The following is a 55,320-nucleotide window of genomic DNA, read 5'->3' as shown; positions in this document are numbered from 1 at the left end:
GGAGAAGGGAGGAGCGCCGCCGCCGCCGCCGCTGACCGAGGTGAGGCTGATCCGCATCGGCGGGGGGTGGCGCTATGCCGCGGTGGCCGGTGTTGCCGCGGTGACTGGAGCGGTCGTTACGGCCCTGCTACATCTGCAACTATGACTCAGCGCCGCATCCTCCTGATCGTCGCCGGTGGCATCGCGGCCTATAAGTCGCTGGAACTGGTGCGGCTGCTGAAGAAGCGCGGCATCGCTGTGCGCGCGGTGCTGACCGACAGCGCGACCAACTTCGTGACGCCCCTGTCGCTTGGCGTTCTGACCGAGGACCATGTCTATGGCGACATGTTCGACCTGAAAGAAGAGCGGGAGATCGGGCATATCCAGCTGAGCCGACAGGCTGATCTGGTCGTGGTCGCGCCTGCGACGGCGAATATTCTCGCCAAGATGGCCAATGGCATCGCCGATGATCTGGCGACGACGCTGCTGCTGGCGACGGACAAGCCGGTGCTGGCGGTGCCCGCGATGAACGTGCGCATGTGGCATCATGCAGCGACGCAGCGGAACTTGGCGCGCCTGCATGCCGATGGCGTGCATCTGATGGAGCCCGATAGCGGCGAGATGGCTTGCGGCGAGTTCGGCAAGGGGCGTTTGCCTGAACCCGAAGCGATCGTGGAAGAGATTGAGCGGTTGCTTGAGCATCCGGCTGCGGAAGATCCGCTTGCGGGGCAACCGGATTTTGAGGGCGCGGACCTACCGCTTAAAGGGCGGCATATTCTGGTTACCGCTGGACCAACGCATGAGCCGATCGACCCGGTGCGCTACATCGCCAACCGCTCTTCGGGGAAGCAGGGCTTTGCCATCGCGGCGGCGGCGGCGCGGGCTGGGGCGCGCGTGACGCTGGTGGCGGGGCCGGTGCATCTGCCGACGCCTGCGGGCGTGGATCGCGTCGATGTGGAAACCGCGCGGGAGATGCTAGCGGCGGTCGAGGGCGCGCTGCCCGCCGATGTGGCGATCATGGTGGCGGCGGTTGCTGATTGGCGCACGGCTGACGCTTGCGAACAGAAGCTGAAGAAGGATGGATCAGGCAAGCCTGCGCCGCTGGCGCTGGTGGAGAATCCTGACATTCTGGGCACCTTGGGCAAACATGCGGGGCGCCCTGCCCTGCTGATCGGTTTTGCCGCCGAGACCGAGAAGGTTGCCGAACATGCTGAGGCCAAGCTGGCGCGCAAGGGTGCGGACTGGATCATCGCCAATGATGTGTCAGGCGACGTGATGGGCGGCGACAGCAACAGCGTGCATATCGTCACGGCGAACGGCATCGAAAGCTGGGAGCATTTGCCCAAGGATGCCGTAGCCACCCGAATCATCGAAAAGGTTGCCAATGTCCTCCCCTCTCTCTCCGATTGAAATCCGTCTGAAGCGCCTGCCCCATGGTGAGGGGCTGCCGGTACCTGCCTATGCGACCGAGCATGCAGCGGGCATGGACGTGGTGGCCGCCGAGGATGTGATCATCGTGCCGGGCGGGCGGCATGCCGTGGCGACAGGCTTCGCGATGGCGATCCCCGATGGTTATGAGGTGCAGGTGCGGCCACGGTCGGGGCTGGCGCTGAAGCATGGGATCAGCCTGCCCAATACGCCGGGCACGATCGACGCGGATTATCGCGGGGAATTGAAGGTCATCCTCATCAACCTGGGCGCTGAACCTTTCGTCATTTCACGCGGTGACCGCATCGCGCAGCTGGTGGCGGCGCCGGTGCAGGTGGCGCGCTTCGCAGAGGTCGAGGAACTGGACGAGACGGTCAGGGGTTCGGGCGGTTTCGGATCGACGGGAGTGAGTAGCTCATGACCCTTTCCGACGAGCAGCTGGAACGCTACGCCCGCCATATCGTCCTCAAGGAGATTGGCGGCGCGGGTCAGGCGCGGCTGCTGTCGGCAGATGTCGCCGTGATCGGCGCGGGCGGCATTGGCAGCCCCGCTATCCTCTATCTCGCGGCGGCGGGCGTCGGCACGATTCGGGTCATCGACGATGATCATGTCGCGCTTTCCAATTTGCAGCGGCAGGTGCTGTTTGGCACCGGCGACATCGGTGTCGCAAAGGCTGAAGGCGCGATGGCGGCGGTGGCGCGGCTTAATCCCGATGTGAAGCTGATCCCCATCAATGCGCGGATCGATGCGGGCAATGCCGCGCTCATGCTGCGGGATGCGGATGTCGTTCTGGACGGGTGCGACAGCTTCGCGACGCGGTTGGCGGTGGCGGATTGCGCGCAGCGGTTGCGCATCCCGTTGGTGTCGGCGGCGGTCGGGCCGTTCGAGGGACAGCTCGCTACCTATCGCGGCTGGGAGAGCGATCAGCCCTGCTATCGCTGCCTTGTCGGCGATCCGCAGGACGCGCCGGAGCGGAACTGCGCCGAAACAGGCGTGATTGGCGCTCTTACCGGCGTGATGGGAAGCCTGGCCGCGCTGGAAGTCATCCGCGCGCTGGTCCCCTTCGGCGCGGACATGGCGGGCAAGCTGATGCTCGCCGACCTGCTCTCCATGCGGTTCCGTACGTTGAGCGTGGCCAAGGACCCCGGCTGCAAGGCGTGCGCCGCCGAACTATGCGCGAACTGAGGATTGTCGTCGCCACGGCTGACGCAGAGCGGCTGCGCGGCGCATTGGTGCTGGCAAGCGCGCAGGCGGCGTTGGGCGGGGCGGCCAGCATCTTCCTGCAACTGGATGCCGTGGCGCTGCTGCGGCAAACCGCTCAAGCGCCAGAGGATGCCGCACATCTGGCGGCGGGCCTGCCTTCCCTTCGCCAATTGATCGCCGAGGCGCTGGCGCTGGATGTCGGCATCCTGGCCTGCCAGAGTGGCATGGCGCTGCATGATGTCGCCGCCAGTGAATTGCTGGAAGGCGTTTCCATCAGCGGCCCCATCGCCTTTCTTCAGCAGACCGGGGATCAGGCGCGCCTGCTCTTCGCCTGATCAGAAGGGCTTTCCCCAGAATTTCGCAACCTTGGGGTCGGCCGCGCAGGAGGAGCGCAGCGCCTGCCATGAAACGCGGTCGAGGGCTGGGCGATAGGCCGAACCCGGCTGGACCGCGTCGGCGAAACGGCGGCGGCGATCGGCGGAGAGCGGGTGCGAGGAGAGCCATGTCATGGCCCTTTCTCCCCGATCTGCCTCCTTGCCGCCGAGCTTTTCGAAGAAGGCCGCGGTGGCGGCGGGGGAAATGCTGGCGGTGCGCATCTGATCGATGGCGACGCTGTCGGCTGCCGCTTCAGCCTCCCGCCCATAGCTGAGCGCAAGCACCCCGTTCAGGTAGCTGCCTGCACCGCCCCCTGCTCCGCCGAGCACAGCGCTAAGGCCCAGTTGGCGGACAAGGCCGGTCAATGTGTCGCGGTGACGAACATGGCCAAGTTCATGGCCCAGGACGCCCGCGACCTCGTCGGGCGAGCCGGCCTGCTGAATGAGGCCGTCGAACAGAATGATGCGGCCGCCGGGCAGCGTTACCGCATTGACCATCGGTATGTTGGCAAGCGTGATTTCGCGCGCTTCATGATGGGGGTCGATCCTCTCCGCCAACGTCCGCAACGCGGCATCCCCGGCGGGCGTGTGGCAGAAGCGACCGCCGAAATCCCCGACCATGGTATCGCCCATCCGGTTTTCCCAGGATTGCGGGATCAGCTGGGCGATGGCGCCGGGGGCTTCGAGCGCACCCCAGACAACCAGTCCCGCCACGAGCGTGAACGCCCCCGCCGCCCGCCAGAAGCCGAAGCGGTCGATCCAGCGGCCATAGCGTTCGCCCCGGGGCAGATGCGCGGACAGACCCGCTGGCGGCTCTCCTGAAAAACCCATGCGCCATCCGGGAATGGCGCTGTGCCCATAGGCAGAACGCCCACTGTCCGCGCCAATCACGGTCAGATCGGACCAGATGGTCGGCGCACCGGCCCATCCGCTTTCCGGTTCCTCCAGCACGAAGCCGTCCCCGACTGGGCGGAGAAGCACGCTCCGCCGGGTCGCCGTGACGCCGTCATAGTGCCAGAGCCGGAAATCGGGCAGACCGGTCAGAAAGCACCTACGTCGAGCGCGTCGAGCAGGCCTTCGCCATGGGGGCTGGTCTTCGTCTGCGACTGGGTAAGTTCGTCAGTAAAGATCTCGCCGGTTGCGTTCATGTGGGTGATAAAGAATTTCCAGTGGCGATATTGGAGGAAGATCGACCCGATGCCGAGGGTGCAGACGACCAGTGCGATGTCGCCGAAGAACAAGGCAAGCCAATCGTCCGTACTGGCCTCAAAGGAAAATTCCAGGCCAGCGAGGGTCAGGTTGCCGATCGTTTCGCGCAGGAAGGCCGCATAATAAGTGAGCGCGATGAGGCCAAGCAAAGCATAGACGCCCACGAAGATGACGATGAATGACAGGATGCGCAGCAGCGGCGGGAAGCTGGATGTCACCCAAACGCCGCCAATGGCCCCTCCGAAAGTGCCCGCCATCGCGACGCCGATCACGACGAAAAGCAGCGGAGCGAGATAGAAGAGCAGGAACCTCTTCATGAGCGGCCGGGCGCGACCGACCGCAACGAATGAATGCGATCCAAAGCTCATCGCGTTCATGCGCCGGTTCCAGAGCGAAACCATCGACCATGGGATGAGTAGGCCCAAGGGTATGTAGGACACTATGGTGCGCCACATATATTGCAGGCCGAAGCCGAAGCCGCTGTCGTCGGCGCCACCTCTGATGCCGTGCCACCAGGTGCGGCTGAACCGATAGCGCAGCGCGCGGAAGCGGGCGACGCCCGTGAGGTAAAAGATAGTGAAGGCCGCCGCCATGGTGAGCCCGGCCGCGAGGCCCGCATGTCCCCGAAGCACCAGCGCCTGCGCGCCGAACTGAAGAAACAGGAAGGGCAAGCCCATGAGCAGCAGCACCATCAGAAATCCCAGCAACAATTCCTTACCGGTGCCCGTCCATTCGAGCCGATCGTCGATGAAGCGCGTATTCGACCAAAGGTAGCGCCGCGTCCGCGTGGTGGCCCAGAAACGATAGATGCCCAGTGTGACGATCGTCAGCAGCAGGTTGGTAAAAGCGATGGGCGCATATTCGCGCCAGCTTCCTTCAAAGGCGAAGCTCTCGCCGTAAAAGCGTTCCTGGTCCATGATCCCCCCGTAGTCCCCGGCAGCAAAAGACTATGCGCCAGGCGACTGGTCAAGAGGGATCATGTTGGCGATCCTTCCGTCAGAAGGTGGCGTAGCGCTCGTTACCGACAAAGCCCATATTTTTGACGCCCGCTCGGCGAATGTCGGCGAGCACTTCGTCCACCACGACATAGCGGGCGTCAGCGGCGGGCTGGAACTGCAACTCCGGTTCGACAGGCTTCGCAAGGGACGCGGCGAGATATTGGCGCAGAGTGAGCCGATCGATTGCCGCCCCGTTCCAGCGCAGCACGCCCTCCCCATCGATCGTCAGCCTGTTCTTGACTGGATTTACCGGCGGCTGCGTCACCGTGTCAGGCGTTTGGGGAAGGTCGACGCTGACGCTGTGCGTCTGGATCGGTATCGTGATGATGAACATGATCAGCAGTACCAGCATCACGTCGATTAATGGGGTGGTATTCATCTCGCCCATCGGTTGTTCGGGCTGAGACGCGTTGGATTGCGCAAAGCTTGAAGCCATGAACCCCTCCTGTTGAATGATATATCAACACATTCAACATGCCTGTATCAGCGTTCCTTGGCAAGGGTCCCTTCTATTGACAGACGGGGCCGCCCATTTATGGGGAAAGTGCGGCATTTTGCGCTGCCATCCAATCACAGAAAGACTTGTCCCTTGTCCGCCATGCTGAAGATCACCCTGCCCGACGGTTCCGTGCGTGAAGTCGCGCCCGGCACTACGCCGGCGGATATTGCAGCGGCGATCGGGCCGGGTCTGGCTAAGGCGGCGATCGCGGCGCGTGTGGACGGCGAACTGCGCGACATCATGCGGCCTCTGGAAGGCGACGCGCAACTCGCGCTGGTGACGAGCAAGGATGAGGCGGACGCGCTGGAACTGGCGCGGCATGACTTTGCGCATCTGCTGGCCGAAGCCGTGCAGGCGTTGTTTCCGGGGACGCAGATCACCTTCGGCCCGGCGACGGACGACGGCTTCTACTATGATTTCGCCCCGAAGGACCGGCCCTTCACGGAAGAGGACCTGCCCGCGATCGAAGCGAAGATGCGGGCGTTGATCGCAGCCGACAAGCCGCTCCGCCGCGAGGTGTGGACGCGCGAGGACCTGATCGCGCGCTGGAAGGCGGAAGGCGAGACGTTCAAGGCGGAATGGGCGGCGGAGCTTCCCGAGGGCGAGGAACTGACGGTTTACTGGTCCGGTGGCGAGTGGCTCGACATGTGTCGGGGGCCGCATCTGGCATCGACCGGCAAGCTCGACCCGAATGCTTTCAAGCTGACCCGCGTGTCGGGAGCTTATTGGCGCGGCGACCAGAAGAACGCGATGCTGTCGCGCATCTATGGCACCGGCTGGCTCAACAAGAAGCAGTTGGACGCGCACCTCATGCGCCTCGAAGAAGCGGGCAAGCGCGACCATCGCAAGCTGGGTGCGGAGATGGACCTGTTTCACCTCCAGCAGGAAGCGCATGGGTCGGTCTTCTGGCATCCCAAGGGCTATCTGATCTGGCGCGAGCTGGAAGCCTATATGCGCCGCGCCATCGATGCGGCGGGCTATCGCGAGGTCAAGACGCCGCAGGTGATGGATGCGCGCCAGTGGGAGCAGTCGGGCCATTGGGGCAAATATCGCGAGAATATGTTTGTCATCCCCGACGAGGTGCCGAACGTCGAAGATGAAGGGCCTCTGGTGTCGGATGATGCCGACTGGATGGCATTGAAGCCCATGAACTGCCCCGCGCATGTCCTGATCTTCCGTCAGGGGATCAAAAGCTATCGCGACCTGCCGTTGCGTTTCTATGAGAATGGCTGCTGCCACCGCAACGAGCCGCATGGCGCGCTGCACGGGTTGATGCGGGTGCGACAATTCACGCAGGATGACGCGCATATCTTCTGCCGCGAGGACCAGATCGTTGCGGAGGTGCGGGCCTTCTGCGAACTGGCGGATCGGATCTACAAGAATTTCGGCTTCACTTACTCGATCAAGCTGGCGCTGCGTCCGGAGAAGCGCTTCGGCACCGAGGAAATGTGGGACAAGGCCGAGGAGGAACTGCGCAACGCCGTCGCCGCTGCGGGGCTGAACACGCCCGAATATGGCTGGGAGGAGCTGCCGGGCGAGGGCGCCTTCTATGCGCCAAAGCTGGAATGGCATCTGACCGATGCGATCGGGCGGACCTGGCAGGTGGGCACGATCCAGTCGGATCGGGTGCTGCCGGAGCGACTCGACGCATCCTATGTGGGGGAAGATGGCGAGCGTCACCGGCCCGTGATGCTCCATCGAGCGATTTTCGGGTCCTATGAGCGGTTCATCGGCATCCTGATCGAACATTATGCGGGCAAATTCCCGCTCTGGCTCGCCCCGGTGCAGGCGGTGGTCGCGACCATCGTTTCGGACGCGGATGACTATGCGGACGCGGTGGTGGAAAAGCTCCGGGCCGCCGGAATCCGCGCCGAAATCGATGTTCGCAACGAAAAGATCAACTACAAGGTGCGCGAGCATAGCCTTGCCAAAGTGCCCAATTTGCTGGTCGTCGGTCGCCGTGAGGCCGATGAAGGCACGGTGGCGCTGCGTGAGTTGGGCAAGGAGGGGCAAAGCGTCCTTGCCGTTGATGATGTCATCCAGCGTCTTGCAAAAGAGGCGCTCGCCCCCGATATGCGGTGAGGCAGCGATGCCACATGGGGCCGGTGATTCCGTAACTGCGGACTTGCCGCCCCTTTCGGCTTTGCGCTAAAGGCCGCCAGAGCCGTTTTTGGAACAATAATAGGAGAAGCCGCTATACGTCCCCCAATGATGCGCCGCCCGATGGCGCCGCCGCCTAAGTCCGGTCCCCGTTACAATGAGTTCATCACCGTGCCCAAGGTGCGCGTGATCGACGACGAAGGCGAAAATCTGGGCGTGATGTTGACGCAGGAGGCCATGGAGCGCGCTTATGAGCTGGGCCTGGACCTGGTCGAAGTGTCCCCGACCGCTGATCCGCCGGTCTGCAAGTTCCTCGACATCGGCAAGTTCAAATATGAGGCCCAGAAAAAGGCCAATATCGCCCGCAAGACTCAGAAGACGCAGGAACTCAAAGAGATCAAGATGCGTCCGAACATCGACGATCATGACTATGATACGAAGATGAAGAAGGTCCATGATTTCATCGGCGACGGCGACAAGGTGAAGATCACCCTCCGCTTCCGCGGTCGCGAATTGTCGCACCAGCAGCTTGGCATGCAACTGCTCCAGCGCGTGGCGGAGAATGTCGGCGAGATCGCCAAGGTCGAAGCCTATCCCCGCATGGAAGGCCGCCAGATGCTGATGGTGCTGGCGCCGAAATAAGGCTTGCCGGTTTTGGCGGATGCTTTTTGGGCGGGGTCTGGGTTCAGGCTCCGCCCATTTGCTATTTAAGGCACCGACGCAGCGGCGATACGCCATCGGCCGTGAAGCATTTCCCGGGATCACATTGATGCGCCGATGAGGATCGACAGCGTGCTCCAGCTGGTTCATGCATAAGGGGCGGCAAAGGCAAGCCGTGGTCTTGTGGAGCTTTCCGAACCATTGGATCGGAGAGTTCGGCTTTTTTATTCGAAGCGTTCCTCAACCGGGCCGGTGAGCCCGGCTGGTTGCGGGCCGCGCGAAATGGCAGAGAGGATGCATATGTTCAGCCACATCATGGTTGGTGCCGACGACATTCAGAAGTCCAAGCAATTTTATGACGCGACGCTGGGCGCTCTGGGCGTCTCGCCGGGTTTCGTCGATGACAAGGGCCGTGTCTTCTACATGACGCCGACCGGCGCGTTTGCCATTTCCAAGCCGCTCAACGGTGAACCGGCCTGTGCGGCCAATGGCGGAACCATCGGCTTTTCTGCCTCTTCGCCCGAGCAGGCCGATGCATGGCATGCGGCGGGGATCGCGGCAGGCGGCACGACTTGCGAAGATCCGCCCGGTGTTCGTGACGGCGGCATGGGCAAATTGTACCTGGCCTATCTGCGCGACCCGGCGGGCAACAAGCTGTGCGTGCTGCACCAGATGGCGGCCTGACGCGACGGGGCTTTTTCAGGAGCGCTGACGCAGCGCTCCTGAACTCCCGCGCTCCAGATCAATTCGGAACGATCAGATATTTCTCGCCGGTGCGCCGGGCATTGTAGGTCAGCACGGCTTCGCGGTTGAGCGCTTCGGACAGCGAGATGTGGCCTTTATAGTGGCTGGCGAAGGTGGTCGTGATATTGTCCATCACGCGCCGCTTCATCCGTTCGATGGTTTCCGGTCCGGCCTTTTGCAGGAAGGGGAAGAGCAGCCAGCCGCCGACAGACCAGCCAAACCCAAAGCTGCGCATCAGGATGGTGGGGGAAAGGTCGAGGGCGCCGTAAATATAGGCTTGCTTGGGGCTGTCGGAGCCATAGCGGCTATAGGGCGCGTCCTTGCTGGCGACCTGTTCCATGGCATGCAGGATCTGGCTGACGAGATTACCGCCACCGATCGCGTCGAAGGCGATGGTCGCGCCGGTGGCTGCGATGGCGGCTTCAAGCTGAGCAGGGAAGCCCTCTGCCGAACTGTTGAGCACATGGTCCGCGCCGATCCCTTCGAGGATCGCCACCTGCGCGTCGTTGCGCACGATGTTCACCAGCGGAACGCCATCTTCCTGAGCGATGCGCACCAGCATCTGACCAAGGTTGGAGGCGGCGGCGGTGTGGACGATGGCCTTGTGCCCTTCCCGCTTCATGGTCTCTATAAAGCCGAGCGCCGTCATGGGGTTGACGAAGGCGGAAGCGCCCTGCTCCGCCGTCACCTCATCGGGCAGGACCATGCAGGCGCGGGCGTTGACGATGCGATATTGCGCGAACATGCCGCCGCTGATCAGGGCGACGCGCTTGCCCAGCAGGGCCTGAGCTTCCGGGGATTCGCCAGCATTGATGACGGTGCCAGCCCCTTCATTGCCGATCGTCATGGGCTGACCCACCCGACCCGCCAGCGCGCGACGGGCCGCGTCAGGCATGAGGGCGACGATCCGGCCTTCGCTGTAATCAGCATTTTCAAGGTCGGCGGAGGCGAAAAGCAGGGCGAGGTCTGACGGGTTGATGGGTGCGGCTTCTACGCGGACCAGCACCTCGTCCGCCCGAGGCGGCGGTAGCGTCTCCTCCGCCAGTTCCACGGTCAGCCGACCATCCTCGTCCAAGGTCGATAGAAGCTTCAATCCTTGGATCCGGGTCATGGCTATGTCCTTTTCAGGCTGAGGGGCGGGCGTTGTAGAGGTTGGGGTACATCGCCTTGAACGCGGCAAGCTTGGGCATGTCCCACCGCTGGATATAGGGATGGCGCGGGTTGCGGGTCAGGAAATCCTGATGATAGGCGTCCGCAGACTGGAAGCCGGTGAAGCGTTCGACCTTCGTCACGATCGGGTCGCGCCACAGTCCCGCCTTGTCCAGCTGCGCCAGATACGCGCGAGCGGCCTTGTCCTGCCCCGGAGTGAGGGGGAAGAGTGCGCTGCGATATTGGGTGCCGCGATCGGGACCTTGATAGTTGAGCGTGGTGGGGTCGGCGATCACCGAAAAGAAGACTCGCAGCAATGTGCCGTAGCTGACCTGCCGGGGATCGTAGGTGACGCGGACGGATTCGGCGAAACCCGTGTCGCCTTCGCTCACACGGTCATAGTCGACCTTGAGGTTGGCAGGGCCGCCAGAAAAACCGGAGGTGACGAGACGGACACCCTTGATGTGGGAAAAGACGCCCTCAACTCCCCAGAAGCAGCCGCCAGCAAAAACTGCGGTCTCCAGCTTTCGGGTTGCTGGAGCATCTATCGCGGGTGCCGGAGCAAGAACGGGGCGCTCGGCGCGCAGGGGAGAGGCGACGGCGGCGGCCGCAGAGAGGGCGATGAGAAAGGCGTTAAAGGGCCGCATTTGAATTCGCCTCGGGGGCGCTGTCGGACGCGGCCATGGCCGGGGTCGTCAGGGCCGGAGGATCGGCGAGGTGGAGGGCGAAGACGCCAGCGGACCCGATCGCAAACCCGCCGAGAAAGCGCAGGAACAGGTCGGATTTCAGGAATGCCAGCATGGCCTTCTTCCTTTCTATCATTTCCCGGAAGGACGGGGATTAGCAGTGGGAGGGTTAGCCTTTGGTGAACGAGGCAGCCCATCCCGTTTCGAATTGAAACGGGATATAGGCGACCTTGTTCTGGCTGCAAGACGGTGCGCCGGACGAGAGTCCGTTTTTTTCGGAGAGGATGAGGGAAACGGCGATGTTGCGCGCCTTTTCCCCTCCACCAGCTTCGCTGTCGAAGAGAGTCACGTGCCTCTCTTCGACCCTCCCCATGCTCAGCATGGGGAGGATTAAAACGACTTATTTGAGGGCGGCGCAGGCTTCCTGGATGCGCTTGCACGCCTTGGCCAGAATTTCTTCCGAGGTCGCGTAGCTGATGCGGAAGGCGGGCGAGAGGCCGAAGGCGGCGCCGTGAACGGCGGCGACGCGGGCTTCATCGAGGAAATAGCCGATGAGCTTTTCGTCGTTGTCGATCAGCTGGCCTTTGGGCGTCGTCTTGCCCATCAGGCCGCTGGCGTCGGGATAGACATAGAAGGCGCCTTCGGGCGTCGGGCAATCGAGGCCCGGCGCGTCGTTCAGCATCGACACGACCATGTCGCGGCGCTTCTTGAAGGCGGCGTTGCGCTCTTCAAGGAAATCCTGCTCACCGGTCAGCGCGGCGACGGCGGCCGCCTGGCTGATCGAGCAGGGGTTGGACGTGGACTGCGACTGGAGCTTGCCCATCGCCTTGATGATCCATTCGGGACCACCGGCGAAACCGATGCGCCAGCCGGTCATCGAGAAAGCCTTTGAGCAGCCGTTGACCGTCAGGGTGCGATCGTAAAGGTCCGGGCACACCTGCGCGATGGTCGCGAAGGGGGTCGGCGCGTACCAGACATGCTCATACATGTCGTCCGTCATGATGAGCACATGCGGGTGGCGACGCAGCACTTCGCCCAGGCCCTTCAACTCGTCGGCCGAATAGGCCGCGCCCGAAGGGTTGGAGGGCGAGTTCAGGATCAGCCATTTGGTGCGCGGCGTGATCGCGGCGTCGAGCTGCGCGGCGGTGATCTTGTAGCCCTGACTCGCAGGGCCTTCCACGAAGACGGGGGTGCCGCCCGCGAAGTTCACGATGTCGGGATAGCTGACCCAATAAGGCGCCGGGATGATGACTTCATCGCCCACATCGACGGTCGCGACCAGCGCGTTGAACAGAGTGTGCTTGCCGCCCGAGTTCACGCTGATCTGGCTGCGCTTGTAGGTCAGGCCGTTGTCGCGGCTGAACTTGAAGGCGACCGCGTCCTTGAGGTCGGCGGTGCCATCAACGTCCGTGTAGCGGGTCAGGTTCTTGCGGATCGCGGCAATGCCAGCTTCCTTGACGAAGTCGGGCGTGTCGAAGTCGGGTTCGCCGGCCGAGAGACCAATGACATCGACGCCTTCGGCTTTGAGGGCATTCACACGCGCGCTCATCGCCAGGGTGGCGGAGGGCTGGATGCGACCGAGGGCAGCGGAAGTCTGGCTCATCGTGACACTCTTTCTGATGAATAGTGAGTCCGCGCGGGCGGACGCGAGGCTCCTTAGTGCGCTATGGCGCGGGGGGCAACTGCCAGATAGTTTTCGTCATTCCAGCGGAAGCTGGAATCTGGGGAGGCTTGGCGTGAGTTGGCCTGAGATCCCAGCTTTCGCTGGGATGACGGTGGTTACACGGTCGGCGGGCTGCTGGCCCACCCCCGACCCCTCCCGCTTGCGAGAGGGGAGAGTTTCTACCTTGCGAGAGAGGCCGCGACCATGCCTCGGGCGGCGTTGCCGATGAAGAAGCCGTTTTCCAAGTCGCGCGGTTTGAGGTCGGCTTCGACCGCTTCGTTCATTTCAATGAGGCTGCGGCGCAGGACGCCGGGCAAGATGCCGCGCGCGAGGGGCGGCGTCACCAGCTTGTCGCCGCGTTCCACGAAAATGGAGGAGAAGCAGCCTTCGGTGAGGAAGCCTTCTTCGTCGGTCATCAGCACTTCGTAAGTGCCGCCGCGCTTCAACGCGTCCCGATAGATTGTCCGGTCGGTGGTCTTGTGCGTGAGGCGAAAGTCATCGGTTCGGCTTTTCCGGGGCACGATCGCCACCTGCATGATCGCCTGGGGCCAGGTGCGATGTTCGCGCACTTCGATGGCGATGGAGCCGCGCCGCGAGACGAGAAGGCGGAGGCGGCTGCGTTCGCGCAGACGGAAAGTCGCGGCCTGTAATTCGTTGCGAACGTCGTGACGGTCGAAGAGGAAGTCGAGTGCCGTGGCACTTTCCTTCAGCCGTTCCAGATGCAGCTCCAGCAACCTGATACCGTCGACCGGATCGAAAGCCATGGTTTCGAGCAGATCGAACCGTCCGTCATCCAATGACATCGAAACTATTCAAGCCCCCTACTGTCCCGCAGTCGTCAGGAAGCGCCCCTTGGCCAGGCATTCCGCCCACTCGGATGCCGCATCCGAGTCCGCGACAATGGCCGAACCCAATCCCAGGCGCCCCTCCTTGCTGCCTTCTTCAACCCAAATCGTGCGAATGGCAACATTGAAGGCAGCGTCTCCGTTCGGATCGATCCAGCCCATGGTGCCGGTATAGATGTCGCGCGGATGTGCCTCAACTGCATCGATAATTTCCATCGCCCGCACCTTTGGCGCGCCGGTGATCGATCCGCAGGGAAAGAGGACGCGCAGGATATCGACGGGCGACAGGCCGGGCAGCAGCCGTGCGCGGATGGTCGAGACCATCTGGTGCACGGTTGGATAGGTTTCGACATGGAAGAGATCGGGCACGATCACGGTTCCGGCGCGCGACACGCGGGACAGATCGTTACGCAGCAAGTCGACGATCATCAGATTTTCGGCGCGCTGCTTGATGTCCTCCTCCAATTCCCGCGCCAGCGCCGCATCGCGCGCCGGGTCGGTGGAGCGGAGGGCGGTGCCCTTCATCGGGCGGGCGGTCAGTTGTCCGCGCACATTGGTGAAGAAAAGTTCGGGTGAGAAGGAGAGGATATTGTGGGCACCGGTGCGGATGATGCCGCCATAGCCCGCGCGCTGGCGGGGACGGATCGCGGCATAAAGCGCCATCAGGTCGCCATCGAAGCGCGCGGCGCAGGGAAAGGTCAGATTGACCTGATAAATGTCGCCTGCCCGGATATAGTCCTGCACCTGGGCGAAGGCCGCGCGATAAGCCTTTTCATCCACCAGCGGCTGCGGCGCTTCTATGCTGGCGGTGGCGGGATCGGGTAGCAGATCCGGCATCAGCGCGGGATCGATCAGCCGATGTCCTTCGAACAGGCCGAACCAAAGGAGCGGCATGGCGGGCGCGTGGTCGCCTTGACGGAGAGCGATCGGCTGTAGGCGATCTTCCAGCATCAGCCCCGCCTCATAGCTCATGTAACCGGCGACATGGAGGCCCATTTCGCCCGCTTCCGCGATGCGGTCGAGGGCGGGCTGCACATCCTCAAGGCAATTGGCGCAGATGATCTCCACCGGGTCGCGGTAGAGACGCGCGGGCGCGGGATTGCGCTCTCGCGCATCGTCGAACAGGACAAAGGCTTCGGAGGCACCCGGCAGTCGCATGGGGGCCGTCTTAACAGCCTTTTGGCGGGGCGAAAGGGAGGTAGGCGCTTAAACCTGTGTTGCGTGGTCCGCCGCGCCGCCATAAGGGCGACGCATGAGCGACCATCCTTCCGCTAGTGCCGCCATGCGACCGCTTCGCCCCGCCTTGACTTCAGGACTGCGCGGCCGTTGCCCCGCCTGCGGCGAGGGCGCGATGTTCGCGGGCTTCCTGAAGCCCAGCCCGGCCTGCAATGCGTGCGGCCAGCCATGGGATGTGTCGCGGGCTGACGATTTCCCCGCCTATATCGTGATCCTGCTGTTGGGGCACATATTGGTACCCTTGATGATCGAGGTGAACCATGCGCTGGCCATCCCGCTGGGGGTGCAGGCGGCGTTGTGGCCGGGGTTGGCCGTGGTGCTGGCAGCGGTGATGATCCAGCCGGTGAAGGGTGCGGTGATCGCGTTTCAGTGGGCGCGGCGGATGGATGGGTTTGCGGGCTGATCTAACTCCACCCCTTCATCACTCCGCTCTCCTTCGGGCTGTCCGAACGAGTCACTTGCCTCGTCCGGATGTCGAAGCCCTTCCCCTTCCCTTCAAGAAGGAAAGCCCTTCGACAAGCTCAGGGCGAACGGGGGTGAGGGAGGTTGGTTCAGGGAGACGGCGCGGGCAAGCCTCACGAGACCCCAGCTTTCGCTGGGGTGACGGTCATGAGTTAGGCCGGCTGGCGCAGGAAGTTGCGCTCCATGGCTTCGCGCAGGCTGGCGTCGATGCTGCGGCGGCCTTCGGAGCCGTGGGTGACGACGGTAGTGTCGCAGGTGGCTACGCAGACTCCCTTCTGGAAGGCGGCGGAGCTGACGGTCCAGCTGGTGCGGCCGATATGGCCGATGCCGCAATGCACTTCGAACGGATAGGGGAAGTGCGATTCCTCGACGAAGTTGAGTGACACGGCGGCGACGAGCCAGCGCACGCCCTGTTCCTGCGGGTGACGGCCGAGATGATGGTGGAAGCGGATGCGGGCGGTTTCGAAGATGCCGGAGATGGCCACATTGTTGATGTGGCCCATCGTGTCGATATCCTGGAAGCGCGTATCGATGCTGGTGATGAAGCTGTAGGCTTCCGGGCTCAGCCGCCAGGATTCGGGTTTTGCCATGTCCTGCTTTCCGATGGTTGTCCTTGAAGCTCTTACGCTTCGCCGACGCGGATTCAATCGCTCAGGGAAAATTGACGCAACTGCGACCTTTTTGACACAGCGGATGTTGGTCGCGGTGCAAAAGCGCCGCCATCGCGCGGGAGATGGACTTTTGCCCCCCATTTCTGCCAAAGCGCGAACATGACCGACAAGCCACAGAATGTCCGCATCGAAGACGGTGTTTTTCTGGGCTTCGTCCTGTTGGTATCGGTGGCCTTTGCGCTGGTGATCGAGCCGTTTTTCGCGGCCATCCTGTGGGGCGTGATCGCCGCCATATTGTTCGGGCCGATCAACCAGAATCTGCTGCGGCAGATGCCGGGCCGCCCCAATAGCGCGGCGGGGCTGACGCTGTTGCTGATCGTGGCCGTCGTCATCCTGCCCGCGATCGTGCTGGCTGTCTCGCTGGTGCAGGAAGCGGGGCTTTTCTACGCCAAGATACAGTCGGGGCAGATCAATATCCCCGCCATGTTCAATGCATTCCGGGCGAACCTGCCGGATTGGGCTTCGAACCTGCTGGCGCGCGTGGGCATCACCAATTTCGCGGCGGTGCGCGACATGCTGGGTCAGGGGATCGCCAACAGCTTCCGGTCCGTCGCATCGCAGGTGTTCCAGATCGGGCAGAGCGCATTCAGCTTTTTCGTGGCGTTGAGCGTCACGCTCTACCTCACCTTCTTCCTGCTGCGCGACGGGCCTGCGCTGGCGGCGCGGCTGGATCGCGCGGCGCCGCTGCGTTCCACCCACCGGCGGGCGCTGATGCAGCAGTTCGTTGTCGTCACCCGCGCCACAATCAAGGGCAGCGTGGTCGTAGCCATCGTTCAAGGGATGATCGGCGGCACTGTTTTCTGGGCGTTGGGGATCACCGGAGCGCTGCTGTGGGGCGTGCTGATGGGATGCTTTTCGCTGATCCCGGCGGTGGGCACGGGATTGGTGTGGGTGCCGGTGGCGATTTACCTGCTGGCGACGGGCGCGGTGGTCAAGGGGATCATCCTGATACTGTGCGGCCTTTTCGTCATCGGCCTGATCGACAATCTGCTGCGGCCGATGCTGGTCGGGCGGGATACGCGTATTCCCGATTATGTGGTGCTGATCACGACACTCGGCGGCATCGACATGTTCGGATTCAACGGCATCGTCATCGGGCCGGTGATCGCCGCGCTGTTCATCGCGACGTGGAACATCGTGACGCGGATGCGGACGGGCAACGGGCTGGAAGGGCCGTTGACGCAGGAAGAGACGCCGTCCGCTTAGGCGGATCGCTGAGGGTTGTACTAACCGCCCTTAGGAGGAGACATTGTCGGCGATATCCTCGGCAAGGCGATCGAGTTCGGCTGGCTGCTTCTTCTTGCTGATCAGGGCGTAGGCCAGTTCGCCCTCCTGCCAATAGGCGACGGTCTTGCCATCGCGGGTGAGCACGGCCGGTTTGGCGGGCGCCACGCCATCGTCGCGGACGGCGAACAGGGATACCGGACGGCTGACGTCGTTGGTGATGGTCATCTGAAGGCTGGGACCGCTGTCGGAAGGGAAAAGCTGGACGTCGGTGATGCGCCAACCCTGCGGCAGGACGGGAAGCGCGATGCGGGCGAAGGAGCCGACTTCGCCGATGTTGAACACCGTGGGCGGGGAACGGCGCAGCGCGTTCCGCATTTCCGCGACTTTGTGCGACTGTAAGGCTTCCTTGATGAAATATTCCTCCGCCTGTCCACGATCGACCGACACGCCCTTGCCCATGGCGAACCAGCCGCCTGCCAACACCAGCAGGGCCGCAGCGACGCGCGCGAGGCGGGATGTTGATCGGGCAAGCGAGAGCGAGACGGGGGCGGCATGAGAAGGCCGCCGACGAAACGGCGTGACGTTAGCACAAGCCGCGACGGTTACTGCGGTGTGAGTCCGGCGGTGGAAAACCGCGTCGAAATGATCGCCTGCGCCGTCACGATCGACGCGGGTGAAGCCATGGCGCTCTAGCAGGGTGAAGACTTCGCCTGCATCAGCACCATAGCGGTGAAGGTTCTGGTTATCGATTTCGACGACCGCTGCACGCGTTTGCGGGAGGGCGAGGATCGGCGCCAGCCCCTGAAGGACGGCATATTCAAATCCCTCCACATCGATCTTCACCGTGATGGATCGGTCGCCGATCAGCTTGAGGAGGCCGGGAAAGTCGCCGATCGACAATGTCATGACCCGTTCCCCCTCCTCCACAGGCTCGCTGGCGATGGAGAAGCGCCCGGAATGCCCTGTCGCGCTATTGTCGAGCAGGTCGGGACGGGTCAGGGCCGCAATGGCCATGTTGAAGGGCAGGACATTGCCAAAGGCGTTCAGGCTGATGTTCCGGACCAGCTTTGCGAAGGTGGAAAAGCAAGGTTCGAAGGCGACCACCAGCCCGTCCGGCCCCACCCGCTCCGCTGCAAGCAGGGTGAAGATGCCGCAATTGGCGCCGACATCGATGAAGCAGTCACCGGGACGGAGGCATTCCACCTCATCGGAGACTCGCGCGCCATATTCCCCGGTCAGCCCGAGCAGATGAGTCCGGTCGCGGACATCAAAGGCCAGTCGGACACGGCCATAGCTCGATCGAATCGGCGTGCCATCCAGCAACCTGGCGAAAGGCGACAACAGCCGCCATTTCCCGCGAAAGCGAGGCAATCGGTGGACATAGAGGTTCAACAGCCAAGGTCGAACCACCCTGAAACCGGGCATCAGCGCACCTCACTTCCCTTATGGCCGGCAATTTACGTTATGCACGATCGTCAGTGGCCGACTTTTCCGGAGTACCCCCGCAGTTGCCCGCCCAGCAGTTAGCGGACATGTATGCACGCCGGGCAATTGCTCCATAGCGCGTCAGATAAGCCGCCGCCGTTACTGGAGAATGACGGCGCGCCTCACTTCGCCGCCACGGCTTGAACGTCCCTCGTGGCAGGATCGCCGGTGATCCAGTGGCGCAAATCTATCTGGAGGATGTCTTGCAGGATCAACAGATCCTCGCAGTAAAAATCGCGCAGCATCTGCTGCAGTTCATCAGTGAGGGGCGGATAGCGGATCGGCGCCGCCAGGGATGCGCGCAGTTTCGCCAGATGGGGGTTGGAGCGGAAGGGGTCCAGCACCGGGCGCATCGGTTGCAGCATACGGCGCAGCGGCAACGGCAACATCGGGCTGGAGCTGTCATTTTTCCGGCTGGCCACCTCCTCGGGCGCGATATGTACCGGCACGCCGATATGGGTGCACACGTCCGCGATGACCTGTTCGGGCTGCTCCCGCAGCGATTCGTACAGGATCACATGAATCTGATCGCGCGGATAATGGCGGAGGAAACGGCGCAGATGTGCGCCGTAAAGCCCGCCCGACAGGAATCGCGACTGTTCAGGCTGGGCGCTTTCCAGATATTTGCGCGGGTCGCCGCCGACCTGTCCGCGTCGGAAGAGCATGCAATAATCGGAATAGGCACGCTGAACCGGGTCGCGCAGCTGAACGATGAGGCGGGCGTCGGGAATCATGGCCGTCATACGCTCCGGGGCTTGCGGATGCGCGAGATAGTCGGCCGACTTTTCCCCGATGATGCGGCCGGGCGGAGCGGGATCGAAGAGAGAAGCGTACCAGGCCGGGCCGCGATCATATTCCGAACTGAAATAATGCGGTTCGGCGTCAGGGAGCCACAGGCCGGGATGATTGCGGAGTTGATGAGCGATCCAGGTTGTCGCACCCTTCATGGCGCCGATAACGACGAAGCTTGGCTGGCGATCAATCATGTTCTTCAGATAGGGCGGATGTGGGCGCCGGGCAGTTGGGCATAGGTACGATCCGAAGAGGGGTAGAGGCCTTATCCCTTTGAGCAGAGATCAAATCCCGATCCCCATTCATCATCCGAAAGGATGGGCGGCTGGCCTCAAGTATAGGTGCGGAATGGTGCGGCGTTTTTCGGCTGCTTTGTCCTATGCTTGCCCTTGCCGCACCCAATAGCGCGGCGATCCGGGAGCAGTCACGGGACCGCATGAAGATCATCGTCATCGCCAGCCTCGCCTATTCGGTGATCAATTTTCGCGGGCGGCTGATCGCGGCAATGATCGGCAACGGGCATGAGGTCATTGTCTGCGCGCCCGGCCGCGATCCCGAAATCGAGGCAAAGCTGGCGGCGATGGGCGCGACCTACCTGCCCATCCCCATGGCGCGGGCGGGGATGAACCCTTTTGCCGATATGGGCACGCTGAGCTGGCTGATCGGTTGCTTCCGGAAACATCGGCCGGACGCGGTAATGGCCTATACGCAGAAGCCGATCATTTATGGCGGCATCGCCAGCCGGTTTTTCCCGTCCATCCGCTTCTACGCAATGGTGAGCGGGCTTGGTCATGTGTTCAGCGACGGTGAATCGCGACTGCTGCCCTATGTGCGGGCGATCGTGTCCATTCTGTACCGACAGGCGCTGCGCACCGCCAAGGCGGTGTTCGTCTTCAACAGCGATGATCGTGGCGAGATGCTGCGCCACCATATCCTGCGCCCCGACAGCCGGGTCATCCAGGTGCCGGGGTCGGGCGTGGACCTTTCCCATTATGCCCAGGCGGCTTTGCCGGAAGGACCGCCTGTTTTCCTTATGATTGCGCGGCTGCTGCGCAATAAGGGCCTGATCGAATATGTCGAAGCGGCCCGGATCGTCCGGGCGCGCTTTCCCGATGTGCGCCTGCAACTACTTGGGCCGCTCGATGAAAATCCGGCCGCCGTTTCGCGCGAGGCGATCGCCCAATGGCAGGACGAAGGCATCATCGAATATCTGGGCGAGACGCGCGATGTTCGCCCCTATCTGGGGCAGGCCAGCATCTTCGTTCTGCCAAGCTGGTATAGGGAGGGGCTGCCGCGCACGATACTGGAAGCGATGGCGGTGGGCCGGGGCGTGATCACCACCGACATGCCGGGCTGCCGTGAGCCGATCAGGCAGGGGGTGAACGGTTTCATCGTCGCGCCGCGCGATGCCAAGGCGCTGGCCGACGCGATGGTGCGGATATGCAAGCAGCGGGGCCTGCCCGCGCAACTGGGCATGGCGGCGCGCAAGACGGTTGAAGAAAATTATTCGGTCGAGATGGTGAATGCGCTGCTGCTTTCGACCATGGAGATGAACGGTCCCGTGGCCGGGCGGGCCGAGCGGAAGAGGGTCAACGCGCCGATCCTTGCCGGAGAATCCTGATGGGCATGAGGCGGCTGATCGACATGCTGTTCGCGGCCACCGCTTTGCCTTTGGCGCTGCCGGTCATGGCGGTCATCGCTGGCGCCATAAGGCTGACCGATGGCGCGCCGGTGCTGTACCGACAGATGCGCGTGACGAAGGGCGGGCGGGGCTTTCCCGTCATCAAGTTTCGCACCATGACCGACGCCCACGACCGGGATGGTCGGTTGCTGCCCGACGCCATGCGGACGACGCGGCTCGGCGGGTTCCTCAGGCGTTCGCGATTGGATGAACTTCCGCAGCTGTGGAACATCCTGACCGGGACCATGAGCCTGATTGGCCCCCGCCCTCTGCTGCCCGCGACCATAGAGGAAGCCGGAGAGCGGGGACGGCAGCGGTGCGCGGTCAGGCCCGGCCTCACCGGATGGGCGCAGGTCAACGGCAACACGCTGCTGGGTGAGCGGGACAAGATCGCGCTCGATCTGTGGTACATTGCGAACCGCTCCTTGTGGCTCGACCTTACCATCCTTGCCCGGACGATCAGCGTGGCCGTGCGCGGCGAACGGTCCAACCAGTCATCGATCAGGAGGGCGCATGAAGGCCATAGTCGTTGGCGCGGTTGAAAGCACGCGGGTCGCGGTGACGGCCCTTGGCGAATCCCGCCAATGGGATTTGGCGGCGGTATTCACCCTGCCGCCGGACCTTGCCCATCGCCATTCCGATTTCGTCGATCTTTCGGGCGAGGCCGAAAAAGCGGGGGCGCGGATGGTGCGAACCGCCAATATCAATTCCGATGCCGCGTTGCAGGCGATCCGCGATGTGGCGCCAGACTATATCTTCGTCATCGGCTGGTCGCAGATTTGCGGGGAGGCGTTCCGCGCCACCGCCAGAAGGGGAGTCGTGGGCTATCATCCCGCGCCACTGCCACGCCTGCGGGGCCGCGCTGTCATTCCATGGACCATCTTGCTGGATGAGCCCATTTCCGCTTCCTCTCTCTTCCTGATCGATGCGGGGGTGGATAGCGGGCCGCTGCTTGGCCAGCGTTATTTCCATCTGGCGCCGGATGAGACGGCAGCGACGCTCTACGCCAAACATATGGAAGCGCTGGAAGCGATGCTGCCGGACGTGCTCGAGGATATTGGGGACGGATCGCCGACGCTCACGATACAGGATGAGCGGTGCGCCACCTATGCCGCGCGCAGGCGGCCGGAAGATGCGCTGATCGACTGGTCGGCACCGGGATCGGCGATCTGGCGCTGCGTCAGGGCCTGTGGTCATCCCTATCCGGGCGCCTGGACGAGCTTTGCGGGCGAGAAGATCGTCATCGAAGAGGCGGCCTTGGTGCCCCTGCGCCATCATGCCGCCGCCATGCCGGGGCAGATTGTCGAGCGTATGGCGGAAGGCTTCGTCGTGCGCTGCGGCGACGATCAGGGATTGCATGTGCTACGCTGGCAGACGGCGCGGGAAGCGCCCCTGCCCAACCACGCCATATTGGGGCGGGCCAAGGCAGCGGCATGACCATGATCGATAGCATAGAGCGCGCACTGGTGATCGCGCCCCATCCCGACGATGAAGTTCTGGGCTGCGGGGGAACGATTGCTCGCCTCGCTGCCATGGGGCGCCACGTCGAGGTCGTCATCGCGACGCAGGGAAAGCCGCCGCGATTTGATACGTCGCAGGTGGAGCGGGTGCAGGCCGAAGCGCGCCAAGCGCATGAGCTGCTGGGCGTTGGGCGGACTCATTTCCTGGAATTTGAGGCGGCGGCGCTGGATTGCCTGCCCCGCACGGAGTTGAATGAGGGCATCGCCGCTGTGGTGGCGGAGAGCCGTGCCGACACATTGTTCCTACCCTTCCCCGGCGACCTGCATTTCGACCATGGCCTGATATTCGAAGCGGCGATGGTCGCGGCACGGCCGGTTGGGGCGCATTATCCACGGCGCATATTGGCTTATGAGACCGTGTCGGAAACCAATTGGGCGGCGCCATATCTGACGCCTCCGTTTCAGCCGCACGTCTTCATCGACATCAGCGAGCATCTGGATCGGAAGATCGAGGCCTTTGGATGTTTTGAATCGCAGGTTCGTCCTTTTCCCAATGAACGATCCTTCGAAACCCTGCGCGCGCTTGCGCAGGTGCGGGGTAGTTGCGTCAGCCGGCGGGCGGCGGAAGCCTTTGTGCTGATAAGAGAGGTAGCCTGACATGGACGCACCCACGACCCGGACTGGAGGAGCATCGGCAACCTTGGGCACGGATTGGGAGGGACCTGAACGCAGCGGCCGGTCGCTGCGCATGATGCTGAGTTCCGCCGGGCGGCGGGTCGGCCTGATGCGGAGCTTCCGCGAAGCGGCGGCGGCGCTGGGCATCGACCTTGCCATGTTTGCGTGCGATCTGAAACCGGACTGGAGCCCGGCTTGTGTCGAGGCGGACGGCAGCTTTGCCGCGCCGCCTGCGGAGAGCGATGGGTTCATTCCGGCGATGCTGGATATTTGCAGGCGTGAGCAGATCGAACTGATTGTGCCGACGATCGATACCGAACTTATCGCCTATGCCAGTGCGCGCGAGCAGTTCGCCGCGATCAACTGTCATGTGGCGGTTTCTGACGCGCCACTGGTCGAGATGGCGCGGGACAAGCTGGCCACGGGGCGGTTCCTGACGGGTGCGGGTCTCCCCTCCCCCGCTACCATATCGGTGGAGGATTATCTGGAGGGATCGGCCGATCTGCCGCTCCCGCTGCTGGCCAAGCCGCGACATGGCAGCTCCAGCCGGGGCATCGGCATGGTCTATGATCGCGAGGAGGTGGCGGCGCTCTACAAGAGTGAACCCTATATTCTCCAGCAGTTTCTGGCGGGGCGGGAATTTACGATCAGCCTCTATTTCGATGGCGAAGGACAGCTGCAATGCGCGGTTCCCCATGAACGGCTGCGGGTACGGTCGGGGGAGGTCGAGAAGGGCGTCACGGTGCGGCATGCGGTCATCCAGGACCTGGCTTGGCGGTTGGGCTCCGCCCTTCAGGGCGCGCGCGGGGCGATGTGCTTTCAGCTGCGGGTGGATGCGGAGGGGAACGCCTCCATTTTCGAGATCAATGCTCGGTTCGGCGGGGGCTATCCATTGGCGCATCGGGCGGGGGCGCGATTTGCGCAGTGGATGTTGGAAGAACGGCTGGGGCTGCCGCGCACGGCGGATGATGGCTGGCAGGACAATGTCCTGATGCTGCGTTTCGATGATGCCGTTTTCGTCTGAAAGCACGCGGTTCGAGCGCGTCATCGTGTTCGATCTGGACGACACGCTGTATCTGGAGCGCGACTATGTACTGAGCGGACTGGGGGCCGTAGGGCGATGGGCGAGCAACGCGCTGGGCATCGACGGGCTGGGCGAGGTGATGCGCGCGCGGTTCGACGCGGGGCGTCGCAGCCAGATATTCGACGACAGCTTGCAGGAGATGGGGCTTACGCCGTCGCCCCCTCTGATCGCGCGGATGCTGGCTACTTACCGGCAGCACCGGCCCGACATCTGCCTTGCGCCCGATGCGGAGCGGTTCCTTGCGGGACGTGACGGCAGGACGGGCTTTGCCGTGATCACCGACGGCTTTCTTGACGCGCAGAGGCGCAAGATCAGGGCGCTGGGCCTGTATGAGCGCGGCATCCACCTTGGTATCTGCACCGACAAGTGGGGACGGGAGTGCTGGAAGCCAAACCCGCGCGCGTTCGAGCATGTCGAGCAGATCTTCGGTCGGTCGGGCGGAAGGCTGACCTATGTCGCGGACAACCCGTCCAAGGATTTCACCGCGCCCCGATCACGCGGGTGGGGGACGGTGCAGATTGCCCGGCCCGACCGTATCCACAAGTTCGGCGTGAATGAGGGCGTGAAGGCCGACCGGATCATCGAGACGCTGGAAGAGTTCTGACGATCGCGGTTATTTCCGCGCGTCTTCCACCGTCCAAGGGGCGACGTTGATCGCCCGGCGCAGGCACAGCGTCAGGCTGCCCAGCCAGATCACACCGAATAGCAGATGGGCGATGTTCGCGCCCATTGCTCCGACCAGCGGAACCAGCGGAAACACGGCGCAGTAGAATGCCACGGTGCACGCCATCACCGTGCGAAGAAGAGCGCGCTGGTCGCCCAGGGCCAGCAGCCCGGCGCGGCTCGCAGACCCGCTGATCGCGAAGGTGACCGCCAGTATCTGGACGGTGAGCAACGGAACGGCTCCAGCAAAATGTGGCCCGACGGCAAGCCGCATCAGCGGCCCGCCAACCAAGATCATGGCGACAAAACAGAATATGCCGAAAGCTCCGAGCAGCAATTCGGTCTGGACCAGCACGCGGACGAAGGCGTGGCGCTTGCCCGCCGCCACCAACCGGCTGAGGTCGGGATAGACCACGGCCTGCACCTGCGCGCCGACCTGGAGAAGGATGCGGCTGATGCGTTTGGCGATGTGGAACAGGCCCGCGCTCGCCGGGTCAGCGAGCCATCCGACAATCAGCGTGTCCACCACCTGCACGCTCGACCACAGGGTGAGCGAGAGGTTCGACCCGAGCGCGAAACGCCAAATGTCGGGAAAGCGGCTGGTGATCCCTTTCGCCCTTGCTCGTAGCAGTTGGCGAAATCCAGGCTGAGGCAAAAAGCGCATGGCAAAAACGAAATTGGCAATCGAGCCCAAAATCTGGGTGATCGTCCATATGAGGATGATCTGGAGCATGCCCGCGCCCGCCAGATAAGCAACCACCACGCAGAGGAGGCGGACTAACGCGTTCGCGACCTGAATCTGCGCCACCGCGCGATATTGGCCCGCGAGCCTGAATATGGCGGTTGAGACACCGTTGAAGTTGAACAGTAGCGAGGTGGCGAAGAGGAGCGTGTAGCCGACATGCTGGAAGGAAAAGCCGAACAGATAATGTCCGGCGATCGTCAGCACGCTCGCGATCGCCCAGGCCGCGATGCTGCCGCCGATATCGAGCAGCCAGCCGAATTTGAGCAGCGCGAAATAGGTGACCGGGTCCGCGTGAGGATCGACGGTCGCCCCATTGCGGATCAGCGGCTGCCACGACTGAAAGCTGACGAGCCGCTCGCATGCCTGACCCAGCGTCAGGATCATGGCGAATATGCCATAGGTGGCAGGCCCCAGCAGCCGCGCGACCAGGGCAATGGACAGAAGCGTCAGCGCCAGCGTCGCGGCGGTGCCGGACAGAAGATGGAATACGGCCCGCGCACGCCGATGAGTCAGCGCATCGCGCAACCGAATCGCGGAAAAGGTCATCTTCAATCGAAATCCCACCGCATTCATCGGCACGCCACCTTCAGTCCTGTTTTTCGAGACTTATGATGGGACCGAAGCAGGGAAGACGCAGCTTCTCTGTCGTCTTAACTCCGAATAGCCGGTGCGGAGGAAGAATTGCGAAACGGGGCCGCGCACTCACCAGCAAGCAAGCGGCGCCCCGTTCCGTTCAGAAACGGCCGGTCTGCGCCGCCATCAGGCGAAGATGAAATCCGCAGCGGTGAAATTATGGGCGGTCAACGTCCCCAGGGGATCGGCAATGTCGATGCTGAACTTCGCCCCGGAAGAGGTGACGACATCCAGCAAGACGTTACCCGAGGCTCCATCATGCGCGAACACCGTACCGGGCGCTCCGCCCGAAGCATATTTGGTGACTCCCAGCTTTTCCAGCACGATGCGGTCGGCACCGTCCTGGAAATCCTCTATCCGGTCGCCGCCATCCAGCGCACCCGCGCCCTTGAAGACGAACCAGTCGGCGCCCGCGCCACCCCACAGCCTGTCGGCGCCCAGATCGCCGGTCAGCTTGTCGTTCCCGGCATCGCCGTGCAGCTCGTCGGCACCGCCGCCGCCCAAGAGCAGGTCGTCACCATCGCCGCCGAACAGAATGTCGTTCCCCGCCTCCCCATTCAGGGAATCCGCGTCCTTGCCGCCGTCGAGGAAATCATTGCCCGCGCCCGATTCCATATTGTCCCGACCGTCGCCGCCATAGAGCTGATCCACGCCGCCTTCGGAATCCAGAATATCGTCGCCGCTGCCGCCCGACAGATAGTTGTTGCCGTCGCCGCCATCGACCCTGTCATTGCCGTTGCCGCCGTAGACATAGTCGTCGCCCGACTGCCCCTTCAACTTGTCGTTGCCGTCTTCGCCGTAGATCCAGTCATTGCCAGCGCCGCCGGCCACGGCCTGGGTCGTCAGCAGGCCGGTCGCCGGATTGATTTCGTTCAGGAACCCGTCATCGCCAGCGCCAGCGTAGATGATGTCATCTCCCGCGCCTCCATCGATATAGTCGCGGCCCCCGCCCGCGAGGATGGTGTCATTCCCGGCATCCCCCAATATCTGGTCGTGCCCGTCGAGCGTTTCGATGCGATCGTTGCCGTCCCCGCCGACGACGATGTTGTTGCCCAGGCCGCCATAGATACGGTCGTTACCGAGACCGCCGTCGAGCGAGTCATTGCCGTCCTCTCCCCAAAGCTGGTCATCGCCCAAACCGCCCTTGAGGAAGTCGGCGCCCGCTTCCCCATGAAGCACGTCGTTGCCATCATTCCCCTCAATATAATCGTCGCCTAATCCGCCCCACAGCTGATCATTGCCTGCGCCACCGAATATACTGTCGATTAGGGATGTTCCCTTGATGGTGTCGTCTCCGACAGTCCCGTAAAACTTCGCCATTCACCCGCTCCCAGTAGAGGCCCCACGCGCATAAAAATGGTGCGGGACCGACATAACTGTCTCACGCTAATCTAAACGATAGGTTGATTGAAACCGCCGGGCAGGCGCGGATTCCGGCGAGTCCGGGAGCACGCGAAAGCCCATCTGGAGCCGCGCTTGCGACATTATGCGTTTTAGCGCAGTGACTTCCCCGGACAAGACTCCAGTTCGCACGCCTCAGGGCGCGCGCGCCGATAAATAATCAGCGTCGTCTAAAAGTGGCAAAAACAGGCTGCGCCGTTCAGATAGCGACAGGCCTGGTTGAGCTTGCCCCGGACTGGCGCGGAGCGATCGCCTCCATCGCTGCGCGCTCCCATTGGACAAGGACGCGGTCGACGGTGAAACGCTGAGAGCCGGCCCGCGCCCCTTCGGACAGGCGGCGGCGCTGATCGGGGTCGGCGCACAGGGCGGCGATGGCCGCGCCAAGAGCGGGCACGTCGCCGTCCGGGACCAGCAGGCCGCTGATCCCGTCGTCGATCATTTCGCCGGGGCCGAAGCGGCAATCAAAGGAGATCACGGGGACGCCCGCCGCCATGGCTTCGCCCACGACGATACCCCACCCTTCAAAGCGGGAGGAGAGGACGAAGATGTCGGCTTCACGCAGCCAGCCGCCATGGTCCTGCGTGACGCCCGGCATCGACACCCGGCCTTGCAGGCCTAGCGCGTCCCGCTGCGCTTCGAGCTTCGCGCGCTCCGGCCCCTCGCCCCAGATGGTGAGGGACCAATCGGGGGTCAAGGGGGCCGCGCGGGCGAAGGCGTCCAGCAGCAGGTCGAACCCCTTTTGCGGCACCAACCGCCCGACAGCGACGACCTGCCTGCCGCATGGGCGCGCCTCATCGATCGTGACAGGAGCATAGGTGGGATTGGGAATGACCCACTGGCGGGGACGCATGACCTTGGGGAAATATTGCATCGCGCCTTGCGTCATCGTCACCAGCCCGTGCGCGCGCGCATAGGTATAGCGGCGCAGAGCCGACCAGAAGGCGCCGGGTCGTTGCTGGGCGGGATTGTTGCGTTCCGACACGATCACCGGGATGCCGAGCGGCTTTGCGGCAAGAACGGTGACGACGTTGGTGCGCGTCAGGAAACTGATGATCAGGTCCGGGCGCGTGCTTGCCAGTGCCGTGCGGAGCGCGCCGATGCGATTGAAGACCGCGAGGGCGGATCGCAGCACGGGCAAGCGCCCGACGGGAAAGCCCAGCTGCGTGATGCTGACCGCCGGATCATGCGCATAATAAGGGCGCGCTCCGGGCTCTTCGAAGGCGAACAGACTGACCGTCCAGCCCGACCGGCTGAAATGATTGCACAGGAGGCTGACGATATGTTCCGATCCTCCAGCACACAGGCCGGGCAGAATGAAGGCGATGTGCGGCTTGCCTCCGCCTGAGGCATCCGTCCGGATCGGCATTGTCATCCGCGCACAGTGAAGCTTTGGCCGCGTCAAATCCATGGGACTTGCGGATTATCGCCAGTTGGTCGCGGCGGCCAAGCGGCTTAGCCAGAACCGCAGGCCGCTCGCATTTGGGCTAATCCCTATTGGCCTGCGTCATAGCCAAGCGCCCACTTCATGCCGCCGCCACACATTGTAGGCTCAACGGCTATGATAGTAGCAGCAACAGAATTTTTCTCGCACCCGGCAGAAGCCCTTCCCCAGCAGGTGGAAGACGCCTTCTTCAGTTCCATCAAGAACCCGAACAACACGTTCAAATGCACCTGGGGCGGACGGTTCGGCGCGCTTGACGGCCGTCTGGTGGAAGCGGTCAAGGCACGCGGGCTGGATGTGCGGGAAGTACTGGACGTCGGCGTATCGTCGGGGACGACCACGCTGGACCTGTGCGACGCCTTTGCACGCGAGGGATATCGGCCGCGCATCACCGGCACCGATTATGCCATCCATGCGTGGATCGTCCCGCTGGGCAAAAGATGCGCGGCGCTGCTGAACCCCGAAGGTCAGCTGTTGCAGGTCGACCTGTTCGGCCGGTCGATACAGCCATGGCGGCGCCGTCTGGATTATCTGACCGGCATGTGGCTGGTGCGGCCGATCCTGTCCCGCATCGTCGGCGGTCTGGCGGCACGCAGGCTGCGCCAGGGTGCGGGCGTCAGGAAGGTCGAACTTGTCAGCCCGCGCGTCCGCAACCATGGGCTCATCACGATTGTCGAGGATGATGTGCTGACCCCGCGTGACGGTTTCGGCCGCCGTTTCGATCTGGTTCGCGCCGCCAACGTCCTCAACGAAAATTACTTCGCCGAAGCCGACCTTCGAAAGGCGGTGGATAATCTTCGGTCCTATCTCAAGGGTCCAGGATCGCTGCTGTTCATCGTGCGCACGCGGGTGTCCGGGGACCATCATGGGACGCTGTTCGCCATGAGCGACAGTGGCGCCTTGGAGGTTGTGGAACGGATCGGCGCCGGATCGGAAATAGAAAAGTTGCTGACCGCAATGTGATCGGCACGGCTTCAGGAGCCCCCATGAAGATTCTCCACGTCATAACCGCTTTGAATGTCGGGGGCGCGGAAACCATGCTCGCGAAGCTGGTGGATCATGAACGCAGGCAGGGCGGCGCGACGCAGCCGTCGGTCGTGTCGCTGATGCCACCGGGTGTCGCTGGAGACCGCATCCGCGCGAGTGGCGTGCCGCTTCATCATTGCGGCATGAGAAGGGCCATCGACCTGCTGCCGGGGCTTGCCCGCCTTCGCGCCGTCATCCGGCAGGAACAGCCAGCGGTCATCATGGCGTGGATGTATCACGCCCATCTTGCCACCCGGCTGGCGACCTTGGCGAGCGCGGACACTGTGCCGGTGATCTGGAATGTGCGCCACAGCATCGATGAACTGTCGCAGGAAAAGCCCCTGATGCGGGTCATCGTGCGGCTAGCCGCCGCATGTTCATCCTGGCCGCGCACGATCATCTATAACTCCCATGCGGCGGCGGCGCAGCATCAGCGGCTGGGTTTTCACGCAGAAGATATGGCGGTCATCCCCAATGGGTTCGATTGCGAACTCTTCCGCCCGCGCGAAGAGGCTCGCGATGCGCTTGTTCGCGATCTGGGGATTGCACCGGGCGCGCTGATCGTCGGGATGGCGGCGCGCAATCATCCGATGAAGGATGCGGCCAATCTGGTCGAAGCGGTGCTACGTGCGCGCGAGCGTGGCACGGATGCGCACCTGCTGCTGACGGGTCAAGGCATGGAGGAACCCAGCGGTCCGCTTGCGCGTCTGCTGGCGTCCATGCCCGCCGATCGCCTGACCCTGCGGAGCCATGACCGGAATCTTGAGACATTGCTGCCCGGCCTCGACATAGTCGCACTGCCTTCGGCATGGGGTGAAGGCTTTCCCAATATACTGGGCGAAGCGATGGCGTGCGGCGTGCCCTGCATCGCGACCGATGTCGGGGACAGCGGCTGGATCGTCGGCAAAAGCGGGACGGTCGTTCCACCACGCGACCCGGCGGCGCTTGCCGAGGCGATCATGGCCATGGACAGGATGGGTCCCAATGGCCGCCACCAATGGGGTGAGATCGCCCGCACGCGCGTGCAGGAGCAGTTTTCGATGGGCCAGATCGCGGCGCGTTACCACCAGCTTTACCGGGATGTATCTGGTTCCTCCTTTCAGGAACGGGGAGCCCCCGCCTCGCCACGCCGCGCACAGGTGATGTGAACATGTTGCAGGTCTTGCCCGCCTCCCCCCCTCTGTCCGGAACCGCTGCGGCCCTGTACCGCGAAGCCGGGAACGCTGCCCCGGCGCGCATCTGCTTCCCCTTTGCGGGGGGCGCCATGGGAGGCAGCCATATCTCCGCGACCAAGCTCATCCATCAGCTGGATCGGAGCCGCTTCTCCCCCCTCATCGTCCTGCATTATGGATCGGGGCAGTTCGGCGATTTCCTGCGATCCGAGGGGCTGGAGTTCGTCACTCTGCCCGATACCCGATTCTTCGGCGAATCGCCTGGCGTTCCCAAAGCGGGAGGCAAGGCGGAGACGGTGAGCGCCTTGATCGATCAGTGGCGCATGACCCGCTTTCTGAGGCTGAACGACGTCCGGATCGTCCATACCAATGATGGGCCAATGCATATGTCCTGGGCATTGCCCGCGCGTCTGGCGGGGGCCAAGATGCTGTGGCACCATAGGGGCAGTCATGATGCCCGAGGCGTCCGCTTCGTCGCCCCCTTCGCGGCGGATCGCATCGTCGGCGTATCAGCCTACGCCTTGTCCGAGGTGCGCCGTCGAAAGCGCACGGCGCGCAAGACTTCCGTCATCTACAGCCCGTTCGACGCGGACGCCGAGCCGATCGACCGGGCGCAGGCGCATCTGGCGCTGACATCGGAGCTGGGCGTCGATCCCGACACCCGCCTTCTGGGCTTTTTCGGCCATTTCATCGACCGCAAAAGGCCGCTGATGTTCGTGGAAACGCTGGCACATATTGCCCGGACGCGGCCCGATCTTCCAGTGATGGGATTGATGTTCGGATTGCCGCTGATGGACGGGATAGAGGAACAGATCAACGAAAAAGCCAAGGCGCTGGGCGTAAGCGATCGCCTGCGCCTCATGGGCTTTCGCTATCCATCGGCGGCATTAATGGCGGGCTGCGACATTCATGTGGTGACGGCCGTCAACGAGCCCTTTGGCCGGTCGCTGATCGAAGCCATGCTGCTCGGTACGCCCGTGATTGCTGCCGCGTCGGGCGGTAATATCGAAGCGATCGACCATGGCGTGACGGGCATGCTGGTCGAACCCGATGATCCCGCCGCCATGGGACGGGCCATCGTCGAGTTGCTCGATTGTCCCGATCGACTGACGGCGATCGCCGCGCAGGCGCAGATCCTGGCGAACCGCCGTTACGGCGTGGAGCAGCATGCGTCGCAAGTGTCCGCAATCTATCAGTCGCTCCTCGGGACGGGGCCGCGCCGGAACCGGAGGCGATGGTGAGTTCGAATGCGGTGGCCGCCCTGGGTGTCGGGATCGCCGCGCTACTGGTGGCTCCGTTTGTCACGCCTTCCGATATCGTGCGGCAGTTGACGGGCACAGACAATCCCGACGGATCTTCGGTGCTGCCCGAAGTACCCGGCGCCGAAGCGTTCCCTGGAGCTGAAGGCTTTGGCCGACGAACCCGTGGCGGACGTGGCGGCGTGATCATGCCTGTCACCACGCTGGCGGACCATGGCCCCGGCTCCCTGCGCGCTTGCATAGACGCTAAAAAGCCGCGCGTGTGCATTTTCCGCGTCGCTGGCGTGATCCGTTTCACGACGGATCGGCCCGTGATCCGCCACCCCTATATCACCGTCGCCGGTCAGACCGCGCCTGGGGGCGGAATATTGATCACCCATGCGGGAGGCGAAAGCGGCAACACCCCTATCGTTGCCAAAAATACGCATGACGTGATCATTCGCCATATCCGCGTACGAACCGATCTCAACGGGAATGCTGCCGCCAGCACCGGATCATTTCTTTTTGAGAACAGCCACAACATCATCTTCGATCATGTCAGCGGTGCCTGGGCATTAGGTCAGATCATCGGCGGTTTTGGCGTGAACGACAATGTCACAATGTCCAACTCCATCTTTACAGAGGGCATTTCCCGGCGGAGCAAATGCGCGATGCTCGCTTTCGACCCGCGGGAGCCGCAGAAGGTCAGCTTCATCCGCAACCTGTGCGCTCATAATGGAAGCAGAAGTCCGGACGTGAATTTCACGCCCAAGTCATGCGTGGAGATCGTCAACAATATTCTTTATAACGCCAGGTCGCAATTCACCCGCGTGCAGGAAATCTATGGCGGAACGCCCGTCAACATCGTCGGCAACTATTACAAAAACGGTCCAGACGGCACGGACAAGATTGCTGCAATAGATCGTGATGTGGGCGCCAGCACGGGCCAATCGGAAATATTCATGGCCGCCAACAGGCTGGATCAGGTCAAGGTCATGACGACCCGCGCCGCAGCCGCTGCGCGTGTGGGGCGGCCCGTCTGCCCCCTCAGCATGAAGGTCGCCTCACCCGAAAAGGCCTATATCCAGGTACTGGACGGCGCTGGAGCATTTCCGCGAGATGCGCTCGACCTACGTACCGTCAGCGACGTTCGCAACCGGACAGGGAATATCCTGCGTGATGCAAGAATGCGAACCGGACCACGCCCGCTACCCCGGATCGCGCCCGGAACGCCTTATGTCGATCTAGATGAGGACGGGATGGCCGACAGCTGGGAGCGGGCCAATGGCATGAACGCCCGGCGCAATGATGCCTGGCAGGATGCCGACCATGACAATTGGCTGAATCTGGACGAATTCCTGGATTTTGCCCATCGCGAAGTCATGGCCGGGCGGCAGATACGCTGATCCTCTACCCGATCAATATTGCAAGCGGATTTCCGCGCCGACGATCGTGCGATCGAAATCATCGAACGCTCTTGTGCTGTCGCGATTGGCGATGCGTCCTGTGAGCGCGAAGGAAATATTGCGGTTCACCAGATATTCGACTTCGGCCACACCGGCGATCGTCCGTTCGTGCTGGCCCGAACCGATGAAACTGCTGCGGCGGTACAGCACGGAAGCCTGCCAGCGCAGATTGTGGTAAATCTCATTCTGCACACCCAGACGGAACCTCGTGTCAGTACGCGACTGCGCGCCGGTGCGGACGGTGGCAACATCACCCCGGAACCCGTCGAGCGTGACCGCCCATCTGGGCGACGGCGTATAGGTCAGCCCGGCCGAAACCGACAGGCCGGTCCTGCTGTCAAATAGCGCGTCGTCGGGGTTGAAGCGGAACACGCCGACTGAGGCTTCGCCACGAATCAGGCCGCCGGGTTCAAAGGCCACCCCCGCCCGTGCGCCATAGGTTTTTGAATCGCGGTCCACACCTGACGCGTCCACCGGCAACCGGAACTCGCGTCTGGTGATAAAGCCTTCTCCAAAGACATTCATCATGCCGCTGACCCGATATCCCAACCGGGCAGAGCCGGAATATTGGTCGAAGTCGCGTTCGGCATCGACGGCGGCCAAGGCGTTGTTCTTGAGCCAGGTGCCCTTCACGCCGAGATTGAAGCGGGCGCCCTGATGCGTATAGCCAAAGTCACTTTGCCACTGGTCATATCTGCGCGGCGGCGTGCCGACGCCCGTGCGGGATTCAGGTTCGCCGCGGTCCTCGACCAGCCGCATCCAGCCCGCGCTAGCGGTGATATTATCGGCGCCCGACAGGTGATACACGCCGCCGATACTGGTATTTATGCCCTCGGAATTTTCACTGTCATTCTTGAAATAGCGCCGGATTACCCCCCGCGCCTGCGCCGCCAACTCGAATTTGCTATCGCTCAGCCGCAGGTTGAGCCACGGCGAGATGGTCAGGCGCTCATCGTCGATTTCATTTGATGACAGGGCGTAGATGTTGGAATCATATTCAAGCCGGGCATCCGCGCCGAGATAGGCCGATATTCTGCCCAACTGCACCGCTCTCGCCTCATATTCCTCCGGCGTTTCCAGCAGCGGCGTGGCTCGATCCAGCTGCTGTGCGGCAGCAGGAAAGGCCATGCCCGTCAAAATGACGCATGAGCAGAAGGGGATGAGGCGCTTTGCTGTCAAAACCATTTCTCCACGACTTTGATGGTGTCACCCGGCTGGATCGGCGTATTTTCGGAAGCCTTGGCGGTGGACGCTTGGCCATTCACCTGACGGATGATGGCAACCGTGTTGCGATTGGCGCGAAATGTGTACCCGCCTGCCACCGATACTGCGGTGACGACCGTCATACCGGGCCGATAGGGATATTCGCCGGGGCTACGCACTTCACCAAGGATGTAGATGGGCCGCAGCTTCACCGGCTGAACACTGACGGCGGGCGAGACCATCAGCCGTTTTTCCACCAGCAGGGCGGCGATGCGCTGTTCCAGTTCGGGGATGGTCGATCCCCTGACCGGAATGCCGCCCATCAGCGGCAACGTCAGTTCGCCGCGATCATTGACGACGAAGGCCGTGCTATTGTCGATTTCGGTAAAGCCGGGGACGATGATGCGAAGTTCATCACCCGGGCCAAGCCGATATTGATCGGCGTTGGCAGTGGAAACAGCAGGCAGACCGGACACAGAGCCGGTACAGGCCGAAAGCGCGAGCATCAGGGAAATGCCGATAGAGTGAACTAGCCGCATGACCACCTCCCATTTCCTGGCCACTTCTGGCCATTTTTGTTACAGTTTCAGAACAGAAATAAATTAATGTCAATTGCTGCTGGATAGTTATTTGTTCGGAAAGGATAAACTCTGGTCGCCTTCCCGAGCATCCTCGAGCGCCTCCAGCAGCGCATCGACGATGATTTTCATATCTTTATCGCCTAGCAGATGATCGACCGGCAGCATGAGGCTGCGTTCGCCTATTTCGGCGGCGATCGGCAGGGAATGGAGATTGGGGTGGGCACTGTTCCGGACGGCCAGTTCCCGGGACATGTCCGGGCATGATCCTGTCCCGGCGGGTATGCCATGACGAGCGAGCGCGGCGATGACGGCAGGTCTAGCATCCGCCGCGTCCAGCATGAGGTAGAATTTGTAGAAGGCGTGATCCACCCCCTGCGGCACCTGTGGCACATGGATCAGCGGATGATCGCCCAGTCCTTCGCGCAGGATGGCGGCATTGGCGCGCCGCCGCGCCAGCCAGGACGGCAGCTTGCGCAACTGCGCCCGCCCGATCGCGGCCTGCATTTCCGTCAGCCGCCAGTTGGTGCCGAAACTTTCATGCAGGTAGCGGAAGGCGTTGCCCGCCGCAGGCGCCGAGAGCATCGCGACATTCTTGCCATGGTCCTTATAGGCCCAGGCGCGTTCCCAATGCGCTTCGTCCTTCAGCAGCAACATGCCCCCTTCCCCGCCCGTCGACATGATCTTGTCGGTGCAGAAGGAGAAGGCGGCGGCGTGGCCGAAGGAGCCGACCTTCTTTCCATCGATGGCGGCGCCGTGCGCCTGGGCGCAGTCCTCCACCAGCCACAGGCCATGCCCGTTCGCGATCGCCGACAGCGCGTCCATGTCACAGGGCCAGCCAGCCAGATGGACGCACAATATGGCCCTCGTCCGTCCGTTGATCAGCGGAACGACGGCTGCGGGATCAATCGTGTGGCTGTTGGCGTCGATGTCGGCAAATACCGGCACCGCGCCGACCGCCGCCACGGCAGAGGCGCTGGCGAAGAAGCTGCGGGCGGGAACGATCACCTCATCGCCCGGCCCGACGCCCAGCGCACGAAACGCCAGCTCCAGCGCCAGCGTGCCGTTGGCGAGAGAGATCGCATGGGGCATGCCGCAATACAGCGCGAACTCGCGTTCGAAGGCGCGGCACTCGTCACCATGTACCAGCGAGTTGACGCGGCCGCTTTCCAGCACCCGGACCACGGCATCGATCTCGTCCGGCTCATATTGGGGCCAGCGCCGGTCTGGCGGCGGGAAAGGCGGGATGGCGACGGCCGCAGCACCTAGTTCGCGCGTCTGGGCTATGCGATTCATATCCTCATCCCCAGGATCATGGGCATCGGTCGCGCAAACGCTGGCACCCGGTCATTCATTCGCAGCCTTGCCGACAAGGTCGATCTCCCGAGTCAATTCTCGCAGCGTTTTTGCCCAGTTCGATTGGGCGGGCGCGCGCAGCAATTCCTTCATCAGGTCGCGCACCCCATCCTCGTCATGGGTATGGATGAGGTTTGCCAATTCGGTGAAGGCATTCACCAGCTTTTCGAGCGGGACCGGGCAGGGGCTTGCCTCGATCACGCCGGGGATGGTGGAGCGAAGTTGTTCCTCCGTGGTGTCGAACAATTCCTCGTAAAGCTTCTCGCCGGGACGAAGGCCAACGAACTTGATCGGCACGTCGATGTCCGGACGCAGGCCCGCGAGCCGGATCATCCGCCGGGCGATATCCACGATCTTGATCGGCTCGCCCATATCGAGAACGAAGATGGTGCCGCGATCAATGTTGGTTTCCATGGCGCGGGCGCTGCTTTGCAGGATGAGTTGCACCGCTTCGCCCACGGTCATGAAATAGCGCTTGATGTCCGGGTGCGTGATGGTGAGCGGCTTTCCGGCGGCCATCTGCTGCTGGAGCAGGGGCACAAGCGATCCGCTGGAACCCAGCACATTGCCGAACCGCACCGTCATGAAACGCGGGCTGTCCGGGTCGCACTGGCCGATCAGGTCAAGCGCCTGGCAGTAGAGTTCGCCGAGGCGCTTGGTGGCGCCCATGACGCCCACCGGATTGACCGCCTTGTCCGTCGACACCTGGATCATCGCGAGCGAGCCATAAGCGCAGACGGCATCCGCGACGTTTCGCGTGCCAAGCACATTTGTATGGGCGCCCTCGCACGGATTGGCCTCGACAATGGGCACATGTTTGAGCGCGGCGGCATGGAAGACAACCTCCGGCTGATGACGCTGGAAGACGTCGTCGAGCGCCGCGCGGTCGCGGATCGAGCAGAGTTCGGGCCGGCAGATGAGATCCGGGAACTTGTCCCGCGCCTGCATCTCGATGGTGTAAAGATTGAACTCGCAATGATCGAGGAGAACGATCTCCGCGGGGCGGAAGGTGGCGATCTGCCGCACAAGTTCACCGCCGATCGTGCCGCCCGCGCCCGTCACCAATATCCGGCGGGCACGGATCAGCCGATCCACGATGCTGCGCTGGAGGGAGACTTCGGGTCGGCCGAGCAGGTCGGCCAGCTCGAACTGCTTGATTTCCAGGCGCGCCGTTCCGTCCTTCGCCTTTTGCAGGTCATTGGCGTGCGCAACTGTCAGGTCGCACTGATCGGCCAACTTCACCAGATGGGAGAAGGACCGGCGCGGCATCGTCCTGTCGCCGCGTATGACGAGGCTTTCGGGCTTCAGCCCCCGCGTCGCCAGCATCTCAACGATCTGCGGCAATTTGTCGGGCGAACCCAGCACAGGTACACCGGCGACCTGCAACCGCGTCTCGCGTCCGTCAAAGGTCAGCGCGCCGACGACATTGAACCGATTGGTCCGCTCGGCGCGAAGCATGTCCATCAGCGACCGTATCCAGTCCAACTCGCCCAGCAGCAATATGTTGTGACCGCCGCCGGGAGGGACGATATGCGCCAGGGCAAATTCGCGCAGACCCCGGCGCACCGTTCGCACGCCGATCATCGCCACCAGCAGCAACGCCGAATGCAGCAGCGCGAAACCGACCGCCTCCAGCGGCACGGCCCGTATCTTTGCCGAGATGATCAGGCACATGCTCCATGCCGCCGTCGCTCCGCCCGCGACTCCTGTCGAAAGCGCGATGCAGTCGCCGAAGGAGAGAAAGCGCCAGCTTCGCCAGTAAAGGCCCGTCAGGCAGAGAGCGAACACCGCCACCAGGGTGAAGAAGATCATGAGGCTGGGACGGTCATAGAAGGCCGCCGAAACGCTGCCCGGTATGGCCATCACGACCAGAAGCAGGGTGGTCAGGATCAACGAAGCGTCGATCAGCATGAGCGCCGCGAAACGGGCCGGGCCGGGAAAGCCGGTCGGCCGCGTCAGCAGATCGTGCAGCAATATCGCCCATTCAGGCCCACCAGCGGAAACCTCCGCCCGCGGGTCTGCGAGATCGTCGAGAAGCGGGTCAGATCCAGCGGGCGGCGCGCTCGCATCCATAGCAAAACCCTTGCGGTTCAAGAAAGGATCGTCGACGAACAAACCCCGCATGCTGCCAAAGAGGGCCTATCGCAGCATGCGGAGCGCGATCGTCCAGATCACGAGTAAAACGGTAACGACTTGGCCCCGGGTCGCAATGAACCAGACAGGTATCATCCCTTGTGGCAGGAATCGGCGCGGGCGTTGGCCGAACGAGCAGAATATCCGCAGGCATGCGCCCCGAATGATTTGCGGGAGGAAGCTGGATTAAGTCTTTTGGCTAATTGACATGTGCGCCGGGTCGTACTCGCCCACGACATCGACTGACGGGCTAAATCCAAGCCGCTGCCAGAAGATCATTTCCACAATAGGTTACGCGCGAATCGCACATGCTGTTCAGCACATGTCATCAGGCCACCCTAAAGGACAGCGCTTCCTTGCTATTTGGGATGGTTCAGATAAATTCATGAATAGACAAGTGGTTAGCGAAATCGCGCCAACGCACGATCTTCACGTAAGTTAAATTTTTCCAAAATGTTACGCCTATTGTTCAACGCTGCATTTGTGATACTCTCCGACCCGATAAGACAGGGGTCGCCTTCAGCAAGTGCTTTTGCATTCAATCCATCACAGTCTTTCTGTGATGTTGAGGGAGGCGGACGATGGCAATGGATTCAGATGTTGTGCTTGTGGGCGGAAGCTCCATCGTCAGAGAGGGTCTCCGGCGGCTTCTTTCGTCACAACAGCGTCAGATCCTCTATACCGGGGCCAGACTGGACGAGCCTTGCCCCGCCCACGTCGCCGATTCCGACTGCCTTTTGCTGCTGATCGAAGATCAGGACATGGAATGGAACGGCGCGGCGCTTGCCCAAGCGCGCGAATATTATCCAAGCGCGCGGATCGCGATACTCGCCAACAAGTTCGATTTCGACGCGATGCTGGATGCCTTTCGATCCGGAGCCGAAGGCTATCTGATCAATGACCTGTCTTGCGAACGATTGGGAGGGTATCTCGACCTGATCGCGTTGGGGGAAAAGATCTTTCCTTCGCAACTGGCCCAGAAATTGATCGATCAATCCGCCGTCTGCGAGGAAACGCCCAACGCGGTATCTATCGACTGCGCCAATCTGTCGGCACGGGAAATGGAGATATTGCGGCGCCTTATCGCAGGGCTGCCCAACAAAGTCATCTCCCGCGAGCTTTCGATCAGCGAAGCCACAGTCAAGGTTCATGTGAAAGCGGTCCTGCGCAAACTGCGGGTGTCCAATCGTACCCAGGCAGCCATATGGGCAGCAGGACAGGGACTGCATGGTCTGGCAGCTGACAGCGCCAGGCCCTCTCCGCCCAAGGCCAGCCCTGCCGCTTTCCCGCCGAAAGGCGCGACGCGCGAGACGACTGGTTATTCGGCAAGCGTGTGAAAATCGCTGAAGAACAGAGGTAGCATTGAGCCGCGCTAACCATCCGTTTTCATTGCCCGACCCCCTACCCAATCGGATATCGTCCCCTGCCCTTTTGAACGCCGGGCAGGCATTATGTGCAATGGACTAAGTCCGGCCAGATTTGCATCCTAGTCGCGGAACAAGGCAGAAAAATAGCCGGAGCGCCAGGCGTGCAAACCAGTCAGTATCAGGCAAGCCATTATCCATTGCCCGGCGGCCGTCGTGCCAGCCCCGCCCAGGAACGAACGCAATTCTGGACGGACGAACTCCACAGATGGGAATTCGTCCTGCTGCAAGGCGCGGTGTTTTTCGCGCCTTACAACGCCTTCCGCCATCCCAGCCTTTACATAACCCTAAGCGACGTGATGTTCGCAGGCGCCTTCTTCCTGCGTGTGTCGACAGGGAGGGTGGCGTCGCCCTTTGCCAGTCTGACCTGGCTCTGGGTGCTGGGACTGCTGATGCTTAGCGGCGGCCTTTTCATAGGCAGCGTTTTCAAGGGCGATGTGGTCAGGTGCCTAGTGTTGGTTACCCAATATTCCTTCGCCTATCTGCTCGTGCCGCTCGTCCTGCTGCGCCGGTCGGAAGAGGAAGTCGTCCGCCTCATCAAATGCGGAATCTGGGGCATGGTGGTCATGTGCGCGCTCGGCGCCATGGTCTACTCGGCCGGTTATTACAGCATCGACAGGGAACAGATGGCCCTGGTCACCGGCAACAAGCGGCTACAGGGCTTTGCCGGCAATCCCAATGGCATGGGCGTGCTGACGGTCATGGCGATGACGCTCGTCTGGCTGATGCTCCTGTCCAAACAGATGCGGCCGATGATTGCGCTGCCCTGCCTCGCCATTCTCATCACGGGCGTGATCCTGACCAGTTCCAATACCGGACTTTACAGCATGATCGCCGCCGCCCTGATTTTCTTCGGCGGCAGACGGAATTTCAAGACCCTGATCATCGTCGCGTCGCTGGGCGCGACTGTGCTCGCATTCGGGCAGAATTATCTTCCCGCGACATTCCAGACCAGGGTTCTTTCCGCCCTGAACTCTGGCGATCTTTCGACCGCGGGGACGTTCGAGTCCCGGCAGGAACTGAACAGGGAAGCGCTGGAGATGGCCGATAAGAATCTCATCATCGGCCTTGGCGCGGATCAGTATCGGCAGGAAAGCCGCTATGGTCTTCCTGTCCATAATCTTTATTTGCTGCTGTTGAACGAGGGTGGCGGCCTGTCGTTGCTCGGCTATCTGGTGCTGATGACCGTTCCGATATTGGCGGGCATCGTCGGCTATCGAGCGCGATATGGAAAGCTCGTGCTGCTGACGATCGTCACGACGCTCGTAACCTTTGCCAACGCGGTGATGGGCATGCCGCACGTCTATGGGCGATGCTGGTTCCTGTTCGTTTTCCTCGCCGTCAGTCCCGCATTGATCGGGCCGGGCGTGATCAGCCCTCGCTTCTTGCCTTCGCCTTCACAACGCAGAGGCATGCGCGGTCATCTTCCCCCGCTGGAAAGCTGAAGGCCCTGCCCGGTTTTCAGTGACCGTTGCCCATACTCGCTCTCCTGGGCACCATTGACACATCTTCCGGATCATCACCCTTCTTCCGTCTGGGGCCTTCGAGAGGCCGGACAGAGGGGTTAAGTGGGCGTGTCGATTTGGGCAGGATATGCGGGCGCCATGGCATCAGCGGCGATTGCGATTTTGCGGGACATCTCTGCGCGCCTGGCTGTTAAGTCCATCGTTCGTCAGCGGCGTTCATGGCCCAAATGATCGGCGCTGCAATCTCGCGCATGAGATTGCATGAGGTTCGTTTCGGAAGAAAGGCGCTTCAGCCCTCTTCCCGCCGACAGCTTCTGATGAGCCCGCAACTTGGCACTCTGCTCTGGGGAGAGCGCCTGCCCTGGCGCGCGCAACGACAGGCCAGTCCGCGAAAGGCTGCACGAAGGGATCGCGCAGCCTTCAGGCCGTCATGCCATATGGTCCGCGCGGTCGCGCCAGCGCGATGGGGCCATCCGCTCATACCAGCGGCGAGGGGTCGGCATTTCGCCGCTGAAATATTCCGCTGAATCCATGTAGAACTGGACCGGATCGCCATAGCCGCGACGGGCGTGTTCCGCATAATCGACGCGATTGATGACGACACCGTCCACCGGCTTTTGCAGCACCTGCAACGCCGCGCGCACCTGTTCGATCGTGGTGCGACCCCACCGCACCACCAGCAGCGTCTGATCGGCCGCATCCATCAGCATGCGCGAATCCCGCGTGGCAAGGGTGGGCGGCGCATTGATGATCAGGAGATCATAATGTTCGCGCAGATGGTCCAACAGGTCGTTGACCTTCCCCAGCCGCATGATCGCGGCCGGATTGCGCGCAGGTTCACGCGCGCTGAGGACAACGGGTTCATAGGTAGTGATTTCGGACGGCTGCTCTGCGTCTGGCCTTTGCGTCAGGGCGAGCGTTGGAAGCATATGGCGCGCATCGACCGCACCGCTGAGAAAATCGATGAGGTCCGGCTTCCCCCCCGCATCATCGGTGGGACGCAGAACGTCACTGGGACGGCGCAGATCGAGGTCGATCACGATCGCGCGGCGGCCCATGGCGACGGCCGCAGCCAGCAGGGTGAGCGTGACGGTCGATTTGCCGTCTCCGGTAATGGGCGAGGTGATCAGCACGGTCTGCGCCCTTCCCGGCTGGGCCAGTTCGGCGACCTCGCTTCCCAACCCACGGGCCACCTCGGCAAAGAGCGACTGGGGGTCTTGAAGCACCGGGTTCGCCTTTGCCGACCTCAGGGCGTCGCCATCCAACTCGGGCAGCAGGGCAAAGGTGCGCAGGCCGAACTGATGATATATCTGCTCGGCATTCCAGAGGCGGTTGTCCGTCAGCTCGATGCCGAACACCACCAGCAGCCCCAGGATCAGCGATCCGACGAACGCGGCGAAGGTCGCGGACTTGGGCCGGGGCGAAATCGGGTCCTGCGGGACGGCGGCAGGCGACATCAGGCGCGAATGGATGCCCGATGCCGCGAGGCTGGCTTTCACCTGCTGCGCACGCGTGCTCATGGCGGTGAAAGCACTGCGCGCGGCTTCCGCATTGCGTTCGAGCGAGTTCAACTCGACCGTCGCGGCGGTGTTCGCGAATGCCTTGCCAGTGATCGAACGCAGCGTTCCTTCCAACTGGCCTGCGCGCGATGCGGCAGAGGCCGCCTCGCTCCTTGCGATGCCCGCTTCACGGGCGGCCGCGTTCTGGGCCTGGGTCGTGGCAGCGGCGATGACCCTCGCCTGTTCCTGCTGCATGCTGCCGGTGGTTTCCGCGATCTGCGCTTCTACTCCACGCATCTTGGGATGTTCGGACCCATACATCATGGCGAGTTCGCTGCGCGTGCGGGTCAGATCGTCCAGTTGCCGCCTTTGCTGGTCGAGCAGCGGGGACGTCGCGCCCGCCGTCGTGATGTTGCTCACGGCGCTCGCGATGCCAGCTGCCCGCGCGCTTTGTGCAGCGCGCATGGCGGCGGCGGAGGCGGCTTCGGTGGCGATCCGGTTGATCTGTTGATAATCTTCCGACCCGCCGGCGCCGGTGAGCATCTGATGCTGGCGCCGGAAGTCGGCGACCGCCTTTTCGGCTTGATGCGCCTCGATCGCAAGCCGCGCCCGCTCGTCATCCAGCTGGCTGACGATCTTGCCCTGCCGGTCGTCGCGCATGACGGAGCGGTAGGCGGCAAGGCTGGCGGGATATTGATTGGCGATTTCCGACGCCAGGTCGGCCGACTCGGATCGCACGGTGATGTCGATGAAGTCGGAATCCTTGGAGCTTGAAATCGATGTGCTGGATATCAGCCTGCCCGCGAGGCGGGACAGGCGGCGGTTGTCGACGACGGCGTTAGCGGGAAGCGGCGCTTCGACGAAGCGCGGATCGGACGCGAGCTTCAAATCCTGCACCACGCGTTCGGCAAGGGAACGGGACCGGTAGATGCCCGCTTCGTTGGCGACGCGCTGCTGGTTGCGCGCGGCCATGTCGGGCGATCCGCTGTCGTCATTCAGTTCGACCTGCACCGTCGCCGTCGCCTGATAGATGGGCGTCGCGGTCAACTGAACCACCAGCACGATAAGGACCGCGAGGAACACGATGGCGCCGAGCAACAGTTCGTGCCGCCGGATGATCTTGATGACCTGGCGGGCCGACAGGCTGGAGGGCCGGGAGCCCCCCTCCATCGGCCGGTCAGACATTGCCTCGAGCAGGGGCGCGTTCAGCGTTCCCGATTGCGATAGCATGAATAGATCCTCCACAGCGGCATTCTGACCTCATTGGCCGCCGAACCTCCCGCTTTTGCCAGGTCCGATCAAACAATCTTCGGTCGCAGAGCGCAGGCATAATGATTAACCCCTTCGGGCATCGCGTGACGCAAGAGGCGCAGCCCTTCCCCCTTCCGCGCACCCGCGCGCGGCAGTCTTAAATCCCGGGAAGCGGTATCGCGGCTAACCACTTCCACCCGGTGCGATTTTTCTATAGATTACCAATGCGGTTATTTCCGGGGCGACTCAATTAAAGCCGGGTCAATGGCTGTGAGGCGCGCCTGCATCAATGGGAGAGAGCCTGTGCCGATTGCGATCGCCATCGCCCTGCTGGTGTTTGGTTCGGTCGCATTTCACCTGTTCAGCCCATGGTGGCGGACGCCGATCGCTTCCAATTGGGGCTCCATTGATTCCGCGCTGGACGTAACGCTCTGGATCTGCGCGGCCGCTTTCATCCTTCTCAACCTGTTCCTGGCCTGGGTGCTGGTCCGCTACCGACATCGCACCGGACACAAGGCGCATTATGAGCCGGAAAACGCCTCATTGGAGAAAAGGCTGACGCTCTGGACGGCGATCGGCATCGCGGGGATGCTGGCTCCGGGTCTGGCCGCATGGGGCCGATATGTTTCCGTGCCGCAGGACGCCACTGTCATTGAGGCGGTGGGGCAGCAATGGCAGTGGTCCTTCCGCTATCCCGGACCCGATGGCGTGCTAGGCGCAGCGGCGGTCAAATATGTGACGCCTGACAACGCGCTCGGCCTCGATCCCTTGGACCCGTTCGGACGCGATGATGTGCTCATAGAGGCGGGTGACCTGCATCTGCCGCTGGGCAAGCCGGTCAAGATGGTGCTGCGGTCCAAGGATGTGCTGCACGACTTCTATGTGCCGGAGTTCCGGGCAAAGATGGATCTCGTGCCCGGCATCGTCACCTATTTCTGGATGACCCCGACCAAGGTGGGCACGTTCGACATCCTCTGCGCCGAACTGTGCGGCACGGGCCACCATGAAATGCGCGGGCGCGTGGTGGTGGAGTCGCCCAAGGCTTTCGCCGCCTGGCAAGCGCAGCAGACGAGCTTTGGACAAATCCTGGCCGAAACGCCACCTGCCGCCATGTCCATCCTGCTGATCAAGGCCAATGCCTGCAGCGTCCCCGCGTCCTGGAGCAAGAGTTGATGGCTACCACCCTGGCTGACGACCTGCGGCCGCTGCATCATCCCCACAGTTGGGTCACCAGATATGTCTGGAGCCAGGATCATAAGGTCATTGCCATCCAATATAGCCTGACCGCCATCGCGATCGGGCTGGTGGCACTGGTGCTGTCCGCGCTTATGCGGCTGCAACTCGGCTTTCCCGGCGCCTTCCCCGCGATCCAGCCCGACAATTACCTCCAGTTCGTGTCGATGCATGGCATGATCATGGTCGTCTATCTGCTGACGGCGCTGCTGCTCGGGGGCTTTGGCAATTACCTCATCCCGTTGATGATCGGCGCGCGGGACATGGTGTTCCCGTTCGTCAATATGCTGAGCTACTGGCTCTATTTGCTGTCGGTCATCGTGCTCGTATCGGGCTTTTTCGTTCCGGGCGGACCCACGGGCGCGGGCTGGACGCTCTATCCCCCGCAGGCGATCAGCGAGGGAACACCCGGTCATCAATGGGGCATCGCCACCATGCTGGTGAGCCTCGCCATCTTCGTGGCCGCTTTCACCATGGGCGGGCTGAATTATGTGACGACGGTGCTGCAAGCGCGCACGAAGGGCATGACGCTGATGCGAATGCCGCTATCAGTATGGGGCATCTTCACCGCGTCGATCATGGGCCTGCTCGCCTTCCCGGCGCTGTTCGTCGCGGCGATCATGATGCTGTTCGACCATTTCGCGGGCACCAGCTTCTTCATGCCGACGATGCAATCGATGGGCGCAATCACCCCGACAGAGGGAGGAAGCCCCCTCCTCTTCCAGCATCTCTTCTGGTTCTTCGGCCATCCCGAAGTCTATATCGTCGCCCTGCCGGCCTTCGGCATCGTATCGGACCTGATCAGCGTCCACGCCCGGCGCAACATCTTCGGCTATCGCATGATGGTGTGGGCGATCGTCATCATCGGCGCCCTGAGCTTTCTCGTTTGGGCGCACCATATGTATGTGAGCGGCATGAATCCCTATTTCGGGTTCTTCTTTGCGACATCGACGCTGATCATTGCCATACCGACGGCGATCAAGGTCTATAACTGGCTACTGACATTGTGGCGCGGCGACATTCATCTGCGCGTGCCGATGCTGTTCGCGATCGCGTTCATCTTCACCTTCATCCATGGCGGGCTGTCGGGGCTATTTCTGGGCAATGTCAGCGTGGATGTCCCGCTGTCCGATACCTTCTTCGTCGTCGCCCATTTCCACATGGTCATGGGCGTGTCTCCGGTGCTGGTGATCTTCGGCGCGATCTATCATTGGTATCCCAAGATCTTCGGGCGAATGTGGAACGAGACCTTGGGCAAGCTCCACTTCTGGATCACCTTCCTTGGCGTATATGCGATTTTCCTGCCGATGCATTATCTGGGCATATTGGGCGTGCCGCGCCGTTATTATGCGTTGGGCGAAGCGGGGTTCATCCCGCCGTCGGTGCATCTGGCCAATGAATGGATCAGCATTGCGGCACTGATCGTCTTTGCTGCGCAGGGATTATTCTTCTTCAACATGATCTGGAGCCGTTTTTGGGGACCGCGCGCAGACCCGAACCCGTGGGGCGCGGCGAGCCTAGAGTGGCAAACGCCGCAGACGCCGCCAGCACATGGCAATTGGGGACCGGCCCTGCCCACCGTCTATCGCTGGCCCTATGATTATAGCGTGCCGGGCGCGCCTCGCGACTTCATCCCCCAGACGGAGCCGCGCTCATGACGATCCTCTCGCGCCTTGCGGAGAGAAGCTGGGAACCGGCGAGCGATCGTGACCCGGCGTCTCCATCCGCGAGCCGCCCGTCCGCCGGGAGCGTGGGGCTCCGCGTCTATTTCGCCGTTGCGCTGGTCATGTTCTCGCTACTGGGCGCGGCCTATTTCATGCGTATGGGGCTGCACGCCGCCATGGGGCATGCGGACGACTGGGTCGCCATGCCCGATCCGCCGCTGCTCTGGGTCAATAGCGGGATATTGGTCGCGAGCAGCATAGCATGGGAGATCGCGCGCCGATCCAACGTAACTGGACGAGCGGCAGGCGCTTCCCTCGCGGGCGCTGCGCTCGGCCTGGCATTCCTCTTCGGTCAATGGCTGCTGTGGCGTCACTATCTTGGCGACGGCTATTATCTGTCGTCCAATCCGGCCAACGCCTTCTTTTATCTGCTGACGGCGCTTCACGGTCTTCACATTGTCGGAGGCTTGGTAGCCGCCGCCTGGGTGCTGGCGGAGCGAAACCCCGACCATATCCGCCTTTGCGCCGTCTACTGGCATTTCCTGCTCTTCATCTGGATTTTGATCGCCGCCCTGCTCGTATCGACATGAGGTCCATCGCCATGGCTCACACGGTGCCCGACGGAAGAGACAAGGAGATTATCACTCCCGCCTTGCGGGAGATTGTCGCCGACTGGTCCGCCGATCAGGAAGTCTTCCGCCACACCCATTGGGGCAAGGCGATGATGTGGATATTCCTGCTGTCGGATACCTTCATATTTTCCTGCTTCCTGACAGGTTACATGACAATGCGGGCGTCGGCGGTCGAGCCCTGGCCCAATACAGCGGAAGTCTTCGCGCTCAATATCGGCGGGCACGACATTCCGCTGGTCTTGATCGCGATCATGACATTCGCGCTCATCAGTTCGAGCGGCACCATGGCGATGGCGGTCAATTTCGGTTACCGGCGCGACCGGCGAAAGACAGCTATCCTCATGCTGGTGACGGCGCTGTTCGGCCTGACTTTCCTGTCGATGCAAGCGTTCGAATGGAGCAAGCTGATCTTCGAGGAAGGCGTGCGCCCCTGGAGCAATCCGATGGGCGCGCCGCAATTTGGCGCAAGTTTCTTCATGATCACCGGCTTCCACGGCCTGCATGTGACCTGCGGCGTCATCCTGCTGCTGATCATCGCGTCCAAGGTGGCGCGCGGACATTATGACAGGACGGGCGACTATAGCCCGGTAGAGATCGCGGGGCTCTACTGGCATTTCGTCGACCTCGTCTGGGTCTTTATCTTCGCCTTCTTCTACCTTTGGTGATGTCCATGAAGCATGAGATACCCGGCAGCGATAGCTCCATAGTCCATGAAGGGCAGCATCATCCGATCAGCCTCTACCTGAAGGTCTGGGGCTATCTCTTCGTGCTGAGCGCCATGTCCTACATGGTGGACTATATGCATGTGCAGGGGATCGTCCGCTGGACGCTGATCATCCTGTTCATGCTGCTGAAGGCCGGGCTGATCCTGTCCATTTTCATGCATCTCGCCTGGGAAAGGCTGTCGCTGATCTACGCGATCCTCGTGCCGCCGCTGCTGCTGCTGGTGCTGGTGCGGATCATGACGATCGAGGCGGATTATGCCTATTGGACGCGCGCGATCTTCATGGGTGGGGGAGGATGAAGCCATGAACCGGATGCGCTGGCTGGTGACGGGGCTGTGCGTCGTGGGTGCCACGGGCGCGCTCTGGAGCTTCAATTGGTTTGCCGGGCGGCTTTATCCAAATGCCAATGCAGGCTCCCTCGCCTACAAGCCCGCCGACGACATGCCGCCGCGCGTGGACATGGCGTCGGTGCAGCGGGACTGGCCATCCAGCCTTGGCGACCCGGGCGAGGGCAACCGGCTGATCGCCTATCACCGGGATATGCGCGGCAAGTCGCCCGCGCCATCCTCTGCCGCCGCCGCTACCCCTGCGGCGGCGCCAGTCGACCTTGGCACATTGCTCGCCAGCGCGGATGCGAATGCTGGCAAGGCGAAGACGCAGCTTTGCGCCAGTTGCCACGACTTTAGCCAGGGAGGACCAAACCGCATCGGGCCTAATCTGTGGGGCGTGGTAGGGCGGCCGGTCGCCAGCCATGCGGGCTTTGCCTATTCCCCTGCGATGAAAGCGCATGGGGGCAGTTGGACCTACGACCAGCTATTCGCGTTCCTCGCCTCGCCAATGCGGGATGTGCCGGGAACGAAGATGAGCTTTGCAGGGCTTCGCCGTCCGGAAGATCGGGCGGCTGTCATCAAATATCTGGCGACGTTGGGAGGCGGAGCGCCACCCTTGCCGAAACCGGCCGCCCAAGCCGGTCAATGACCTGTCCGACACCCGCTCCCGAAAAGTGGAGCAGGTGTCGTCAGCGCAACCTCAGCGCACGACCGCGCGCGTGTAGAGATGCCAGGTCGAATATCCCAGCAGCGGCAGCACGACGGCCAGTCCGACGAGCCCCGGCAATGCGCCCAGGATCAGTAGCCCCACCACGATCAGCCCCCAGGCTGCTACGGTCACGGGACTGGCCCGCGCGACCCGAACCGATGTCCGCAGCGCGTTGCCCCAACTGACCTTCTTATCGATGATCATCGGGAAGGACACCACGCTGACCGCCAGCGTGATGATGGCAAAACACAGGCCGACAAGATTGCCGACGATGATCATCTGCCAACCTTCGGCGGTTCCGAACACCGCATTCACAAAGGCTCCTAAGGATGAGACGACTTCAGGTCCGAACCGGCCCACGGTCGCATTATAGATGAACCAGGCAGCGGCCAGCCATCCCAGGAACAGCAAGGCCGTAATGCTGGTGAGATCGAACAGCGACGGCGCCGAAGGCCCCCGGACCACGTCCAGGAAATGGCGCCAGCGGGAATCCAGTCCATGTTCCCGACGCCGGGCAAGTTCATAAAAGCCGCTGGCCAAGGCAGGGCTGAACAGGACGGAACCCGCGAGCAGCGGAAACAGCAGCGGCAGGATCGACACGCGGCTGGCTACCAGAATGGCGAACAGCACGACAACCGGATAGATCAACCCAATGAACACCAGATCGCCGCGCTTGGCCTGAAAATCTTCCCAGCCCTGTCGCAGCGAGATACGCAGATCATCAAAGCCGATCTTGCGGATTTCATAATCGTCCCGATTGGAAGTCAGATCAGCTGGATGCGTAATCGCCATGGTCGCTCTCCCTTCGCGAAGTTACCATGACGGACGCTCAACCTTCAATCCTCAGTCGGGACCGGTGACGGGGGCGGCCTGTTAGCCTGCGCAGCGCATCGTCTCGGCATGAGGGACGCCTCATGGCCAACAGCGGCAGATTACACCAAAGCGTAATGGAGCGGAACCAAAAAGCAGTCTATCCTTGCCCTGGGAGCCGTCCTGACGAGCCTTCAGTGATCGCTTTTATCGATCACCATGACCAATCTTAATCGCTTCCTTAGCTAGCAGGCCGGGTTTAGCCTGCCCTCTGTACTCAAAGGAGCCAAAATCATGGACGCGAAAACTGGTGAAAGCCCGCTGGGCTGCCCGATGAAGGAGCCAGCTGCGCTGCGGTCATTGCTGGGGCGCACCAACCGCGACTGGTGGCCCAATCAATTGTCGCTCGAAATCCTTCATCAAGACGGCGCGCACGCCAATCCGATGGGCGAGTCCTTCGACTATGCGAAGGAATTCGCATCGCTCGACCTGGAAGCGGTCAAGAAAGACCTCCACGCCCTGATGACCGACAGCCAGCCATGGTGGCCCGCGGACTACGGGCATTATGGCCCTTTCTTCATCCGCATGGCCTGGCACAGCGCGGGCACCTATCGCACGGGCGACGGGCGCGGCGGCGCATCTTCGGGCGGGCAGCGTTTCGCACCGCTCAACAGCTGGCCCGACAATGCCAATCTGGACAAGGCACGCCGCCTGCTGTGGCCGATCAAGCAGAAATATGGCCGCAAACTGTCCTGGGCGGACCTGATGATCCTGACCGGCAACGTCGCCATTGAGTCGATGGGCGGTCCCGTCTTCGGCTTCGGCGGCGGGCGCGAGGATGTGTGGGAACCGGAGAAGGATATCTACTGGGGCACGGAAGAACAGTGGGTCGGCAATCCCGACAACCAGACCCGCATCCAGCCCGACAAGGAAATGGCGCTGGAAAATCCCCTCGCGGCGATCCAGATGGGCCTCATCTACGTCAATCCGGAAGGGCCGGGCGGCAATCCCGATCCGCTCCAATCCGCGCGCGACATCCGCGAAACCTTTGCGCGCATGGGCATGAATGACGAAGAGACGCTGGCGCTGACCGCGGGCGGACACACCTTCGGCAAGGCGCATGGCGCGGGCGACGCTTCGAAGATCGGGGCTGAACCCGAAGGCGCGGACATCGCGCAGCAGGGGCTCGGCTGGCAGAGCGGGCATGAAAGCGGCATGGGCGATCATACGATCACGAGCGGCATCGAGGGCGCATGGACGCCAACCCCGATCCAGTGGGACATGAGCTTCTTCCACATGCTGCTCGATTATGATTATGAGCTGGTGAAGAGCCCGGCGGGCGCGCATCAGTGGCAGCCCATCAACCAGAAGCCGGAAGACATGGCGCCCGGCGCACACAGCCCCGACAGGCGGCTGCCGACGATGATGACCACGGCGGACATGGCGTTCCGGGAGGACCCCGAATATCGCAAGATCGCCGAACGCTTCCGCAATGATCCGGACGCTTTCGCCGATGCCTTCTCGCGCGCCTGGTTCAAGCTGTGCCATCGCGACATGGGACCCAAGAGCCGCTACCTAGGGAGCGATGTTCCTGCCGAGGACCTGATCTGGCAGGACCCGATCCCGGCGGCGGACTATGCCCAGATCGAGGAAGTCGACATCGCCGCGTTGAAGCAGGAGATCGCGTCGTCCGGGCTGACCGTATCGGAACTGGTGCAGACGGCATGGGCTTCGGCATCCACTTTCCGGGGATCGGACAAGCGTGGCGGCGTCAATGGCGGACGCATCCGGCTCGCGCCGCAGAAGAATTGGGAGGTGAACCAGCCCGATCAGTTGGCCCGGGTGCTGGGTGTGATGGAAGGTATCAAGGCCAGGTTCGATGGCGCAGCTTCCGGCGGCAAGAAGGTCAGCATCGCCGACCTCATCGTGCTGGGCGGCTCTGTCGGCATCGAAAAGGCGGCGAAGGATGCGGGGCATGATGTGACCGTGCCCTTCACGCCGGGCCGCACCGACGCGTCGCAGGAGCAGACCGATGTCGATGGCTTCGCCGTGCTGGAACCGAAGGTGGACGGGTTCCGCAACTATCTGCCAGTCAGCTATCGCGTGCCGGTGGAAGAATTGCTGATCGACCGCGCCAACCTGTTGCGGCTCAGCGCGCCACAGATGACGGTGCTCGTCGGCGGACTGCGGGTGCTGGGCGTCAATCACGGCGGATCGACGCATGGCGTATTCACTGATCGGCCGGGACAGCTCACCAACGACTTCTTCGTCAACCTGCTCGATATGGGCACGGCGTGGAAGGCAGAAAGCGATAAGGGCGACGTGTTCGTCGGCAGCTGCCGCAACTCTGGCGAACGGAAGTGGACGGGCACGCGCGTCGATCTGGTCTTTGGATCGAACTCACAGCTTCGCGCGCTGTCGGAAGTCTATGCGTCGGCCGATTCAGGGCGCAAGTTCGTCGATGACTTCGTCGCGGCATGGGTCAAGGTGATGGACGTCGACCGGTTCGACCTGAAACGATCGGCACTAACCGCCACCGCTTGAACACAAAGGCTGCCGCAGCTTTCATGAGGAAGTGCGGCGGCCAATTTCATTTAACCTCAATGAAGGTCCCGGCGGCCATAATCCGTGTCGCCAAAGCGGCTGGGCCGCGTCATGTGGGACATGCCGTCAGGTTCGCCAGGTTCATGCACCAGTTCTTCAAAGAGCGCGCGATAATGGATCATCGCCTGACGCAGATCCTCGGTATCGGCTTCTCCGCGTGCGTGACGTATGGCGATGTCATGGGCCGAGCGATAATTCTGCACGACTTCCGGGTGATAAACGGACAAGTCGGCTGAACGCCTGTCGAAATCGACGATGGGATAGCCGCGCGCCTCCATTACTTCGGTCAGCAGCACGTCAGCGCGTGACACCGCACCTTGAGGATCATCAACGAACTGGTTCTGGACCTTCATCCAGCCATCGGTGAACATGTCGGTTTGCTGCGGGGAAAGTCGGCGCAGCGAAAAGCTGGCCACACGCTTTTCCCGTTCCTGCAATTCTGCTTCCGCCTTGCGGGAGCTGCCTGCCTCCTCGACAGTGCGGTCATATTCAGGCCCGAATTTCGATCGCAGATTGGCATGCTGCCGGTTGCGCATGATCAGCACGGCTAATCCGGCCAGCAGGACAAGGACGACCAGCCCAAGACCGATTTCCAGCGGAGTGAGCGTCACCATGACATCTCCTTGGCCTGTTTTTAAGGCCGTTTATGACGCCCGCCGCCGATGTTGTTAACCGGGGTGAAGGGGCTTTGTTCCCGCAGGACGAAGACGAGGAAATCGAAGCGGAGGGAACGATGCGCCGCGCCACCGGTTGCCCTCACTCCCCTATCAGGAGTGGCTCCCATGCATATCGAAACCCGTGAAGGTCATGTCATCCATGTGAAGGACATGGGGTCGGGCCACCCGGTGATCCTGATCCACGGCTGGCCCCTGACCGGCGACATGTGGGAATATCAAACGCTTGCGCTGCTAGATTCGGGCTATCGCGTGATTACCTATGATCGTCGCGGTTTCGGGCAATCGGGTCATCCCGCCGATGGCTATAATTATGACGTGTTCGCGGACGATCTCGCCGCCGTCATTGATTGGGTGGGCGCGGCCAAAGTCTCCCTCGTCGGATTTTCCATGGGAGGCGGCGAAATCGCGCGATACCTGTCGCGCCATGGTTCGGCGAAGGTGGACCGGGTAGCGCTGATCAGCTCTGTCGTGCCGTATCTTCTGAAGGATGACAGCAATCCCGACGGTGTCGATGAATCGGCACTGGACCAGATGCAGGCGCAGGTGCGCGAAGACCGTTTCGCTTTTCTCCAGACCTTCTCCAAAACCTTCTACGGCATCGGCCTTGTTTCCAAACCTGTCAGCAGCGCCTTGCTCGACTGGACATTCATGCTGGCGGTCATGGCGAGCCCGAAGGCGACGATCGATTGCATTCACGCCTTTGGCCGAACCGATTTCCGGCCTGACCTGGGCGCGTTCACCATACCGACGCTGATTATCCACGGGACGAGCGACAAGACGGTGCCGATCGATCCTACCGGGCGAGCAGCGACCGCTGCGATACCGGGGGCGCAGCTCATCGAATATGATGGCGAACCGCATGGCCTGTTCGCAACCGCGCCGGATCGGTTGAACGCCGATCTGCTGAGCTTCCTCGCTCAATAAGTGCAGCG

At 62.4% G+C, this 55,320-nt stretch carries 53 protein-coding genes (1 of these 53 running past the window's edge); 30 read left to right on the top strand and 23 right to left on the bottom strand.

What is annotated here, in order from left to right:
* The 5 genes in view from ubiB to ACZ5ZH_RS12835 are tightly spaced (each overlapping or abutting the next) and all read left to right on the top strand, a layout consistent with a single transcriptional unit that may run on beyond the window.
* On the top strand, window positions 1-145 hold the 3' end of the coding sequence (gene ubiB / locus ACZ5ZH_RS12855; RefSeq protein WP_464771762.1) for a 2-polyprenylphenol 6-hydroxylase. It extends 1,397 nt beyond the left edge of the window; the window shows 145 of its 1,542 coding nt (coding positions 1,398-1,542); its start codon lies off the left edge, out of view; the stop codon is at window positions 143-145.
* Window positions 142-1,389 (top strand): bifunctional phosphopantothenoylcysteine decarboxylase/phosphopantothenate--cysteine ligase CoaBC, encoded by a 1,248-nt coding sequence (coaBC, locus tag ACZ5ZH_RS12850; RefSeq protein WP_464771761.1) that lies wholly within the window; start codon window positions 142-144, stop codon window positions 1,387-1,389. Before ubiB ends, coaBC begins: the two co-directional genes overlap by 4 nt.
* The gene (gene dut / locus ACZ5ZH_RS12845) at window positions 1,364-1,828 is read left to right on the top strand and encodes a dUTP diphosphatase (protein ID WP_449470964.1); all 465 of its coding nucleotides are present in this window, start codon (window positions 1,364-1,366) and stop codon (window positions 1,826-1,828) included. The genes coaBC and dut overlap by 26 nt, the downstream gene beginning before the upstream one ends.
* Complete coding sequence (locus ACZ5ZH_RS12840; RefSeq protein WP_464771760.1) at window positions 1,825-2,592, top strand: HesA/MoeB/ThiF family protein; 768 nt, start codon at window positions 1,825-1,827, stop codon at window positions 2,590-2,592. The genes dut and ACZ5ZH_RS12840 overlap by 4 nt, the downstream gene beginning before the upstream one ends.
* On the top strand, window positions 2,580-2,945 hold the full coding sequence (locus ACZ5ZH_RS12835) for a DsrE family protein (RefSeq protein ID WP_464771759.1): 366 nt from the start codon (window positions 2,580-2,582) through the stop codon (window positions 2,943-2,945). Before ACZ5ZH_RS12840 ends, ACZ5ZH_RS12835 begins: the two co-directional genes overlap by 13 nt.
* Here the strand turns inward: ACZ5ZH_RS12835 and ACZ5ZH_RS12830 are convergent, their stop codons facing one another.
* The 3 genes from ACZ5ZH_RS12830 to ACZ5ZH_RS12820 form a co-directional block, all read right to left on the bottom strand.
* Window positions 2,946-3,965: a M48 family metallopeptidase gene (locus ACZ5ZH_RS12830; protein WP_464771758.1), complete on the bottom strand. Its 1,020-nt coding sequence runs from the start codon at window positions 3,963-3,965 to the stop codon at window positions 2,946-2,948.
* Between the two features lie 59 nt (window positions 3,966-4,024).
* Window positions 4,025-5,110 carry a YjgN family protein gene (locus ACZ5ZH_RS12825; protein WP_464771757.1) on the bottom strand — a complete coding sequence of 362 codons (1,086 nt, stop codon included), beginning with the start codon at window positions 5,108-5,110 and terminating at the stop codon, window positions 4,025-4,027.
* A gap of 79 nt (window positions 5,111-5,189) precedes the next feature.
* Window positions 5,190-5,627, bottom strand: coding sequence for an ExbD/TolR family protein (locus tag ACZ5ZH_RS12820; protein ID WP_464771756.1), 438 nt, complete (start codon window positions 5,625-5,627; stop codon window positions 5,190-5,192).
* A 162-nt stretch (window positions 5,628-5,789) separates the two neighbouring features.
* On the opposite strand from ACZ5ZH_RS12820, the gene thrS reads away from it, so the two are divergent.
* The 3 genes from thrS to ACZ5ZH_RS12805 all read left to right on the top strand — a co-directional run bounded on the left by thrS (window position 5,790) and on the right by ACZ5ZH_RS12805 (window position 9,134).
* Window positions 5,790-7,772, top strand: coding sequence for a threonine--tRNA ligase (gene thrS / locus ACZ5ZH_RS12815; protein ID WP_460987310.1), 1,983 nt, complete (start codon window positions 5,790-5,792; stop codon window positions 7,770-7,772).
* Window positions 7,773-7,898: 126 nt separating this feature from the next.
* Window positions 7,899-8,432 carry a translation initiation factor IF-3 gene (gene infC / locus ACZ5ZH_RS12810; protein ID WP_449470959.1) on the top strand — a complete coding sequence of 178 codons (534 nt, stop codon included), beginning with the start codon at window positions 7,899-7,901 and terminating at the stop codon, window positions 8,430-8,432.
* A gap of 318 nt (window positions 8,433-8,750) precedes the next feature.
* The gene (locus tag ACZ5ZH_RS12805; protein WP_464771755.1) at window positions 8,751-9,134 is read left to right on the top strand and encodes a VOC family protein; all 384 of its coding nucleotides are present in this window, start codon (window positions 8,751-8,753) and stop codon (window positions 9,132-9,134) included.
* Between the two features lie 58 nt (window positions 9,135-9,192).
* Here ACZ5ZH_RS12805 and ACZ5ZH_RS12800 read toward each other — a convergent pair whose 3' ends face one another.
* From ACZ5ZH_RS12800 to pabB, 7 genes are all read right to left on the bottom strand, one after another.
* Entirely contained in the window at window positions 9,193-10,305 is a 1,113-nt protein-coding gene (locus ACZ5ZH_RS12800; protein WP_464771754.1) for a zinc-binding dehydrogenase, read from the bottom strand.
* Window positions 10,306-10,318: 13 nt separating this feature from the next.
* Window positions 10,319-10,990: a peptide-methionine (S)-S-oxide reductase MsrA gene (msrA, locus tag ACZ5ZH_RS12795; protein WP_464771753.1), complete on the bottom strand. Its 672-nt coding sequence runs from the start codon at window positions 10,988-10,990 to the stop codon at window positions 10,319-10,321.
* Window positions 10,977-11,144 carry a hypothetical protein gene (locus ACZ5ZH_RS12790; protein ID WP_464771752.1) on the bottom strand — a complete coding sequence of 56 codons (168 nt, stop codon included), beginning with the start codon at window positions 11,142-11,144 and terminating at the stop codon, window positions 10,977-10,979. The genes msrA and ACZ5ZH_RS12790 overlap by 14 nt, the downstream gene beginning before the upstream one ends.
* A 54-nt stretch (window positions 11,145-11,198) precedes the next feature.
* The gene (locus tag ACZ5ZH_RS12785; RefSeq protein WP_464771751.1) at window positions 11,199-11,378 is read right to left on the bottom strand and encodes a hypothetical protein; all 180 of its coding nucleotides are present in this window, start codon (window positions 11,376-11,378) and stop codon (window positions 11,199-11,201) included.
* Between the two features lie 51 nt (window positions 11,379-11,429).
* Entirely contained in the window at window positions 11,430-12,632 is a 1,203-nt protein-coding gene (locus tag ACZ5ZH_RS12780; RefSeq protein ID WP_464771750.1) for a pyridoxal phosphate-dependent aminotransferase, read from the bottom strand.
* 239 nt (window positions 12,633-12,871) lie between these two features.
* Window positions 12,872-13,495, bottom strand: coding sequence for an aminotransferase class IV (locus ACZ5ZH_RS12775; RefSeq protein WP_464771749.1), 624 nt, complete (start codon window positions 13,493-13,495; stop codon window positions 12,872-12,874).
* Window positions 13,496-13,513: 18 nt separating this feature from the next.
* Window positions 13,514-14,695, bottom strand: a complete 1,182-nt coding sequence (pabB, locus tag ACZ5ZH_RS12770; protein ID WP_464771748.1) for an aminodeoxychorismate synthase component I — start codon at window positions 14,693-14,695, stop codon at window positions 13,514-13,516.
* Window positions 14,696-14,789: 94 nt separating this feature from the next.
* Between pabB and ACZ5ZH_RS12765 the strand changes: the two genes are divergently transcribed.
* Window positions 14,790-15,176, top strand: a complete 387-nt coding sequence (locus tag ACZ5ZH_RS12765; protein ID WP_464771747.1) for a DUF983 domain-containing protein — start codon at window positions 14,790-14,792, stop codon at window positions 15,174-15,176.
* A 211-nt stretch (window positions 15,177-15,387) separates the two neighbouring features.
* Here the strand turns inward: ACZ5ZH_RS12765 and ACZ5ZH_RS12760 are convergent, their stop codons facing one another.
* Window positions 15,388-15,825, bottom strand: coding sequence for an acyl-CoA thioesterase (locus tag ACZ5ZH_RS12760; protein ID WP_449470942.1), 438 nt, complete (start codon window positions 15,823-15,825; stop codon window positions 15,388-15,390).
* 180 nt (window positions 15,826-16,005) lie between these two features.
* Between ACZ5ZH_RS12760 and ACZ5ZH_RS12755 the strand changes: the two genes are divergently transcribed.
* Entirely contained in the window at window positions 16,006-17,112 is a 1,107-nt protein-coding gene (locus ACZ5ZH_RS12755) for an AI-2E family transporter (protein WP_460987299.1), read from the top strand.
* A gap of 30 nt (window positions 17,113-17,142) precedes the next feature.
* On the opposite strand, the gene ACZ5ZH_RS12750 is transcribed toward ACZ5ZH_RS12755, so the two are convergent.
* Window positions 17,143-18,558 (bottom strand): FkbM family methyltransferase, encoded by a 1,416-nt coding sequence (locus tag ACZ5ZH_RS12750; RefSeq protein WP_464775196.1) that lies wholly within the window; start codon window positions 18,556-18,558, stop codon window positions 17,143-17,145.
* 182 nt (window positions 18,559-18,740) lie between these two features.
* Window positions 18,741-19,604, bottom strand: coding sequence for a sulfotransferase family protein (locus tag ACZ5ZH_RS12745; protein WP_464775195.1), 864 nt, complete (start codon window positions 19,602-19,604; stop codon window positions 18,741-18,743).
* A 242-nt stretch (window positions 19,605-19,846) separates the two neighbouring features.
* On the opposite strand from ACZ5ZH_RS12745, the gene ACZ5ZH_RS12740 reads away from it, so the two are divergent.
* From ACZ5ZH_RS12740 to ACZ5ZH_RS12715, 6 genes are read left to right on the top strand one after another with little or no spacing between them, the layout of a single operon-like run.
* Window positions 19,847-21,031 (top strand): glycosyltransferase family 4 protein, encoded by a 1,185-nt coding sequence (locus ACZ5ZH_RS12740; RefSeq protein ID WP_464775194.1) that lies wholly within the window; start codon window positions 19,847-19,849, stop codon window positions 21,029-21,031.
* On the top strand, window positions 21,031-21,633 hold the full coding sequence (locus tag ACZ5ZH_RS12735; RefSeq protein ID WP_464771743.1) for a sugar transferase: 603 nt from the start codon (window positions 21,031-21,033) through the stop codon (window positions 21,631-21,633). Before ACZ5ZH_RS12740 ends, ACZ5ZH_RS12735 begins: the two co-directional genes overlap by 1 nt.
* Window positions 21,605-22,528, top strand: coding sequence for a methionyl-tRNA formyltransferase (locus ACZ5ZH_RS12730; protein WP_464771742.1), 924 nt, complete (start codon window positions 21,605-21,607; stop codon window positions 22,526-22,528). Before ACZ5ZH_RS12735 ends, ACZ5ZH_RS12730 begins: the two co-directional genes overlap by 29 nt.
* Window positions 22,525-23,208 carry a PIG-L deacetylase family protein gene (locus tag ACZ5ZH_RS12725; protein ID WP_464771741.1) on the top strand — a complete coding sequence of 228 codons (684 nt, stop codon included), beginning with the start codon at window positions 22,525-22,527 and terminating at the stop codon, window positions 23,206-23,208. The genes ACZ5ZH_RS12730 and ACZ5ZH_RS12725 overlap by 4 nt, the downstream gene beginning before the upstream one ends.
* Window position 23,209: 1 nt before the next feature.
* On the top strand, window positions 23,210-24,250 hold the full coding sequence (locus ACZ5ZH_RS12720; RefSeq protein ID WP_464771740.1) for an ATP-grasp domain-containing protein: 1,041 nt from the start codon (window positions 23,210-23,212) through the stop codon (window positions 24,248-24,250).
* A complete protein-coding gene (locus ACZ5ZH_RS12715; protein WP_464771739.1) occupies window positions 24,231-24,914 on the top strand; it encodes an HAD family hydrolase in 684 nt (227 codons plus the stop codon). The genes ACZ5ZH_RS12720 and ACZ5ZH_RS12715 overlap by 20 nt, the downstream gene beginning before the upstream one ends.
* 9 nt (window positions 24,915-24,923) lie before the next feature.
* On the opposite strand, the gene ACZ5ZH_RS12710 is transcribed toward ACZ5ZH_RS12715, so the two are convergent.
* From ACZ5ZH_RS12710 to ACZ5ZH_RS12700, 3 genes are all read right to left on the bottom strand, one after another.
* Window positions 24,924-26,264 carry a lipopolysaccharide biosynthesis protein gene (locus tag ACZ5ZH_RS12710; protein ID WP_464771738.1) on the bottom strand — a complete coding sequence of 447 codons (1,341 nt, stop codon included), beginning with the start codon at window positions 26,262-26,264 and terminating at the stop codon, window positions 24,924-24,926.
* A 213-nt stretch (window positions 26,265-26,477) separates the two neighbouring features.
* Window positions 26,478-27,671 carry a calcium-binding protein gene (locus ACZ5ZH_RS12705; protein WP_460987286.1) on the bottom strand — a complete coding sequence of 398 codons (1,194 nt, stop codon included), beginning with the start codon at window positions 27,669-27,671 and terminating at the stop codon, window positions 26,478-26,480.
* A gap of 280 nt (window positions 27,672-27,951) precedes the next feature.
* Window positions 27,952-29,124: a glycosyltransferase family 4 protein gene (locus ACZ5ZH_RS12700; RefSeq protein WP_464775193.1), complete on the bottom strand. Its 1,173-nt coding sequence runs from the start codon at window positions 29,122-29,124 to the stop codon at window positions 27,952-27,954.
* Window positions 29,125-29,310: 186 nt separating this feature from the next.
* Here ACZ5ZH_RS12700 and ACZ5ZH_RS12695 point away from each other — a divergent pair, with 186 nt between their 5' ends.
* The 4 genes from ACZ5ZH_RS12695 to ACZ5ZH_RS12680 all read left to right on the top strand — a co-directional run bounded on the left by ACZ5ZH_RS12695 (window position 29,311) and on the right by ACZ5ZH_RS12680 (window position 34,035).
* Entirely contained in the window at window positions 29,311-30,156 is an 846-nt protein-coding gene (locus tag ACZ5ZH_RS12695) for a hypothetical protein (RefSeq protein ID WP_464771736.1), read from the top strand.
* A 23-nt stretch (window positions 30,157-30,179) separates the two neighbouring features.
* Window positions 30,180-31,367: a glycosyltransferase gene (locus ACZ5ZH_RS12690; protein WP_464771735.1), complete on the top strand. Its 1,188-nt coding sequence runs from the start codon at window positions 30,180-30,182 to the stop codon at window positions 31,365-31,367.
* A gap of 116 nt (window positions 31,368-31,483) precedes the next feature.
* Complete coding sequence (locus tag ACZ5ZH_RS12685) at window positions 31,484-32,632, top strand: glycosyltransferase family 4 protein (RefSeq protein WP_464775192.1); 1,149 nt, start codon at window positions 31,484-31,486, stop codon at window positions 32,630-32,632.
* The gene (locus tag ACZ5ZH_RS12680; RefSeq protein ID WP_464771733.1) at window positions 32,626-34,035 is read left to right on the top strand and encodes a pectate lyase; all 1,410 of its coding nucleotides are present in this window, start codon (window positions 32,626-32,628) and stop codon (window positions 34,033-34,035) included. Before ACZ5ZH_RS12685 ends, ACZ5ZH_RS12680 begins: the two co-directional genes overlap by 7 nt.
* A gap of 12 nt (window positions 34,036-34,047) precedes the next feature.
* On the opposite strand, the gene ACZ5ZH_RS12675 is transcribed toward ACZ5ZH_RS12680, so the two are convergent.
* The 4 genes from ACZ5ZH_RS12675 to ACZ5ZH_RS12660 all read right to left on the bottom strand — a co-directional run bounded on the left by ACZ5ZH_RS12675 (window position 34,048) and on the right by ACZ5ZH_RS12660 (window position 39,305).
* The gene (locus tag ACZ5ZH_RS12675; RefSeq protein WP_464771732.1) at window positions 34,048-35,280 is read right to left on the bottom strand and encodes an outer membrane beta-barrel protein; all 1,233 of its coding nucleotides are present in this window, start codon (window positions 35,278-35,280) and stop codon (window positions 34,048-34,050) included.
* Complete coding sequence (locus tag ACZ5ZH_RS12670; protein ID WP_449470913.1) at window positions 35,271-35,837, bottom strand: polysaccharide biosynthesis/export family protein; 567 nt, start codon at window positions 35,835-35,837, stop codon at window positions 35,271-35,273. Before ACZ5ZH_RS12670 ends, ACZ5ZH_RS12675 begins: the two co-directional genes overlap by 10 nt.
* Before the next feature lie 87 nt (window positions 35,838-35,924).
* On the bottom strand, window positions 35,925-37,172 hold the full coding sequence (locus ACZ5ZH_RS12665; RefSeq protein WP_464771731.1) for a DegT/DnrJ/EryC1/StrS family aminotransferase: 1,248 nt from the start codon (window positions 37,170-37,172) through the stop codon (window positions 35,925-35,927).
* Window positions 37,173-37,223: 51 nt separating this feature from the next.
* The gene (locus tag ACZ5ZH_RS12660) at window positions 37,224-39,305 is read right to left on the bottom strand and encodes a polysaccharide biosynthesis protein (protein ID WP_464775191.1); all 2,082 of its coding nucleotides are present in this window, start codon (window positions 39,303-39,305) and stop codon (window positions 37,224-37,226) included.
* 641 nt (window positions 39,306-39,946) lie between these two features.
* Here ACZ5ZH_RS12660 and ACZ5ZH_RS12655 point away from each other — a divergent pair.
* Together ACZ5ZH_RS12655 and ACZ5ZH_RS12650 are read left to right on the top strand one after the other, a co-directional pair.
* The gene (locus ACZ5ZH_RS12655; RefSeq protein ID WP_464771729.1) at window positions 39,947-40,702 is read left to right on the top strand and encodes a LuxR C-terminal-related transcriptional regulator; all 756 of its coding nucleotides are present in this window, start codon (window positions 39,947-39,949) and stop codon (window positions 40,700-40,702) included.
* Window positions 40,703-40,893: 191 nt separating this feature from the next.
* Window positions 40,894-42,234: an O-antigen ligase family protein gene (locus tag ACZ5ZH_RS12650; protein WP_464771728.1), complete on the top strand. Its 1,341-nt coding sequence runs from the start codon at window positions 40,894-40,896 to the stop codon at window positions 42,232-42,234.
* A gap of 449 nt (window positions 42,235-42,683) precedes the next feature.
* Here ACZ5ZH_RS12650 and ACZ5ZH_RS12645 read toward each other — a convergent pair whose 3' ends face one another.
* Window positions 42,684-44,984, bottom strand: coding sequence for a GumC family protein (locus ACZ5ZH_RS12645; RefSeq protein WP_464771727.1), 2,301 nt, complete (start codon window positions 44,982-44,984; stop codon window positions 42,684-42,686).
* 324 nt (window positions 44,985-45,308) lie between these two features.
* Between ACZ5ZH_RS12645 and ACZ5ZH_RS12640 the strand changes: the two genes are divergently transcribed.
* The 6 genes from ACZ5ZH_RS12640 to ACZ5ZH_RS12615 are packed head-to-tail and all read left to right on the top strand — an operon-like array spanning window position 45,309 to window position 50,237.
* Window positions 45,309-46,178: a cytochrome c oxidase subunit II gene (locus ACZ5ZH_RS12640; RefSeq protein WP_464771726.1), complete on the top strand. Its 870-nt coding sequence runs from the start codon at window positions 45,309-45,311 to the stop codon at window positions 46,176-46,178.
* Window positions 46,178-47,896: a cytochrome c oxidase subunit I gene (locus ACZ5ZH_RS12635; RefSeq protein WP_464771725.1), complete on the top strand. Its 1,719-nt coding sequence runs from the start codon at window positions 46,178-46,180 to the stop codon at window positions 47,894-47,896. The genes ACZ5ZH_RS12640 and ACZ5ZH_RS12635 overlap by 1 nt, the downstream gene beginning before the upstream one ends.
* The gene (locus ACZ5ZH_RS12630; protein ID WP_464771724.1) at window positions 47,893-48,492 is read left to right on the top strand and encodes a cytochrome c oxidase subunit 3 family protein; all 600 of its coding nucleotides are present in this window, start codon (window positions 47,893-47,895) and stop codon (window positions 48,490-48,492) included. The genes ACZ5ZH_RS12635 and ACZ5ZH_RS12630 overlap by 4 nt, the downstream gene beginning before the upstream one ends.
* 11 nt (window positions 48,493-48,503) lie before the next feature.
* Window positions 48,504-49,199, top strand: a complete 696-nt coding sequence (locus ACZ5ZH_RS12625; RefSeq protein WP_449470898.1) for a heme-copper oxidase subunit III family protein — start codon at window positions 48,504-48,506, stop codon at window positions 49,197-49,199.
* A gap of 5 nt (window positions 49,200-49,204) precedes the next feature.
* A complete protein-coding gene (locus ACZ5ZH_RS12620) occupies window positions 49,205-49,558 on the top strand; it encodes a cytochrome C oxidase subunit IV family protein (RefSeq protein WP_449470896.1) in 354 nt (117 codons plus the stop codon).
* Window positions 49,559-49,562: 4 nt separating this feature from the next.
* Window positions 49,563-50,237: a c-type cytochrome gene (locus ACZ5ZH_RS12615; protein WP_464771723.1), complete on the top strand. Its 675-nt coding sequence runs from the start codon at window positions 49,563-49,565 to the stop codon at window positions 50,235-50,237.
* 51 nt (window positions 50,238-50,288) lie between these two features.
* Here the strand turns inward: ACZ5ZH_RS12615 and ACZ5ZH_RS12610 are convergent, their stop codons facing one another.
* Window positions 50,289-51,089 (bottom strand): DUF2189 domain-containing protein, encoded by an 801-nt coding sequence (locus tag ACZ5ZH_RS12610; RefSeq protein ID WP_464771722.1) that lies wholly within the window; start codon window positions 51,087-51,089, stop codon window positions 50,289-50,291.
* 312 nt (window positions 51,090-51,401) lie between these two features.
* Here ACZ5ZH_RS12610 and katG point away from each other — a divergent pair, with 312 nt between their 5' ends.
* A complete protein-coding gene (katG, locus tag ACZ5ZH_RS12605) occupies window positions 51,402-53,651 on the top strand; it encodes a catalase/peroxidase HPI (RefSeq protein WP_464771721.1) in 2,250 nt (749 codons plus the stop codon).
* A gap of 56 nt (window positions 53,652-53,707) precedes the next feature.
* Here the strand turns inward: katG and ACZ5ZH_RS12600 are convergent, their stop codons facing one another.
* Window positions 53,708-54,325, bottom strand: coding sequence for a hypothetical protein (locus tag ACZ5ZH_RS12600; RefSeq protein ID WP_464771720.1), 618 nt, complete (start codon window positions 54,323-54,325; stop codon window positions 53,708-53,710).
* 168 nt (window positions 54,326-54,493) lie between these two features.
* Here ACZ5ZH_RS12600 and ACZ5ZH_RS12595 point away from each other — a divergent pair, with 168 nt between their 5' ends.
* Entirely contained in the window at window positions 54,494-55,312 is an 819-nt protein-coding gene (locus tag ACZ5ZH_RS12595; protein WP_464771719.1) for an alpha/beta fold hydrolase, read from the top strand.
* Window positions 55,313-55,320 lie beyond the last annotated feature (8 nt).

The organism is Sphingobium sp. TomMM7A, from assembly GCF_055397305.1.
The sequence above is the reverse complement of the archived record's forward strand: the minus strand, read 5'-3'. Positions and strand labels throughout refer to the sequence as shown.

What these genes read in the sequence shown, in the direction of transcription:
- ACZ5ZH_RS12740 (WP_464775194.1), top strand. Translation starts at nt 19,847, where the DNA reads ATGAAGATCATCGTCATCGCCAGCCTCGCCTATTCGGTGATCAATTTT.
- ACZ5ZH_RS12715 (WP_464771739.1), top strand. Translation starts at nt 24,231, where the DNA reads ATGATGCCGTTTTCGTCTGAAAGCACGCGGTTCGAGCGCGTCATCGTG.
- ACZ5ZH_RS12635 (WP_464771725.1), top strand. Translation starts at nt 46,178, where the DNA reads ATGGCTACCACCCTGGCTGACGACCTGCGGCCGCTGCATCATCCCCAC.
- ACZ5ZH_RS12730 (WP_464771742.1), top strand. Translation starts at nt 21,605, where the DNA reads ATGAAGGCCATAGTCGTTGGCGCGGTTGAAAGCACGCGGGTCGCGGTG.
- ACZ5ZH_RS12755 (WP_460987299.1), top strand. Translation starts at nt 16,006, where the DNA reads ATGACCGACAAGCCACAGAATGTCCGCATCGAAGACGGTGTTTTTCTG.
- ACZ5ZH_RS12835 (WP_464771759.1), top strand. Translation starts at nt 2,580, where the DNA reads ATGCGCGAACTGAGGATTGTCGTCGCCACGGCTGACGCAGAGCGGCTG.
- ACZ5ZH_RS12820 (WP_464771756.1), bottom strand. Translation starts at nt 5,627, where the DNA reads ATGGCTTCAAGCTTTGCGCAATCCAACGCGTCTCAGCCCGAACAACCG.
- ACZ5ZH_RS12630 (WP_464771724.1), top strand. Translation starts at nt 47,893, where the DNA reads ATGACGATCCTCTCGCGCCTTGCGGAGAGAAGCTGGGAACCGGCGAGC.
- ACZ5ZH_RS12610 (WP_464771722.1), bottom strand. Translation starts at nt 51,089, where the DNA reads ATGGCGATTACGCATCCAGCTGATCTGACTTCCAATCGGGACGATTAT.
- ACZ5ZH_RS12705 (WP_460987286.1), bottom strand. Translation starts at nt 27,671, where the DNA reads ATGGCGAAGTTTTACGGGACTGTCGGAGACGACACCATCAAGGGAACA.
- ACZ5ZH_RS12790 (WP_464771752.1), bottom strand. Translation starts at nt 11,144, where the DNA reads ATGCTGGCATTCCTGAAATCCGACCTGTTCCTGCGCTTTCTCGGCGGG.
- ACZ5ZH_RS12600 (WP_464771720.1), bottom strand. Translation starts at nt 54,325, where the DNA reads ATGGTGACGCTCACTCCGCTGGAAATCGGTCTTGGGCTGGTCGTCCTT.
- ACZ5ZH_RS12595 (WP_464771719.1), top strand. Translation starts at nt 54,494, where the DNA reads ATGCATATCGAAACCCGTGAAGGTCATGTCATCCATGTGAAGGACATG.
- thrS (WP_460987310.1), top strand. Translation starts at nt 5,790, where the DNA reads ATGCTGAAGATCACCCTGCCCGACGGTTCCGTGCGTGAAGTCGCGCCC.
- ACZ5ZH_RS12680 (WP_464771733.1), top strand. Translation starts at nt 32,626, where the DNA reads ATGGTGAGTTCGAATGCGGTGGCCGCCCTGGGTGTCGGGATCGCCGCG.
- ACZ5ZH_RS12745 (WP_464775195.1), bottom strand. Translation starts at nt 19,604, where the DNA reads ATGATTGATCGCCAGCCAAGCTTCGTCGTTATCGGCGCCATGAAGGGT.
- ACZ5ZH_RS12725 (WP_464771741.1), top strand. Translation starts at nt 22,525, where the DNA reads ATGACCATGATCGATAGCATAGAGCGCGCACTGGTGATCGCGCCCCAT.
- ACZ5ZH_RS12670 (WP_449470913.1), bottom strand. Translation starts at nt 35,837, where the DNA reads ATGCGGCTAGTTCACTCTATCGGCATTTCCCTGATGCTCGCGCTTTCG.
- dut (WP_449470964.1), top strand. Translation starts at nt 1,364, where the DNA reads ATGTCCTCCCCTCTCTCTCCGATTGAAATCCGTCTGAAGCGCCTGCCC.
- coaBC (WP_464771761.1), top strand. Translation starts at nt 142, where the DNA reads ATGACTCAGCGCCGCATCCTCCTGATCGTCGCCGGTGGCATCGCGGCC.
- ACZ5ZH_RS12695 (WP_464771736.1), top strand. Translation starts at nt 29,311, where the DNA reads ATGATAGTAGCAGCAACAGAATTTTTCTCGCACCCGGCAGAAGCCCTT.
- ACZ5ZH_RS12765 (WP_464771747.1), top strand. Translation starts at nt 14,790, where the DNA reads ATGAGCGACCATCCTTCCGCTAGTGCCGCCATGCGACCGCTTCGCCCC.
- ACZ5ZH_RS12700 (WP_464775193.1), bottom strand. Translation starts at nt 29,124, where the DNA reads ATGACAATGCCGATCCGGACGGATGCCTCAGGCGGAGGCAAGCCGCAC.
- ACZ5ZH_RS12760 (WP_449470942.1), bottom strand. Translation starts at nt 15,825, where the DNA reads ATGGCAAAACCCGAATCCTGGCGGCTGAGCCCGGAAGCCTACAGCTTC.
- ACZ5ZH_RS12675 (WP_464771732.1), bottom strand. Translation starts at nt 35,280, where the DNA reads ATGGTTTTGACAGCAAAGCGCCTCATCCCCTTCTGCTCATGCGTCATT.
- ACZ5ZH_RS12780 (WP_464771750.1), bottom strand. Translation starts at nt 12,632, where the DNA reads ATGAGCCAGACTTCCGCTGCCCTCGGTCGCATCCAGCCCTCCGCCACC.
- infC (WP_449470959.1), top strand. Translation starts at nt 7,899, where the DNA reads ATGATGCGCCGCCCGATGGCGCCGCCGCCTAAGTCCGGTCCCCGTTAC.
- msrA (WP_464771753.1), bottom strand. Translation starts at nt 10,990, where the DNA reads ATGCGGCCCTTTAACGCCTTTCTCATCGCCCTCTCTGCGGCCGCCGCC.
- ACZ5ZH_RS12660 (WP_464775191.1), bottom strand. Translation starts at nt 39,305, where the DNA reads ATGGATGCGAGCGCGCCGCCCGCTGGATCTGACCCGCTTCTCGACGAT.
- ACZ5ZH_RS12805 (WP_464771755.1), top strand. Translation starts at nt 8,751, where the DNA reads ATGTTCAGCCACATCATGGTTGGTGCCGACGACATTCAGAAGTCCAAG.
- katG (WP_464771721.1), top strand. Translation starts at nt 51,402, where the DNA reads ATGGACGCGAAAACTGGTGAAAGCCCGCTGGGCTGCCCGATGAAGGAG.
- ACZ5ZH_RS12775 (WP_464771749.1), bottom strand. Translation starts at nt 13,495, where the DNA reads ATGTCATTGGATGACGGACGGTTCGATCTGCTCGAAACCATGGCTTTC.
- ACZ5ZH_RS12840 (WP_464771760.1), top strand. Translation starts at nt 1,825, where the DNA reads ATGACCCTTTCCGACGAGCAGCTGGAACGCTACGCCCGCCATATCGTC.
- ACZ5ZH_RS12645 (WP_464771727.1), bottom strand. Translation starts at nt 44,984, where the DNA reads ATGCTATCGCAATCGGGAACGCTGAACGCGCCCCTGCTCGAGGCAATG.
- ACZ5ZH_RS12710 (WP_464771738.1), bottom strand. Translation starts at nt 26,264, where the DNA reads ATGACCTTTTCCGCGATTCGGTTGCGCGATGCGCTGACTCATCGGCGT.
- ACZ5ZH_RS12665 (WP_464771731.1), bottom strand. Translation starts at nt 37,172, where the DNA reads ATGAATCGCATAGCCCAGACGCGCGAACTAGGTGCTGCGGCCGTCGCC.
- ACZ5ZH_RS12690 (WP_464771735.1), top strand. Translation starts at nt 30,180, where the DNA reads ATGAAGATTCTCCACGTCATAACCGCTTTGAATGTCGGGGGCGCGGAA.
- ACZ5ZH_RS12620 (WP_449470896.1), top strand. Translation starts at nt 49,205, where the DNA reads ATGAAGCATGAGATACCCGGCAGCGATAGCTCCATAGTCCATGAAGGG.
- ACZ5ZH_RS12750 (WP_464775196.1), bottom strand. Translation starts at nt 18,558, where the DNA reads ATGCCCGGTTTCAGGGTGGTTCGACCTTGGCTGTTGAACCTCTATGTC.
- ACZ5ZH_RS12735 (WP_464771743.1), top strand. Translation starts at nt 21,031, where the DNA reads ATGGGCATGAGGCGGCTGATCGACATGCTGTTCGCGGCCACCGCTTTG.
- ACZ5ZH_RS12825 (WP_464771757.1), bottom strand. Translation starts at nt 5,110, where the DNA reads ATGGACCAGGAACGCTTTTACGGCGAGAGCTTCGCCTTTGAAGGAAGC.
- pabB (WP_464771748.1), bottom strand. Translation starts at nt 14,695, where the DNA reads ATGCGACTGCCGGGTGCCTCCGAAGCCTTTGTCCTGTTCGACGATGCG.
- ACZ5ZH_RS12615 (WP_464771723.1), top strand. Translation starts at nt 49,563, where the DNA reads ATGAACCGGATGCGCTGGCTGGTGACGGGGCTGTGCGTCGTGGGTGCC.
- ACZ5ZH_RS12720 (WP_464771740.1), top strand. Translation starts at nt 23,210, where the DNA reads ATGGACGCACCCACGACCCGGACTGGAGGAGCATCGGCAACCTTGGGC.
- ACZ5ZH_RS12800 (WP_464771754.1), bottom strand. Translation starts at nt 10,305, where the DNA reads ATGACCCGGATCCAAGGATTGAAGCTTCTATCGACCTTGGACGAGGAT.
- ACZ5ZH_RS12625 (WP_449470898.1), top strand. Translation starts at nt 48,504, where the DNA reads ATGGCTCACACGGTGCCCGACGGAAGAGACAAGGAGATTATCACTCCC.
- ACZ5ZH_RS12655 (WP_464771729.1), top strand. Translation starts at nt 39,947, where the DNA reads ATGGCAATGGATTCAGATGTTGTGCTTGTGGGCGGAAGCTCCATCGTC.
- ACZ5ZH_RS12685 (WP_464775192.1), top strand. Translation starts at nt 31,484, where the DNA reads ATGGGAGGCAGCCATATCTCCGCGACCAAGCTCATCCATCAGCTGGAT.